Origin of the sequence: Fenollaria timonensis (assembly GCF_001457835.1) — a bacterium.
GTDB lineage: Bacteria > Bacillota > Clostridia > Tissierellales > Peptoniphilaceae > Fenollaria > Fenollaria timonensis.
In genome coordinates, this window is the sequence record NZ_LN898229.1 from 519,043 (window position 1) to 576,713 (window position 57,671).

47 protein-coding genes, 1 pseudogene and 1 riboswitch (2 of these 49 only partly in view) are annotated in these 57,671 nt (G+C 39.0%); of the genes and pseudogenes, 39 read left to right on the forward strand and 9 right to left on the reverse strand.

Annotated features, from left to right (window positions below):
• Positions 1-480 carry the 5' portion of a peptide-methionine (R)-S-oxide reductase MsrB gene (msrB, locus tag BN3004_RS02475; protein ID WP_242854181.1) on the reverse strand. 588 nt of this gene lie to the left of the window's left edge, so only the first 480 of its 1,068 coding nucleotides appear in the window; its start codon is at positions 478-480; the stop codon falls past the left edge of the window.
• 23 nt (positions 481-503) lie between these two features.
• On the reverse strand, positions 504-1,499 hold the full coding sequence (locus BN3004_RS02480) for an LLM class flavin-dependent oxidoreductase (protein WP_058259684.1): 996 nt from the start codon (positions 1,497-1,499) through the stop codon (positions 504-506).
• Positions 1,500-1,668: 169 nt separating this feature from the next.
• Between BN3004_RS02480 and BN3004_RS02485 the strand changes: the two genes are divergently transcribed.
• The 28 genes and pseudogenes from BN3004_RS02485 (at position 1,669) to BN3004_RS02610 (ending at position 40,237) form a co-directional block, all read left to right on the forward strand.
• Positions 1,669-2,304, forward strand: a complete 636-nt coding sequence (locus BN3004_RS02485; protein WP_058259685.1) for a YARHG domain-containing protein — start codon at positions 1,669-1,671, stop codon at positions 2,302-2,304.
• A 188-nt stretch (positions 2,305-2,492) separates the two neighbouring features.
• Positions 2,493-2,681 carry a DUF4177 domain-containing protein gene (locus BN3004_RS02490; RefSeq protein ID WP_058259686.1) on the forward strand — a complete coding sequence of 63 codons (189 nt, stop codon included), beginning with the start codon at positions 2,493-2,495 and terminating at the stop codon, positions 2,679-2,681.
• Positions 2,682-2,801: 120 nt separating this feature from the next.
• Entirely contained in the window at positions 2,802-3,005 is a 204-nt protein-coding gene (locus BN3004_RS02495) for a DUF4177 domain-containing protein (RefSeq protein WP_058259687.1), read from the forward strand.
• Positions 3,006-3,009: 4 nt separating this feature from the next.
• Positions 3,010-3,561, forward strand: coding sequence for a hypothetical protein (locus BN3004_RS02500; RefSeq protein WP_058259688.1), 552 nt, complete (start codon positions 3,010-3,012; stop codon positions 3,559-3,561).
• 114 nt (positions 3,562-3,675) lie between these two features.
• The gene (locus BN3004_RS02505) at positions 3,676-6,156 is read left to right on the forward strand and encodes an S-layer homology domain-containing protein (protein WP_058259689.1); all 2,481 of its coding nucleotides are present in this window, start codon (positions 3,676-3,678) and stop codon (positions 6,154-6,156) included.
• Positions 6,157-6,400: 244 nt separating this feature from the next.
• A complete protein-coding gene (locus BN3004_RS08330) occupies positions 6,401-6,715 on the forward strand; it encodes a helix-turn-helix domain-containing protein (protein ID WP_196792462.1) in 315 nt (104 codons plus the stop codon).
• Between the two features lie 37 nt (positions 6,716-6,752).
• Positions 6,753-7,790 (forward strand): IS3 family transposase, encoded by a 1,038-nt coding sequence (locus BN3004_RS02515; RefSeq protein WP_148344899.1) that lies wholly within the window; start codon positions 6,753-6,755, stop codon positions 7,788-7,790.
• A gap of 139 nt (positions 7,791-7,929) precedes the next feature.
• On the forward strand, positions 7,930-8,193 hold the full coding sequence (locus BN3004_RS02520) for a TFIIB-type zinc ribbon-containing protein (protein ID WP_058259691.1): 264 nt from the start codon (positions 7,930-7,932) through the stop codon (positions 8,191-8,193).
• Positions 8,194-8,275: 82 nt separating this feature from the next.
• The gene (locus tag BN3004_RS08335; protein WP_155995274.1) at positions 8,276-8,452 is read left to right on the forward strand and encodes a hypothetical protein; all 177 of its coding nucleotides are present in this window, start codon (positions 8,276-8,278) and stop codon (positions 8,450-8,452) included.
• 16 nt (positions 8,453-8,468) lie between these two features.
• Positions 8,469-9,152: a Type 1 glutamine amidotransferase-like domain-containing protein gene (locus tag BN3004_RS02525; RefSeq protein WP_058259692.1), complete on the forward strand. Its 684-nt coding sequence runs from the start codon at positions 8,469-8,471 to the stop codon at positions 9,150-9,152.
• Positions 9,153-9,203: 51 nt separating this feature from the next.
• Positions 9,204-9,749 (forward strand): GNAT family N-acetyltransferase, encoded by a 546-nt coding sequence (locus BN3004_RS02530; protein ID WP_058259693.1) that lies wholly within the window; start codon positions 9,204-9,206, stop codon positions 9,747-9,749.
• Between the two features lie 342 nt (positions 9,750-10,091).
• On the forward strand, positions 10,092-10,793 hold the full coding sequence (locus tag BN3004_RS02535) for a lantibiotic protection ABC transporter ATP-binding protein (protein ID WP_058259694.1): 702 nt from the start codon (positions 10,092-10,094) through the stop codon (positions 10,791-10,793).
• A 3-nt stretch (positions 10,794-10,796) separates the two neighbouring features.
• On the forward strand, positions 10,797-11,537 hold the full coding sequence (locus BN3004_RS02540) for a lantibiotic immunity ABC transporter MutE/EpiE family permease subunit (protein WP_058259695.1): 741 nt from the start codon (positions 10,797-10,799) through the stop codon (positions 11,535-11,537).
• On the forward strand, positions 11,537-12,277 hold the full coding sequence (locus BN3004_RS02545) for a lantibiotic immunity ABC transporter MutG family permease subunit (RefSeq protein WP_058259696.1): 741 nt from the start codon (positions 11,537-11,539) through the stop codon (positions 12,275-12,277). The genes BN3004_RS02540 and BN3004_RS02545 overlap by 1 nt, the downstream gene beginning before the upstream one ends.
• A gap of 31 nt (positions 12,278-12,308) precedes the next feature.
• A complete protein-coding gene (locus BN3004_RS02550; protein WP_058259697.1) occupies positions 12,309-12,968 on the forward strand; it encodes a response regulator transcription factor in 660 nt (219 codons plus the stop codon).
• Positions 12,959-14,329, forward strand: a complete 1,371-nt coding sequence (locus tag BN3004_RS02555) for a sensor histidine kinase (protein WP_058259698.1) — start codon at positions 12,959-12,961, stop codon at positions 14,327-14,329. Before BN3004_RS02550 ends, BN3004_RS02555 begins: the two co-directional genes overlap by 10 nt.
• Before the next feature lie 284 nt (positions 14,330-14,613).
• Positions 14,614-15,558 (forward strand): D-2-hydroxyacid dehydrogenase, encoded by a 945-nt coding sequence (locus BN3004_RS02560; protein WP_058259699.1) that lies wholly within the window; start codon positions 14,614-14,616, stop codon positions 15,556-15,558.
• A pseudogene (locus BN3004_RS08500) lies at positions 15,551-16,585 on the forward strand (glycerate kinase); the annotation flags it as partial. The gene BN3004_RS02560 and the pseudogene BN3004_RS08500, both read left to right, overlap by 8 nt.
• Positions 16,586-16,612: 27 nt before the next feature.
• Positions 16,613-17,767: an NAD(P)-dependent malic enzyme gene (locus tag BN3004_RS08505; RefSeq protein WP_058259813.1), complete on the forward strand. Its 1,155-nt coding sequence runs from the start codon at positions 16,613-16,615 to the stop codon at positions 17,765-17,767.
• A complete protein-coding gene (locus BN3004_RS02570; protein ID WP_058259700.1) occupies positions 17,767-18,285 on the forward strand; it encodes a hypothetical protein in 519 nt (172 codons plus the stop codon). Before BN3004_RS08505 ends, BN3004_RS02570 begins: the two co-directional genes overlap by 1 nt.
• Before the next feature lie 41 nt (positions 18,286-18,326).
• A riboswitch (FMN riboswitch) is annotated at positions 18,327-18,441 on the forward strand.
• 42 nt (positions 18,442-18,483) lie between these two features.
• Positions 18,484-19,131: an ECF transporter S component gene (locus BN3004_RS02575; protein WP_058259701.1), complete on the forward strand. Its 648-nt coding sequence runs from the start codon at positions 18,484-18,486 to the stop codon at positions 19,129-19,131.
• A gap of 285 nt (positions 19,132-19,416) precedes the next feature.
• Entirely contained in the window at positions 19,417-24,123 is a 4,707-nt protein-coding gene (locus BN3004_RS02580) for an SHIRT domain-containing protein (RefSeq protein ID WP_058259702.1), read from the forward strand.
• Positions 24,124-24,145: 22 nt separating this feature from the next.
• Positions 24,146-26,566, forward strand: a complete 2,421-nt coding sequence (locus BN3004_RS08210; protein WP_082244052.1) for an S-layer homology domain-containing protein — start codon at positions 24,146-24,148, stop codon at positions 26,564-26,566.
• Positions 26,567-27,169: 603 nt separating this feature from the next.
• Positions 27,170-35,737 carry a S8 family serine peptidase gene (locus tag BN3004_RS02590; RefSeq protein ID WP_058259703.1) on the forward strand — a complete coding sequence of 2,856 codons (8,568 nt, stop codon included), beginning with the start codon at positions 27,170-27,172 and terminating at the stop codon, positions 35,735-35,737.
• Positions 35,738-36,085: 348 nt separating this feature from the next.
• The gene (locus BN3004_RS02595; RefSeq protein WP_058259704.1) at positions 36,086-37,312 is read left to right on the forward strand and encodes a putative DNA modification/repair radical SAM protein; all 1,227 of its coding nucleotides are present in this window, start codon (positions 36,086-36,088) and stop codon (positions 37,310-37,312) included.
• A gap of 25 nt (positions 37,313-37,337) precedes the next feature.
• Complete coding sequence (locus BN3004_RS02600) at positions 37,338-38,018, forward strand: TIGR03915 family putative DNA repair protein (protein ID WP_242854185.1); 681 nt, start codon at positions 37,338-37,340, stop codon at positions 38,016-38,018.
• A gap of 91 nt (positions 38,019-38,109) precedes the next feature.
• Entirely contained in the window at positions 38,110-39,585 is a 1,476-nt protein-coding gene (locus BN3004_RS02605; protein ID WP_082244054.1) for a DUF1538 domain-containing protein, read from the forward strand.
• Positions 39,578-40,237 carry a P-II family nitrogen regulator gene (locus BN3004_RS02610; protein WP_058259706.1) on the forward strand — a complete coding sequence of 220 codons (660 nt, stop codon included), beginning with the start codon at positions 39,578-39,580 and terminating at the stop codon, positions 40,235-40,237. Before BN3004_RS02605 ends, BN3004_RS02610 begins: the two co-directional genes overlap by 8 nt.
• 618 nt (positions 40,238-40,855) lie before the next feature.
• Here BN3004_RS02610 and BN3004_RS02615 read toward each other — a convergent pair.
• From BN3004_RS02615 to BN3004_RS02645, 7 genes are all read right to left on the reverse strand, one after another.
• Positions 40,856-42,535: an ATP-binding protein gene (locus BN3004_RS02615; RefSeq protein ID WP_058259707.1), complete on the reverse strand. Its 1,680-nt coding sequence runs from the start codon at positions 42,533-42,535 to the stop codon at positions 40,856-40,858.
• Positions 42,532-43,203 (reverse strand): response regulator, encoded by a 672-nt coding sequence (locus tag BN3004_RS02620; RefSeq protein ID WP_058259708.1) that lies wholly within the window; start codon positions 43,201-43,203, stop codon positions 42,532-42,534. The genes BN3004_RS02615 and BN3004_RS02620 overlap by 4 nt, the downstream gene beginning before the upstream one ends.
• 8 nt (positions 43,204-43,211) lie before the next feature.
• Complete coding sequence (phoU, locus tag BN3004_RS02625; RefSeq protein ID WP_058259709.1) at positions 43,212-43,868, reverse strand: phosphate signaling complex protein PhoU; 657 nt, start codon at positions 43,866-43,868, stop codon at positions 43,212-43,214.
• A 15-nt stretch (positions 43,869-43,883) separates the two neighbouring features.
• Entirely contained in the window at positions 43,884-44,636 is a 753-nt protein-coding gene (gene pstB / locus BN3004_RS02630; protein WP_058259710.1) for a phosphate ABC transporter ATP-binding protein PstB, read from the reverse strand.
• The gene (gene pstA, locus BN3004_RS02635) at positions 44,636-45,439 is read right to left on the reverse strand and encodes a phosphate ABC transporter permease PstA (protein ID WP_058259711.1); all 804 of its coding nucleotides are present in this window, start codon (positions 45,437-45,439) and stop codon (positions 44,636-44,638) included. Before pstA ends, pstB begins: the two co-directional genes overlap by 1 nt.
• Positions 45,432-46,298, reverse strand: coding sequence for a phosphate ABC transporter permease subunit PstC (pstC, locus tag BN3004_RS02640; RefSeq protein ID WP_058259712.1), 867 nt, complete (start codon positions 46,296-46,298; stop codon positions 45,432-45,434). Before pstC ends, pstA begins: the two co-directional genes overlap by 8 nt.
• A 69-nt stretch (positions 46,299-46,367) precedes the next feature.
• Entirely contained in the window at positions 46,368-47,303 is a 936-nt protein-coding gene (locus tag BN3004_RS02645) for a substrate-binding domain-containing protein (RefSeq protein WP_058259713.1), read from the reverse strand.
• A 570-nt stretch (positions 47,304-47,873) separates the two neighbouring features.
• Between BN3004_RS02645 and secA the strand changes: the two genes are divergently transcribed.
• The 11 genes from secA to BN3004_RS02700 all read left to right on the forward strand — a co-directional run.
• Positions 47,874-50,636, forward strand: a complete 2,763-nt coding sequence (gene secA / locus BN3004_RS02650) for a preprotein translocase subunit SecA (RefSeq protein ID WP_058259714.1) — start codon at positions 47,874-47,876, stop codon at positions 50,634-50,636.
• Positions 50,636-51,740 (forward strand): peptide chain release factor 2 gene (gene prfB / locus BN3004_RS02655; RefSeq protein ID WP_148344900.1). Its coding sequence is split into 2 segments (ribosomal slippage): positions 50,636-50,710 and positions 50,712-51,740, totalling 1,104 coding nucleotides; the frame shifts between segments, so codons are not numbered across the junction. The genes secA and prfB overlap by 1 nt, the downstream gene beginning before the upstream one ends.
• A 1-nt stretch (position 51,741) precedes the next feature.
• Positions 51,742-52,158: a tRNA (adenosine(37)-N6)-threonylcarbamoyltransferase complex ATPase subunit type 1 TsaE gene (tsaE, locus tag BN3004_RS02660; protein WP_058259716.1), complete on the forward strand. Its 417-nt coding sequence runs from the start codon at positions 51,742-51,744 to the stop codon at positions 52,156-52,158.
• A gap of 7 nt (positions 52,159-52,165) precedes the next feature.
• Entirely contained in the window at positions 52,166-52,837 is a 672-nt protein-coding gene (tsaB, locus tag BN3004_RS02665) for a tRNA (adenosine(37)-N6)-threonylcarbamoyltransferase complex dimerization subunit type 1 TsaB (RefSeq protein WP_058259717.1), read from the forward strand.
• Complete coding sequence (gene rimI, locus BN3004_RS02670) at positions 52,834-53,250, forward strand: ribosomal protein S18-alanine N-acetyltransferase (protein WP_058259718.1); 417 nt, start codon at positions 52,834-52,836, stop codon at positions 53,248-53,250. The genes tsaB and rimI overlap by 4 nt, the downstream gene beginning before the upstream one ends.
• The gene (tsaD, locus tag BN3004_RS02675; RefSeq protein ID WP_196792463.1) at positions 53,235-54,248 is read left to right on the forward strand and encodes a tRNA (adenosine(37)-N6)-threonylcarbamoyltransferase complex transferase subunit TsaD; all 1,014 of its coding nucleotides are present in this window, start codon (positions 53,235-53,237) and stop codon (positions 54,246-54,248) included. The genes rimI and tsaD overlap by 16 nt, the downstream gene beginning before the upstream one ends.
• Before the next feature lie 313 nt (positions 54,249-54,561).
• Positions 54,562-54,855 carry a hypothetical protein gene (locus tag BN3004_RS02680; RefSeq protein WP_058259720.1) on the forward strand — a complete coding sequence of 98 codons (294 nt, stop codon included), beginning with the start codon at positions 54,562-54,564 and terminating at the stop codon, positions 54,853-54,855.
• A gap of 71 nt (positions 54,856-54,926) precedes the next feature.
• Positions 54,927-56,051, forward strand: a complete 1,125-nt coding sequence (locus tag BN3004_RS02685; RefSeq protein WP_058259721.1) for a metal ABC transporter substrate-binding protein — start codon at positions 54,927-54,929, stop codon at positions 56,049-56,051.
• The gene (locus tag BN3004_RS02690; RefSeq protein ID WP_058259722.1) at positions 56,051-56,710 is read left to right on the forward strand and encodes a metal ABC transporter ATP-binding protein; all 660 of its coding nucleotides are present in this window, start codon (positions 56,051-56,053) and stop codon (positions 56,708-56,710) included. The genes BN3004_RS02685 and BN3004_RS02690 overlap by 1 nt, the downstream gene beginning before the upstream one ends.
• Entirely contained in the window at positions 56,697-57,539 is an 843-nt protein-coding gene (locus BN3004_RS02695) for a metal ABC transporter permease (RefSeq protein ID WP_058259723.1), read from the forward strand. Before BN3004_RS02690 ends, BN3004_RS02695 begins: the two co-directional genes overlap by 14 nt.
• A 91-nt stretch (positions 57,540-57,630) precedes the next feature.
• Positions 57,631-57,671 carry the beginning of a hypothetical protein gene (locus BN3004_RS02700; protein WP_196792464.1) on the forward strand. 508 nt of this gene lie beyond the right edge of the window, so the window shows 41 of its 549 coding nt (coding positions 1-41); its start codon is at positions 57,631-57,633; the stop codon falls past the right edge of the window.

The window sequence follows — 57,671 nt, forward strand, 5'->3', positions numbered from 1 at the left end:
ATCAGCTTCAGCCAGATTGATGTGGCAGTAGCCGCCCGGATTTTTCTCCAAGTAATCTTGGTGGTAGCCCTCTGCCGTTACGAAGTTTTTCAGCTCTTCTACTTCAACAGCGAGCTCGCCCTGAATTTTTTCTTCGTATTTATATACCTTGTCAATAATTTTTTTATCAGCAGGGTCACTATAATATATTCCTGTTCTGTATTGTCTACCCCTGTCGCCGCCTTGCTTATTGACGCTCGTTGGATCAATCACCTTAAAGTAGCGAAGAAGTATTTCTTCTAGGCTCACAAGGCTTGTATCGTAAGTTATTTCAACGGTTTCAGCGTGATCAGTCTCCTTAACTCTGTCGTAGCTAGTGCTCTCGCCATTGCCATTAGCATAGCCTACTTTGGTGCCCATAACGCCGCGTATCCTCTTGAAATAGCCCTCCATGCCCCAGAAGCAGCCGCCAGCTAGGTGTATGGTTTTGTTATTATTCATAAAATCACCTCTTTATATTATTTTTATTTATTATCATTATTTACAATGTCTTCAAGTATCTCGAAGGACTTCGTAAGCTTGTCATATTCAGGAATGTAGCTTACAGCGATCAACTCGTCGAAGCCGTAGTCCCTCTTGAAGCCCTCGTAAGTCTTCTTCGCGTCCTCATAAGTGCCGCCGATGTGCAGTCCGCGCATGGCCTTAAGCGCAAATTTCTGCATGCTCGTAAGCTCTGGCGCGTCGTTCGGGTCAATCTTCTCGAACTCATCGCGATTGTCCACGTCAAGTATCCTTAGAAATACTTGCATAGCGTGAAACTCAAGCTCATCCGCGTCCTTTTTGTTCTCGCCAATGTTAGCCGAAACGCCAAGCATTGTGTATGGCGCGTCAAGGTACTTGCTCTTCTTGAAATTGTCTCTGTAAATGTCAAAGGCCGCTTTAACAGTGTGAGGCGCGAAATGACCTGCGAATGAGTATGGCAGACCCAGCTCAGCCGCTACATAAGCGGAGTTCATCGAGCTACCCAAGATAGTTATCGGTACGCCCGCACCCATGCCAGGATAAGGCGCACTCTTTAGACCACTTGCATCGCCATCGAAATATTTTAGCATTAGGCGAATTGCGTCTAAAAACTTTTCTTGCTTATATGTGTCGCGATAAAGTATTCTCGATGTCTCCATATCAGTGCCGGGCGCTCTACCTATGCCGAGGTCAACCCTATCAGGGAAGAGTGCCTCCATAGTTCCGTAGCGTTCAGCAACTTGAAATGGCGTGTGATTTGGCAGCATCACGCCGCCTGCGCCGACCTTGATGCGCTCTGTTTGGCCTAGTATGTGCGTTAGAACAACTTCAGTTGCGCTCGATAGTACGCCGGGGCTGTTATGATGCTCGGCAACCCAATATCTCTCGAAGCTTCTTGAGTCCGCGAACTGAGCGAGTTTCACGGCTCTTTCGAAGGCTTCTTTCTTTGTTTCGTCCTTGTATTTCGGTACAAGATTTAGTATCGATAGCTTTGTCATTTAATCACCTCTATATATCTATTTAACTATATCTAACTATGTTTATGGACGTGCCGCGACTAATATAAACGAAGTGGCAAGACCATAAACGTAAATCTTTTAGTATATAGATACCCAATCGCTATTGAAAACATTGACGATGCGTGATATAATTAGCTTAGGTGATGAAATGAGAAGGAAAAATAACGGTGTTTACATAAATTTCGAGGGACGCGGCGAGGGCCAAAGGGACAAAAGAAAGATATGCGCTGCGGTGCTAAGTATCGTTGCCATAGTGCTTTTATTGGCTTTTTACTTTTTGTATAAGTACACGACTAGCCACGTATATATAAAGGAAGCGAGTGAGGACGCGCGCGTTTACGAGGAGATCTACAAGAGTACAGATCTCGATCTTGAGAAGTTTAATAAGGCCGACGAAAAATTCAAGATGAAGATAGATGACGCAAGCTTTATTAAGGCGCAAGCTGAGTATTTTATGCCAGTTGAGCCAAAGGAGAAGCTTGACAAGAACTTTTCTAAGTCATATAAGAAGAACTTTGAGGAAGAATACCTTTTTAATGGCGATGCAAAATTGATTCCTCTGAAGCTTTTGAAATCACTATCGCGTAACGAGATAAGACTGATTAAGGCAGAAATTTTGGCGCGCCACGGCTATGCGTTTAAGACGAAGGAATTTGCTGATTACTTTAGCGGGAAATCTTGGTATATAGTGGATGAGCATTATAATAGCACGTTTTTATCGAGTACGGAACAACAAAACATAAAATTTATTATGGAGTACGAAAAGATTTTAGATCGCAAATAAAATTTCTTGTTCGTGCGAAGCACCAAGGTTCCCGGGACCCATCCAAAGCTTTAGCTTTGATGATGGGTGGGGTTCTTCTTTTCCTGCGAAATTTACTCGGTGTATATATACTGATAAAATAATTTGAAGAAGAATATTGTTAATAAATTTACTATTGATTAATTAATTAATAGATAAGGGGCGATTCAATGAAAAAGTATGAATACAAATTCGTTACAGTTAAAACAACAGGTCTTTGGTATGACGATTACCACGAAATTATTAAGAAGCATGCGGAAGATGGGTGGCGCTTTGTAGCTGTTATAGATAAGCACAGAGAGTTCGTAGACGCCAATCCGAGATTAGATTTAGTGTTTGAGAGGGAGAAAGAGGAGTAAAAATTCTTTGTAAAACTGATTTAAAAACAAAAATAATGGGTATTATATTATTACAATAAACCAATAACATAACATTTATGTTTACTCTTAAGTTATATAAAGAGGAGGGGAGGTTATGTAATGTTAAAAAAATATGAATATGACTTTGTTACTGTTAAGACAACAGGTCTTTGGTATGACGACTACCAAGAAATAATTAATAAGCGTGGTTTGGATGGCTGGCGCTTTGTAGCTGTTATAGATAAGCACAGAGAGTTTGTAGATGCCAACCCAAGAGTTGAATTAGTATTTGAAAGAGAATTAAAAGTAGAAGAAGAGGAGTGAGATTATGAAGTTTAAATTTAGAAAAGCTGGAACTGTTATATTAGCTGTAGTATTATTTTTTAGCATCTTCAACTTAGAAGCTGTTAGTGCAACTTCTATTAATGATACAAAAAATAATATGAAAATTGAAGATGATGTCAATATGTTAAGAATTGGCTTAGTTGAAAGAAAAAAATATGTTAGGAACGAGACAGTGACAACTACTGTTACTCCAGCAGGTCAAGATGATTTAATTAGCTTTAATACACCTGGGGCTGTATTTATATACGAAGGAGGACCTACAGTTTCAATGTCATTTAACTTAGGTGGAAATTTATTTTCGCTTGGTGTTGACATAGGTTATGTAAGTAAAAATGGTTATGGAGGATATATTGTTAATTATCCACCAGATGGAAAAACATATAGAGTTATAGACACACAAACAATAGAATGTAAAATTTACAAAGTAGAATTATATGATCAAGAACAAGGAAAGGTATTAAAAACATATTATAAAGCAGAAAGAGACCCAAATTACCAAGTAAAACATTTATTCGATTTAGAAAGAGTATATTAATTAAAATTAATTTTAAATATTTTTGAGGGCAAGCAATGCCCTCTTTTTTGTTTGAAAAATCCATTTCCATGGTATAAATAAATATAAGCACAAATCAATTTGGGAGGTAATATTATGAAGATGAAGAGAATTTTATCATTCGTTCTAGCCTTTGTATTAGTGGCGAGTACCATTAACGTAGGCTTTGCGCAAGGAGAAGTAAAAACTAATAAAGACAAGATTGACTACCTTGTTGAAAAAGGCTACGTTCTAGGCGACGCCAAAGGACTTAGACTTAACGACTCGATCACGAGAGAAGAGTTTGCGGTTATGCTAACAAAGGTACTTAAGCAAGAAAATGCCGCAAAGGCAGCTATGAGCGTGCCTAGCGCATTTAAGGACATGGCAGCCGATCGCTGGTCAAACGGCTATGTCAATATCGCGAGCGAATTAAAAATTATCGCTGGTTATAGCGATGGCACTTTCAGACCAAGAAAAAACGTTTCTTATCAAGAAGCCATCAAGATGCTAGCCGTTGCGGCTGGCGGAACTGACATCAAGCCAGCGACTGAAGGCGAATGGGCTGCACCATTTATCAGCTATGCAGCAAGCAAGGGCCTTTTGAATGGCCTAGGCGAGCTAAAATACAAGGATCAAGCGACTAGGGAAAATGTTTTTGTAATGATATATAACTACCTAGATGGCGTGAGAGAAGCTGATTTATCAAAGCTTACAGCCATAGTTACAAAGACAAATGCTAACTCAAATCTAAGTGAAAAGCAAGCCGAAATCGTCGTTCTAAAATCAAGCTTAGAAGGCTTTAAGGAAGGCGCTTCCTACATCGTAGACCTTAAGGACGGCATGGATGCCATGGACATTTTAGGCAGAGTTTATGACCTAGACATCGACAAAAATAACGTGATCAAAACTTACAGAGCAAGCGCTTTAGCTAAGACTGAGATCGCGCCTATCGCTATCAAGGGCGCTAGACTTTACGTCGGTGGCGACTCAAAGGATTCGACTGTGCTTGAGGACAAGGCGGCGCTTACTGAACAAAAGTTCCGCGGCGCAGCAGTTAACGGCAAGTACTTTGATATATTCATGGATTTTGCTAAGGAAACGAACTACAAGGCAGACTTTGCCTACGTTACAAGCATCAACGCGAAAGTTGTTTACATCAAGGCTTTCACTTTTGATGATATAATGCCAGTTTTTGCTTATGATAATGGCGCAGTTAAGGCTATTGACGACGAAACAGGTGCTATAGTTAAGAGAAATCTTAAAAAAGCTTATTTATATGATAATGGCAAGCTTATGCCAATGGACCTATCTAAGCTAGAAAAGTACGATGTATTGCACTTCTACGCTAGCGATGAGGCAATAGCTCTTAAGAATAAAGTAGAGGGCGAAGGCGCTAGATACAAATTAAGCAAGGGTGGCGCATACATTAACCTAGCTAATAAAGACTATAAGCTATCAGACGAAAAGGCTAGAAGAGCCGTTGCGACTGTTGATGAAAAGATATTTACACAAGTTAACGCAGCGAAGTACAATGACGAAGTAAAACTATTAACAAATGAAAAAGTTAATTTAGCACTAGATATATTCGGAAACGTTCAAGTGATTTACGGAAAACTTTCCTTTGACGAAGACGTATTCATGATTGACAGAGTGACTACAAACGCAGTAGCACTAATCGATAGAAATGGCAAAGAAATCAGGGTTCAAGACTCACTTGACCTAAGAATTTATAGAGATGGCAAGGAAATCAGACTTTCTGAGCTAAATAACTACGACATCGTCTACGCCATTTACAATAAGGACGCTATTCAAAAGATATTCGTTCTAAATGGACTAAAGGACTACGACAAGGCATTCAAGCCGCTTGACAAGGACGGCAAGACTTATAAGGTCTTCGCGCCAACTAAGAGCGTTAGAAGAAGCTCCATTTACGTAGCGGGTAAAGAAGTGAACCTTCTTGACAATACTTTATTATATAATTTAGTACAAGCTGGCAAGGACTATAGAGTTGAGACTATAACTCTAGATGAAGTGAAAAACGCAGGCTTCGACAAGACTGTAACAGCTTATGTATTCACAGTTAAGGACCTTAAGGACAAGGACGTTACTAAGTACGACAGTTTCCACGGCAGTGACGACGCGCCAGTTGCAATCGTTTTCAAGAACGTTGAAAAGAAGAAAGTTGTCGACAAGGAAGATATCATCGAGCTTAGAAGTGAGTATGATGCCAAGATTGACAAGTCTTTCGAAGGCTACGACAAGACTACTACACTTAGAGTTTACGAGACAGATGGCGAAAAATTCGAAAATTGCAAGGCCGGTGACATCGTTAAACTAGGCCTTGATAAGGACGGCAAGGTCTTAAGACTGGATAAGCTAATCACTGATCTAAGCGAAGAATACACAGTTCTAAACGTTTTATACGACGCAGGTGGCAATGAAAAGCTAGCTCTTAAAGATAGTAAGGGTAAAGAACTTAGCGTTTATACTAATGATAAGAGAGTAGTTTTCGGAAAGAATTATGCTAAGGATAGTGTGATTAAGATTGCGCTTAATGAGAATGGGGAGGCGTACGTAATAAACGTTATTAAGTAATTTCGCATTCGATTTGCGCCTGAAACTCGTTCGCTTCTCGGCAATGCTCGAGTATGCCATATACGCTCCGCTTGCCTCGAAGCTCCACATCGTCTCATGCATCAAATCGCTCTGCGAAATTTATGCGGGGTATGTATAGAGCGATAAATCATACGCTTTGTTAAAAATTAGATAAGTATAATAGAGATCGATATAAATGATATGTACCCTCTTTACTGGACAAACCAGTAAGGAGGGTATTTTTATGCGATATAGTTATGAATTAAAAAAAGAATGCGTAGAACTATACAAACAAGGAAAGTGGATGGAACCACCAGAAGGAGTTACACAAGAAGCTTTCAGGAAAAAAATTAGGTATTGGGTCAGACTTGTAGACTTTCATGGAGAAGAGATACTAAAACACAAAGAGCAGGATAAAAAGTGGACTGCAGAAGAAAAATTTAAATGGATATCAAAAGTATTAGTAGGAAATTCATATAAGTCTGTAGCTATAGAGGCTGGCATTTCAAGTGGTCAACTTTACAATTGGGTTAATAAATATAAAAAATTTTGGGTATAATTCTCTTGAAATTAAGAAGAGAGGAAGACCATCTAAAATGAATGATAAGGATGAAAACACTAATATAGAGCCAAAGCCACTTAACGAATCCGAACGAGAAGAGCTTATTCGTTTAAGAGAAGAAGTCAGATATTTAAAAACAGAGCGAGCAGTCGAAAAAAAAATTAGACGCCTTGAGAAGGGAAAAATATGCTGCATATCTCAAGGCGAAAAAGCAGCAGTCATCAGAGAATTAAGAAATGAAGGCCACATACTAAAAGACCTTTTAAGTGCTATGAACCTACCTAAATCAACATACTACTACGAATTAAGTAAAGTTGACCAAGTTGATCTAAGAAACAAAGAAATCAAAGAAAAGATACAAGAAATATTTACCTCAAACAAAGGTAGATACGGAGTAAGAAGAGTGCATCAAGCACTTTTAAGTAAAGGATATATAGTTAACCACAAAAGAGTTCAAAGACTTATGCACAATATGCAGCTTCTAGGTAAGAGACCAAAAGAAAAGTATCATTCATATATGGGTAAAGTTGGTAAAGTAGCTGATAACATCATAAACAGAGACTTCACATCAACAAAGCCATGTGCTAAGTGGACTACAGATGTATCTCAATTTAACTTCTCGTGGGGTAAATGCTACCTATCGCCAATATTAGATATGTACACAAACGAAATCATCTCATACGACTTATCTTTACACCCAAACCTAGAGCAAGTATCAAGAATGCTTAATAGAGCATTTGAAAAGTTTCCATGCGTAGAAGGCTTAATCATGCACTCAGACCAAGGCTGGCAATATCAAAACAGCTACTACATCAAAGAATTAGAAAAACATAAAATAACTCAGTCAATGTCAAGAAAAGGAAACTGCTACGATAACTGCATAATGGAAACATTCTTTGGAAGACTAAAAACAGAGATGTATTATGGATGTGAAAGAGAGTTTAAAACATTTGAAGAGTTTTCAAAAGCAATTGATGAATATATATACTACTATAATAACGAAAGGATTCAGAAGAAAACAAAATGGATGCCACCTACTTTGTATAGGTTAGCATCCATGAATGTAAACTAAATATTAATGTGTCCAGTTTTCTGGGTACACATCAAAATTATCGGTCTCTTTTTTTGACTTGCCACTCAACACTATTTTAATAAACTTAACAGTAAATTTACATAATTATCATATAATATATTAAAAAGAAGGTGTTCATATGAAAAATCTATTTTTAGTAAAAGTATTGATAATATTAATAAAATTAACTGGACTTACATTGGCTTGGATATCAGTTATAAAACAGGGCGTAGAACCAATTAAGCCTCTATTTATAGTTGGAGCAGTATTTATGTTTGGTTCAATAATATTCCAAATGATCTTTCTTAGATGCCCGCACTGCAATAAAGAGCTTAGCTCAATAGGGCGCTTAGGTGACTACTGCCCATATTGTGGAGGAAGATTAGATAGAGAAGATGAATAAAAATATTTGTATTAAACTTTTAATATTAGCAAAGACTTTTCTATGATATAATAAAGCCAATATAGTATCAGAGGTGTGTTGAGTGAGTAAAAAAGATAAAGTAAGTAAAATCAAAAGAGATATGCAAAATAAAAGAAGAGAAGAAAATAAAAGAGAAACAGAATACATTTCATCAATTTCGGGACTAAAGGAGAGTATAATCGAAGGCTTAAGGGCGGACCCAAGTGAGTTTGTCAGCGAAGATGAAGTAAAATATTAAACATAGGAGGGATTTTATGATAGTAGCTATTGGAGGCGGGGAAGTAGGCTTAAATGAAACTTACGAGATAGATAAATTTATTGTAGAGGCAGCAAAAAAAGAAAATCCAAATTTTCTGTTTATTCCGACAGCAAGTAAAGATGCTCCGGCTTATGTAAAAATTATTGATAAATTATATGGTGAGCTAGGATGCAAAACTGACACCTTGTATTTATCTAATGTAGAAGTAGACAAGGAAGAGGTCAATAAAAAGATAGAAAATGCAGATATCATCTATGTTGGCGGCGGCAATACCCAATACATGATGAAAGTTTGGGAAGAATACGGTGTAGACAAGGCGCTAATTAAGGCTTATAAAAGTGGCAAAGTACTCTCCGGCTTAAGTGCAGGCTCTATATGCTGGTTTATTTCAGGCCATAGCGATAGTGAGTTTATAGAAGATATTGAAAATCCAAAACCTATATGGGTTAAAGGTTTAGGCATCATACCTTATTTGCATTGTCCTCATTATGACGAGCCTGATAGAGTAGGCTTTGATGAGTTTTATGCTGGACAGCTAACGGATGCTATTGCAATAGAAAATCAAGTAGCAATTGTTTGGGATAATTATGAAATGAAAGTAATCAAATCTAACCCTATGAAAAATGCATATAAACTTTCTTGGAGCGATAAAGGTGTCAAGAAAGAAGTTTTAAATTAAGAGTTTTCATATTATGAAAAGGGCAAATTAAAATTTATTGGAGGTATAAATATGAAGTTTACACCAGAAAATTTTGAATTAAAAGACGGCAGAATGTGTACAATTCGAGAAATTCAAGTAAAGGACGCTGAAGAAACAGTCGAATATTTAAAATCTGTTAGTGGGGAATCTGATTTTTTGAATTCTTATCCAGAAGAAATACGTTTCTCAGCCGAAGAGGAAGCAAAATTAATAAAAGGTTTTAACGAATCTGATGATACCCTTATGCTTGTCGTTGAACTGGATGGAAGATTGATTGCAAACGGCACTATTACAAGGTTTAGAAGAAAGGAGATGCGCCACAGAGGAAATGTAGCTCTTGCTGTGTTAAAAGAATTCTGGAACAAAGGAATAGGGACAAAGGTGCTTCAATGCCTTGAAGACTATGCGAAAAAATTAGGGCTTTCACAACTTGAGCTTGATTATTACTCAGGTAATGAAAGAGGAAGGCTTCTTTATGAAAAACTTGGATTTATTCAAGTGGGAGAGACTCCTAATGCCATCATCTTAAAGGATGGAACCCTATATAGCAGTATAAAAATGGTGAAGAGCATATAAAAGTGATGATTAAATAATTATTAAATTATGGATGCAAGGTGCAAAAATATTTTTCAAAGTGCATAGAATAAATATTCTTGACATTTACATAACATTTGATATAATAAAAGCACCGAAAGCCTTATTAGTTAAGGATAAGGTACTCTAATTGACATGAGTTAAAGCACAGGATTTCCTGTGCTTAATTTTTTATAACTAAATTAATCTAATTATAGAACATTTTCAAATTTTTGGTCTCAGTACTAGATGAGATATTAAATTTTAAAAGAATTTTATCTTCCTTATGAAATCCTTAAGTTTATATTTTATACTAAGTTTATAAAATGAAGAGGAGGTTCATTTATGGACAAATTTATATTAGAAACAAAAAATCTCACTAAAACTTTTGGAAAGCAAAAAGCAGTAGATAATATTTCTTTAAAAATAAAAGAGAATTCTATTTATGGTTTGCTAGGACCTAATGGCGCTGGCAAATCGACTACATTAAAGATGATTACAGGAATGATTCATAAAACATCTGGTCAAATCTTTTTTGAAGGTCATGAGTGGAGTCGTGACGATTTGTCGGATATTGGTGCCTTGATAGAAATGCCTGCCTTGTATGATAACCTATCAGCTAGGGAAAATTTAAAAGTAAGGACACTCCTATTAGGATTACCAGATTCTAGGATTGATGAAGTTTTGGAAATAGTAAGTTTAAAAGATACTGGCAAAAAGAAAAGTGGTCAGTTTTCTTTAGGTATGAAACAAAGGCTAGGTATCGCCATTGCCTTATTAAATAATCCTAAGCTTTTGATTTTAGATGAGCCAACAAATGGACTTGATCCACTAGGAATTCAAGAATTGCGTGGTTTAATACGTAGTTTTCCAGAAAAAGGAATAACCGTTATTTTATCTAGTCATATTTTAGCAGAAGTTGAACAAACTGCTGATCATATTGGGATTATTAATAATGGAGAATTGAAATATCAAAACATTATTAATCATGATGACAATTTAGAAGAACTTTTTATGGATGTTATAAAAAGTGGAATGGGAGTGTAAAAAATGATATCTTATATTCTTGCAGAAAATTTAAAACATAAGGGCACTTTCTTAAAGAAGTTATTAGTTATTATGCCAATAACTTTAATCTTATTGTCACTCTTTCTTATGCCAAGTTATTTCACTACGAACGCATATAACTGGTGGTATGTCATAATAATGCCAGCAACTTTTGCCTTAATCCCAGCAATGATGCACAGAAAAGAGGATAGAAAATTAAAGTACAGAGCAGTTTTTCCTCTAAATATTAAGCTTGAAAAGTTGTGGGCTTCAAAAATAATCACAGCTTTAATTTACATGAGTATTACAGCTATGGTTCATATGCTAGGGGTATATATTTTTCAATTTTTAATCGGTGGGCAATTAACACCAAACTATGGATTTTCAACATTACTATTTGCTAGTGCCTTACTAATAATAAGTAATATTTGGCAAATCCCTCTATGCTTTTTCTTAGCAAAAAAATTTGGCTTTATCGCAAGTATTGCAGTAAATGCAGTATTAGGTTTAGGAGCAGGAATATTGTTGTCTGACGGTGCTTTTTGGATTTATTGCCCATATTCTTGGGGAATTAGATTAATGATTCCTGTTATGCATATTCTACCAAGTGGTATTTTAATAGAAGCATCAAATCCAATGGTATCAAACACATCGTTACTTATTCCTTGTATTTTATCTATATGTCTATTTACCTTACTAACAATGATAAGTGCAAAATGGTTTTCAAATCAAGAGGTAAAATAATGATAAAGATAATAAAATCCGAAATATATAAAATCAAAGGCACATGGCTTCCTTGGATTCACATAGTTTTACCTATAGCCTATTCTTTTTTATTTTATCTGGCATTAAAAACCACTGGACTAAAAAACTTTGAAGAAAGCGATATAAGCCAAACATATTTTGTACTTTTAGGAGCGGTAATGCCAATAATATTAAGTTTTATAAGTTCAAAAGTTGTTGATATGGAAATGGGTGCTGGAAATTTTCAAACGCTTTTATCTACTACAAAATCTAGAAGCAAAGCTTATATAGGAAAACTCCTTGTATTAGAATTGGGATTTGTTATTTCTCTCGCTTTAGCTATTATAATTTTTTCAATACTAACTGGATATCAAAATATCTTAGATTGGCTTATTGAATTTTGCTTAATTATCATTAGCAGCTTTTCTTTATACTTGATTCATTTTTGGGTATCAATCATATTAAGTAATGGTGCATCTATTGGATTAGGTTTTCTAGAAACATTGATCAATTTACTTTCAATGACTGTAATTGGTGATAGTATCTGGTATTTTATACCTTGTACTTGGGGCTCTAGACTTCCAGCTATGTATATTACTATGGGCAAAGTTTCGGATCCTTCCTATTTTTATAAAGAGTTGAGAATTTGGAGTTTTGTAGCTTTGCTTATTATCTTAATCCTATTTATTTCCTCAATAATTTGGTTTAATAAGTGGGATGGGAAATCTCTTAGCGAATAAAAATGTTTATGAAAAATGAGGAGGTGATAAAATGTCTTTAATTCTTGCAGTTGATGACGAGTTAGATATGCTTGATCTAATAAGAAACATTTTGAAAAAGAACAAGCATCAAGTCGATGTATATCAAAATCCTTTAGACGTTGATAATAGTAAGCTTAGTAAATATGATTTGATTCTACTTGATGTTATGATGCCAGGTATTGACGGAATTAGTTTCTGTAAGGATATTCGAGCTAAAGTAGACTGCCCTATTCTTTTTTTAACAGCAAAAACTATGGAAGAAGATATAGTTGAAGCCTTATTAATTGGAGGAGATGATTACATCACAAAACCATTCGGTGCTAAAGAACTCCTAGCTCGTATCGAAGCCCACTTAAGACGAGAAAAAAGAGAGCGACACAGTAGTTTAAATCTTGGTGAAATTCGATTTGATTTATCTTCCAATGAAGTTTTTGTAGGAGATGAAAAAGTTCATTTGACAAAATCTGAATATCAAATTTCAGAATTACTGGCAAAAAGAAAAGGACAAGTATTTTCAAGAGAGCAAATATATGAGCTTATCTTTGGATTTGATGGCATCGGAGATGCATCTGCAATATCAGAACATATAAAAAATATTAGAGCAAAGTTTCAAAAGTATGGAGAAAATCCAATTGAAACAGTATGGGGGATCGGATATAAATGGAATTAAAATCAAAAGGTCAATCTCTTAAATATATACTTTTTAAATATTTATTAAGTATTGCATTAGGATTGGTGATCTCTGGTGGATTAATCATAGCTTTTATATCTGCTTCATACCAGTTTAAGTGGATATTTCCAGCAAACCATACTGAGAGTTTAATTTTAGAAAGAAAGATAGAAATTGCCACTTCAAAAAATTTCGAAAAATCATTACTTCCAGATAATACATCTTATCTATTTTTATCAAAAGATAAAAAAGTTTTAGAAACAAATATGAATAAGAACATTCAAGATAAAGCGTTAAACTATCATAATGGCTTAGCTTATTCTAATTCAAATTTATCTTTTATAGAAATACAAAGGTCAGATGGTTGTGTAATTGTAGCTTATGAGCTAAAACCTTATTATAGAAGTCTTTGGATGCAAAAACATCTACCACAAATAAATATTTTATTACTAATTTTACTGATAATATTTTGTCTTATTAGTATTGTTACCACAACATTAATTTGGGCAAAGAAAATATCAAGAGAATTAAATCCTTTGCTAGAAGCTTCGGAAGAAATCGGGAAACAAAACTTAGACTTCCAAGTTAAAAAGTCAAATGTTCAGGAATTTAATGTCATATTAGAAAGTTTAGAAAAAATAAAGCTAGGGTTAAGTGAATCTTTAAGAATAAATTGGAGAGAGGAAGAGAAAAAAAGAAATCAGATTTCAGCATTAAGCCATGACATAAAAACTCCTCTTTCAATTATAAAGGGGAACTCAGAATTATTAGGAGAAACAAATCTAACTAAAGAGCAAGAAACGTATCTAAATTATATTATAAAAAACACAAACCGTATCGGTAAATATATTGAAACCTTAATGCTTGTTAATAAATCTAACCAAGCAAATGAATTAAATTTTAATGAAATTAGATCAGAAGAATTTGTAGGACACATTGAAAAACTAGCTAAAGAATTCACATCAACTTATAAGTTAAATCTTTTAGAAGATATTAACTATGATGATGATTTTTTAATAGTAGATTTGAAAAATTTTGAACGAGCCTTTCTTAATATTCTTAGTAATGCAGAGGAACACAGTCCTAAAAACTCAACTATTAAGTTAATTATATGTTCCAAAGCTGATAAGCTTCAAATATCAATATTAGATCAAGGACATGGATTTACAGGTGAAGACCTATTATATGCAAAAGATCAATTCTATCAAGGAGACAAAAGTAGGCATTCAAAAGAAAACTATGGTATCGGATTATTTGTTGCCGAACAAATTATTGATATGCACGGAGGAAATCTTGTTTTAGAAAATAGAACTGATGAAATCGGTGCCAAAGTAAGCATATTGCTACCTGTAAAGAAATAAATAGAGAATATTACTATAATATCAAATTTCTTTATTTTATTATATTTGATTTATATAAAAAGGCCATAATAAGTAAGTTATGGTCTTATTTTTTTGCCAAACAAAAAGCACTTAGAATTATTATTTAATTTATTTTTTTACAAATGTTTCCATTCTAACCCGAGTTACACTATCAGTAATATTTAAGCTTTGAGCTTACAAGGTTTTGATCTTGTCTTTCACAAAAGCACCCCACCGTTTAAAATCACTTCCCTTTGGGTAGCTATACATTAGAGGTGATATTTATGAAGATAGTTTTCTTAGACATGTATAATTCAAATCCGGGCGACATTGACACTGCTATGTTCAAGGAGCTTGGCGAATTTATTACATATGACAGAACTAATCCATCTGATATAGAAGAAAGAATAAAGGATGCGGACATCGTGATCACAAACAAGGTAAGGCTTGGCAAAGCTGAGCTTGAGGGCACTAAGGTGAAGTTCATCGCCGAGGCAGCGACTGGCTTCGACAACCTAGACCTAAATGCGCTTAAGGAGCTTGGCATCGGCCTTGCGAACGTTCCTAGCTACTCAACTTATTCGGTTGTACAGCTAACGCTTGCTCACTTACTGAATGCGACTAACGATGTCTATAGTTATGCAAAAAATGTTCGTAATGGAGAATGGGTGGACAGCCGTGACTTTAATTTCTTCCTAGGTACTATTCACGAGCTTGCTGGCAAAACAGCGGGCATAGTGGGCTACGGCGACATCGGTCAAAAAGTTGCCGATGCTTATAGGGCTCTTGGCATGAAGGTCATCGCCTTAAAGGTAGCGGGTCACCATGCTAATGGGGACTTCTTCCGTGACTATGAAGACTTTTTCAAAGAAGCGGACATAATTAGTTTACACGCGCCAATGAATGCGGATTCAAAAGAAATTATAAATAAAAATAGTCTTGCGCTTATGAAAAACACAGCCATCATCATAAATACAGCACGTGGCGGCCTTATCAACGAGGCTGATTTAGCTGACGCGCTTAAGAATGGCAAGGTCGCTTTCTACGCTTCAGACGTTTCTGCGCCTGAACCTATGACTAAGGACAATAAGCTATATGCCCTTGATAATGCGGCTTTCACGCCACACATCGCTTGGGCTTCACTTGAAGCAAGACAAAGGCTTTACAAGGTTATTTATGACAATATCAAAGCCTATATCGATGGCAGGAGCTTAAATAGAATTGTCTAAGAAGGTCGCACTTATCGCCGGCTCCTTTATTTCAGGGATTTCGTCCTTGGAGCTACTTAAGGCGATAGAAGAGAAAATAGATGCCGACGTAGATATATACGCGCTTCCAGACGGCTACGGCAACATTTATGAGGCGACGGAGGACCTTGATTCATTCACAGTCGAGACGCTTACGGTAATGGACGAAGCTGGCGAAGAGCACGATCTTAAGTACTTAAGATTTGATGAGCATGTGCTTGTGTCCTTCTCAAATGTTGTTGAATACAAGGTTAAAGGCGATTTAAGCTCTACTAGCTACTTGGCAGGTGCTCTCGTTAAGAAACTGATTGAAAATGGCGAGAAGAAGATTACCATAAGCATAGGGGGAAGCGGTGTAAATGACGCGGCCATAGGCTTTTTGCGTGCCATGGGCGTGAAATTTTACAACGTCTTAGACGAAGAAGTGACTGAGACGAGGGAGATCTACAAGATTAAGCGCTTTGACACGAGTGAGATGGATGCGCTCATAAAAGGCGTGGACTTTAACGTTTTGAAGTACTCTAAGACGCGCTTCATCGGCTATAGAGGCACTACTTATCAAAACAGGCTCATCAAGGACAATCTGATTCTTGAGATTTTCGAGCGCAATATGGAGAATTTTCAGTACCTTTTGCAAAATCATTTTGGCTTCAAGGTCAAAAGCGTTGAAGCAGCTGGTGCTGGCGGCGGATCCATGCTTAGCCTAGTTAAGTTTTTGAACGCAAAAGTAGTGGATTTAGGAGATTTTTTAGAAAAATATTTTAATTTTGACAATATTGCTCAAAAAAGTGATATAATAATACTAGTTGACGACTATCTGTCCTTAAAGCTTAGGAAGGAAAGTTTTAGGGCCCTTGTCTTGAACAAGGCGAAAGAGTATGACAAAGAGATTATCGGTCTGGCGCTTGACGCAGAAGAGGAGAAGGCCTCTTTCATCGAGCAAGGCTTTACTAGGATGATAGACCTTACATATGACTCTGAGTCACTGGATAGAGCGGCAAATATCATCAATAATTATTTAAAAGGAGAGGATGACATGGCTTACAAAGAAGAAGCACTGAAGTTTCACGAAGAAAAAAGAGGTAAATTAGAAGTAGTTCCAAAGGTTGAGGTAAACAACGCTCATGACCTTGCACTTGCCTATACACCAGGCGTTGCAGAGCCTTGCAAGCTTATACACGAGGACAGTGAGCTTCAATACAAATACACTGCAAAGGGTAACCTTATCGCTGTAGTTACAGACGGTTCAGCAGTTCTTGGCCTTGGCAATATCGGGGCAAGGGCAGGCATGCCAGTTATGGAAGGAAAGTCCATACTATTCAAAAAGTTTGGCGGCGTTGACGCTTTCCCTATCATGCTTGATACACAAGACGTTGACGAGATCGTTAATACAGTTAAAAACATTGCTCCAGGCTTTGGCGGCATTAACCTTGAAGATATCAGTGCGCCTAGATGCTTTGAGATAGAGAGAAAACTAGATGAGATGCTTGATATACCAGTATTTCATGACGATCAATATGGCACAGCCATCGTCGTAACAGCTGCACTTATCAACGCATGCAAACTTGTTAAAAAAGATTATGCGGACCTTAAAGTCGTTATCAATGGTAGTGGCGCAGCAGGCATTGCCATCGCCTATATGATGCTTAACCTAGGCGTTAAGAACATCCTTGTTTGCGACTCAAAGGGCATTATCTATAGAGGAAATGAAAAGAACAACTGGATCAAGGCAGAAATCGCTGAAAAGACAAATCCAGATAACCAAGAAGGAACACTTAAGGACGCAATGGTAGGTGCCGACGTATTCATAGGCGTTTCAGCTCCTGGCGTACTTACAAAAGACATGGTTAAGACTATGAACAAAGACGCGATAGTATTTGCTATGGCAAATCCAGTTCCAGAAATCTATCCAGACGAAGCAAAAGAAGCCGGCGCAAAGATAGTTGGAACAGGTAGAAGTGACTTTGCTAACCAAATCAACAACTCCCTAGCTTTCCCTGGAATATTCAGAGGAGCGCTTGATAGACGCGCAAAGACAATCACATTCGATATGAAAGTCGCTGCAGCACATGCAATCGCAGACCTTGTAGACGATAAAGACCTTACAGCCAGTCATATCATGCCAGATATGTTCGACGAAAGAGTTCCAAAAGCCGTTGCAAAAGCAGTTTACCACGCTTATCAAGAGTAATGAGCTACGGATTTATTAAAAAATTAGATAAAGTAGATAAAGTAGATAAAGAAGTGATGCTGGGAGTGGACCTAGCATCACTTTCTATTACGAGTGACTTTGAGGGAACGGGCCTAAATAATCACTGCGCCTTCACTACAGCTACCAATATCATGAAGATGATGGGCTTCGATCAGGTCACATTTGACGAAGTTTATAGGCATATCAAATCGGGTCCAGTCTTGTTTATGGAGCCACGCCTCAAAAAAATTATTAAAAATAGAAAGACAAGCGTAAATATTAAAAGAAAATATTTCCCCAAAACCATGGACATGGTACGCTCCATTGACCAAGGTCACATCACAGCCATGCTTCTAGTAGAGTCAGTAAAAAGCGCACATTGGGTCATAGTCACAGGCTACGCCATAAGCGTGGGAGAAATTTATTTAAAAGTCTTTACAAACTGGTATCATGAACTTCGCTACTATAAAGTGAATAGTGGGAGCAAAGCCGTGATGAGCCTCGAATTTTTTATTTAGCCTTGACAAATTATTAAGAGAGGACTATAATAAAGGTACATCTAATACTTTGGGGTAAGGTGAAATTCCTTTTAACCGGCGGTAAAGCCCGCGAGCGTTTGCAGAACCTGTGAGATTCAGGTGCCGACTGTATAGTCAGGATGGAAAAAGATCTTAAAGGTTATTAGTTGAATAATCATTAAGGAGGGTGTTTTTTTTATGTCAAAAGCAAAAAAAATCACATTAATTGCAGCAGTTGCCGCTATGGCAATAGTTTTAACAGCGATAATTCGCTTCCCGATCACATCACTACCATTTCTTAAGTACGATCCAAAAGACGTGGTACTAACAACAGCAGGCTTCATCTTTGGACCACTAGTAACGATAGTTGCAGCAGTGATCGAAGTTTTAGTTGAGATGATAACTTTCTCCGAGTCAGGACCTTGGGGCGCAGTTATGAACATCATCGCAACACTTTCATTCTCAGGTATAGCAGTAGCTATCTACCACAAGAAAAGAACTACAAAGGGAGCAGTTTTGTCACTAGTATGCGCAGTTTTATCACTAACAGTAGTTATGTCACTTTGGAACCTAGTTGTAACACCGATATACACAGGCTTCCCGAGAGCAGAAGTAGTAAAACTTATGCCAGTTATCATACCATTTAACCTAATCAAAGGCGGAGTTAACGCAGCACTTATTATACTTTTGTATAAGCCAATCAAGAGCGCATTAGCAGGCGCTGGACTTACAGAAGAAGTAAGCTCAGAAAAGAACGCTACTTGGACGACAATTAAGATGGTGAGCTTTGTAATATTACTTTGCTTGATCGCATTGATTATATATTTACGTTCAGGACTTAAATAAATTTCACGTTCGTGCGAAGCACCAAGGTTCTCGTACGAAAGTACGAGGTTCTTCAATTTGCATTCAATTGTAAGTGAAATTAATATTGATAAGAATGAATGAATAATAATCCCGTTATGTGAGTACATTGAAATGATGTGCTCACTTTTTTTGTACAATTGTTACAGTTGTGTTACAAAACCTCGCAAAGCTTGATTTTTGTGTGGGGGGGGGTGCTATGATAAGGGTAGATTACTGCGTCTAAAAACGCAGTGACTATATCTATATAATAAGGAGGAAAAAATTATGAAGAGGTTTATAAGCGTCTTGCTTGTGATAGCATTACTAGTACCGATGCTATGCGTTGACGTCTTTGCAGCAGATAAAACGGTAAGCGATTTTACTGGATTAAAGGCGGCAATAGCACAGGCAGAAGACGGCGATGCAATCACTGTTGCTAGTAATATCACACTAGATGAAACACTAGCAATTGAAAACAAAAATATAACAATAAAGGGGAGCGGCAAAATCAGTGCAGCGAGTGCACTAAATAATGTTAATACAAGAAAGAACACATTGTTTTATATTAATGGCTCAACAGTAACATTTAACGGACTAACTTTAGATGGAGCTAAGATAAACAGAGTTATTTACTCTGAAGCTTCTAAAATAACTTTAACAGATGCTAAAGTAATTAACGGTTGCCCTGGAAGCGATTCAAACATAAATCCAGGTGGAGGTATATTTTTAAGACGCGGATCACTAACAGCTACTAATACTGATTTTACAGGAAATACACCTGGAACTAATCAAAATTTACCAGCAGGCGATAAAGATTTTAATGGTGGTGCTATTTATTCAGGAAGCACTAAAGCTGATATTACAATTACTGGCGGAAAATTTGAAGATAATGAGGTAAAAGCTTACGGACACGGTGCGGCCATTTATCAAGAAAATGGTATTTTAAATGTAACAGGAACAAGCTTTAAAAATAATAAAGGTCACGTTGAAGGTGGCAATGCCGGTACTCAAGGAGCATGTATCCACACAAGAGACAAGGTAAAAGCTACAATTTCCAATGTAGAGGCTGAAATTGCAAAAGGTTTTAACACAGGTGGATTTTTAAGATCATGGGGAAGTGATGTAACAGTTACTAACTCTACATTTACAATAAAAGATTTAGGCGACGGCTATGGCTACAGCGGCGGAGCCTTGTGCTTTGAAAACGGCACAAGCAAAGTTACAGGCTCTACTTTTACCTGTACCGGATCAAAGCTATATCACGCAGGCGGTTTTATAGATATCGTTGGTGGTGGTACACATATAATTGATACCAACACCATGACAGGAGCTGGAAAAGAAAACGGACAACAAATAGCTTCCTTTGGTGGCGCAATTAGTGTAGAAGAAGGTGCAAGTGCAACAGTTACCATTACGAACAATACAATAAAAGATACTTCAGCTTCTGATAATGGCGGAGCCATTGCGATCGGAACACATAAAGGTAAAAGCACACCATCAACAGTAACTATGAGCGGCAATACCATTTCAAATGCTGGAACTTTATTTTGGGGAGCACAATATGGTGGAGGAGTATTTGTAGCTCCTGATGCCACAGTTACTATGACAAAAGACACTATTAAAGACACAAGATCTTCCTATGGTGGAGGAGTATATAACGAAGGTAAATTAACTATAAGTGGCGGATCATCACTAACTGGTGGTGTTGGCTCAAAACTAGGTGGAGAAATTTACAATAACGGTGAATTGACAGTAGATGATGCAACGATCACAGGTAACTTTGTAGGTGGAGCAGCTTGGCAACAATATGCAAGCCACGGCAAAAACTTTGAACTTGGCGGAACAAATATCTACGCTGAAAAAGATGTAACTATAACACCAAAGGCAAATATAACAACTGGCAAAGATGTAAGAGTTTTAGACGGACAATCAAAAATACTTTTAACAGGTCCTTTGACAAAAGAAATAGATGTTTCTGTGAGTGAAACCCCTGGAGGCAATGAAACTCAAAAAAGAAGAGTAGGCTATGTAGTTGCAGAAGGAACTGGATACACAGTAACAAAATCCGATGCAAATTTCTTACATTATATAGGTAGAACTAATAAAACTGATGCAAATCACTACTCAAATCAACCACGAGCGTCATATGCAGATGACAAAAGTACTGGCGAATGGGACTTTGTTCTTGATAAAGACAATAAAAAGGTAGTTCTTGGTCAAAGAGTTAAACTTATTTATCATGGCAATCTTGGTAAATTAGGCACAAATGATAAAGAAGAAAAAACTGTAGATGTTTATAAAAATCCTAACTTCTGGGAAAATCAATTAGAAGAATACAAAGTAGCTGACCCTGAAAGAGATAAATATAGCTTTATGGCTTGGTACTATTGGAAAGACGGTACAGTTGGAGATGAAGAAAGCTATGTTCAAGATATAAAGAAGCCAGATAATTTTAAAAATGATTTATTTGATTTTTCTAAAGTAACTTTCCAAAACAACGTAAAAGATACCGACCAAATAATCACTCCAAATATAATAAATACTTATGCTGGTTGGTCTCAAAATATAAGTATTCCTGTTTTAAAAGAATGGGTAGATGCTAAAGAAGCTGACAAAGTTGATGTAACTGTAACATTAAGTGGCGGAGAAAAAGATATAACCCTTACTTTAAAGAAAACAGAAAATTACTTTAACCAATTTCAAGATCTTAAAGTATTTACTAAATCATATCAACCAAATGAAGAAAAGAATATGAACTTAAAGTTCACTCCTAAGACATATAGTGTTGAAGAAAAATCGATAGATGGCTTTACTGCAAGTTATTCACCTCAAAGCATGATAGCAAATCAAGTAGCGGAAGTAAGTAGATTTGTAGTTACTAACAAAAAGATGTTCAAAGTAACATATGAATTTGTAAGTGGAACAGAAGGAAAAACTCTACCAGCAGCAATTGACGGATACAAGCCAACTGATGATACTGAATATGCAGATGGAGCAACAGTAAATGCAAAACAACCAACACAAACATCATATGAAGATACTGAAAATAATGGCACATGGACATTTACTTCATGGGATGCAAATTCAAAAACGATAGATAAAGCCGATGTAAAATTTGTAGGTACTTGGACTTTTGCAGAAACACCACAAACAAAATATAAAGCAACATATGAGTTTAGGAGCGGAACAGAAGGAAAAGAATTACCAACAGCAATTGAAGGATACAAACCAACAGATGATACAGAATATGCTGACAAAGCAACAGTAACTTCTAAAGCGCCAACACAAACATCATATGAAGATGCTGAAAATAATGGCACATGGACATTTACTTCATGGGATGCAAATTCAAAAACGATAGATAAAGCCGATGTAAAATTTGTAGGTACTTGGACTTTTGCAGAAACACCACAAACAAAATATAAAGCAACATATGAATTTGTAAGTGGAACAGAAGGAAAAACTCTACCAACAGCAATTGAAGGATACAAACCAACAGATGATACAGAATATGCTGACAAAGCAACAGTAACTGCCAAAGCGCCAACACAAACATCATATGAAGATACTGAAAATAATGGCACATGGACATTTACTAACTGGGATGCAAATTCAAAAACAATAAATAAAGCTGATGTAAAATTTATAGGTACTTGGACATTTGCGGCTAAACCAGAACCAACATCAGACTTCACTATCACAAAAACTGTTGACAAAGCATATTACAAAAAAGCTGGCGAAGTTTTAACTTACACTATTAAAGTAAAAAACACTGGAAATACAGATTTAACAGGTTTAAAACTAACAGATCAATTAGTAAATGTTACAGATGAACCATTTGATCTTGCTTCAGGTAAATCACAAACATTCACTTACAATTACACTATTAGCGAAGCCGATGTCACAGCAAAATCAGTAACTAATACAGCATCTGTAAAAATTGGCGATAACGGCGAACCAAAAGAAGCCAAAGCCACATCCATTCTCAAAGAAAAAGAAAAACGCGGCGATGTTTACGTTAGATACGAGACTGAAGACGGCAAGATCCTTGACGAATTCGCTGTACTAATCGATGTACCTGTAGGCACTTACTACTACACTGAAGAAAAAGCCTTCCCTAGATACAGATTCGTAGGTCTTGCGCCATACTCTGATCCTGCTGAAGGATACGTAGTTGAAGGCACTCAATATGTAGTTTATCTATATAGAAGAGACAGAGGCGGACGTACTCCTGACAGAAGGGACAGATATGAACGCGAAGAAAAAGAAGTAGAAGAGCCTATAGTTGAAGCAAAGAGAAAGCCAGAACTAAACAAAAAAGACCATAAGCAATACATGTATGGCTACCCTGACTGGACTTTCGTTCCAGCGGCTAATATCACTAGAGGCGAGGCAGCAGCGATGTTTGCAAGACTATTCAAAGAGTATCCAGGACTAGACTATAATTATAAAAAATACTACACTGACGTAGATGAATCGTACTGGGGCTTCAAAGAAGTTGCCTACTTATCAGAGTTTGGCATACTTAGCGGCTACAGCGACGGCACATTTAGACCAAATAACAAGATCACAAGAGCCGAGTTCGTTAAGATCGCTGAGTCATTCGAAGCATTGACATGGGGCTTGAGCCCTTATAACGATGTTGATGGTGGCCACTGGGCATTTAGATACATCGTTTCATCCGCAGCAAAGGGCTGGATATCGGGTTACCCAGACGGCTCATTTAGACCAAACAGCTTCATCAGTAGAGCAGAAGCCGTTACCATAGTCAACAAACTACTAGAAAGACGTCCAGATAAGGACTACATCGACACACATAAGCCAGAACTAAAACCATTCACAGACTTAAAACCAAGTTACTGGGCTTATTACGAGATATATGAAGCAGTAGACGGACACGACTACAACAGAAGCTTCACAGACATTGAAGAACACTGGTATAGATTGAACAATGAAAGATTTGTTTTCTCTCAACCAAGATATTATAGGTAGAAAATCTATTTAGGAGGAATTTATGAAGAAAATTTTAAGCATGCTTATGGCAGTCGTGATGCTGCTATGCTTAGTTCCAGTGCAATTGATGGCAGAGGATGCTAATGAAGCCGTTGTGCTTGATAATGGCCGTGCCGATGGACTTGAACTAGGCGATGAGATAGTACCTGAAAGAGTTGGAGAACCGCTAACAGGTGATGAAAATGTGACTCTTGTGGGTCAATGGATAAATGATTCAACTAAAAAAGAAAACACTCCAAAACATTATGAACTTACAGATAAGATTGGATATCCTTTGTATAACAGTGGTTTATTAAGGGGATTAGCTAAGCAATTCTTAGGCTGGTCTGATAAGGCTCCTGTTGACAATGGAGTTTTAGCTGATGGCGCAAAATTATATTCGCCAGAAGATACAATTGCAGATGTTTTTGGAAGTTCAATACCAGCAGATGCTAAAATTTATGCAGTTTATTATGAAATAAATAAACCTTTTGGAGATCCATTACCTAAAAATCCATTTGCTTTATTAGTTCCAGGTCAATTAGCTACTGAAATTAAAAATAGAATTAATGCTAATAAGATAATGATTGATGAGAGTTTAAAAGCTGAAGATATTTTGAAGGGTACTGACAACTACAGTTCTGATGGTGTCATTATTGATAAGTACAAAAAAACAGATGATGATAAGACAATTAACGAAGTAGTTTTAAACTCTGAGCTTGAGATGGATTGGGTAGCTGCAATGCTTGCATATAAAAATATAGCGGGAAGTAATCAGATATTACCAATTTTAAGCCGTAATTATGGAGAAAGATTTAAAAATAATGACTTTCCAACTGATGATGGCAAAGCTGCTGGCTACACTCACGTTGACTTAAACATGGATTTTGGCACTGATGAAGGACTTGTAATTCCTGATGAATTATTTTTAGAGTTTAAGAGCTACTCATGGAGACCGCTTTATGCCTTTGGTATTAAAGATGACGGAACAAAAGATGTTTTGAACAGCTTAGACGATTATAAAACTTTAGTAAAAAGCGATAATCCTAGAACGAAATTCAGTGTTAAAACTAAGTATAAAGCTGCAGATGGCAAGGATAAAAATTATAGAAAGATTACTGTTAGAGTTGTGCTAAGACAATGGGATCCAAATGATAAGAATACAAATCGTGGTTTTACAGGAGAAAGAATTCATGAAAGTAAGATAAAAAAAGGACCTCAAGGAACTGTAGCAAGTGAAATTTTATCTAATATGACCTTAAGAGTATTAGGCTCTGCAGATGGTATTGATAAAAAAAATATTGTAAGAATAACAGATGCAAGAGCAAAGGAACTTGCTGATAGTGAAGGAAAAGAAAGTATCACTATCACAGGATCTATTAAGGGATATATGCTTTCATCTCTTGGAACAGCTCAAGTAGGAAAATTCAATGTTCCACTAGAGTCTGATGCTGAAATTGATGAAAGAAAGGCGAATGAACTTAAATTATCATATGTTCACGAAAAAGATGAACCAACACCAAAACCAACAGAACCAAACACACTTATCCTAACACTAGATGAAAACCACAGAGGCGGCGAAATAACTAACATCGAAGTAGAAGAGGGCGACTTAATCGAGCCGCATCTATATATCCCTCGTAGAAGAGGATACATCTTTAAAGGCTGGAGCTACGATAGAGATCATCTTGACGAAGTAAAACCAGGCGATAGAATATATACAAACACTACTCTATATGCAATTTGGAAAAAAGCAGAAATAGAAAGAGAAGAAGAACCAGTTGAAATAAAAGGCGAAGATCACAAAACATACATCTTCGGTTACCCAGATGGCAGCGTTAGACCAAACGGATCCATAACAAGAGCAGAAGCAGCAGCAATGCTAGCAAGACTACTAAACATCGAAGCCATCGGTTCAGTTGCTAAACCAAACTTCACTGACACAGACAGCTCATGGTACAATAAAGCCATCAACGCAGTAGTATTTAGAGGCATAATGAAGGGTTACCCAGACGGACGCTTTAGACCAAACGCTCCTATAACTAGAGCAGAGTTCACTCAAATGATATCTACAATCGATAACAAGCCATATGGTGTTGCACCATTTGCAGACGTTCCTGGTCATTGGGCAGAAAGAGCTATCGGATCAGAATATCAAGCAAAGAGAATCACAGGCTACCCAGACGGACTATTTAGACCAGACGCCAATATCACAAGAGCAGAAGCAGCTGTAATCCTTAATAAGATTTTCGAAAGAAAATATGACAATTTATCATTATTAAAATGCAAAAACCCACAAATGATAAAGAGATTCACAGATCTAGACGAAAGCTTCTGGGGATGGAATGATATGGTGGAAGCAACTAACACTCACGAATATGTAAGAAGATACAAAGAAGATGTATTGAAGAGAGTAGAAGAAGATTGGCTACTAATTAAATAGATTTCGCATTCGATTTGCGATCTTGGCTAGTTTCGAATTATTTTGTCGCTGCGGAGTGCATTTGCACACGTTAAGTCCATGCACCAAGAGAACGAGTGAAGCGAAGTTCGATTGGCTATGTATGCTTTATGCCAGAGTTTACAAAGAGACGGAACTAAGTGAACGTCGATTTGCTTAAACTTACGGTAGGACGTATAGTCCTAAGTTCTTCAATTGAACGCGAAATTAATAAAATGAATGAATAATAATCTCATGAGTGAGTACATCGAAATAATATGTACTCACTTTTTTTCTTTTGCGTTCGATTTGCGATCTTGGCTAGTTTAGATGTGCAATGCTCGAGGACTATTAACACGGTTAAACTACTATTTGTAGTATTGCTATGTGACTATGCTACCACAAAGTGTGATAGTATCATTTTTATTTATATGTATAATTTTTCTTTATATATCTTGATTTATATGTTACAAATGTGTTACAATAAATTCGGTGGGTAAATTTACCTATTTTTTTACACTGAATGCTTTAGCATAGCAGATAGAAGAAGCGGCAGGTGTAAAACATCGCTTGCGTTAGCGAAATTTTAATATGGGGGAGGCAATTATGAAACGCAAAACTATTTCACTAATTTTATGCTTATGCATGATTTTTAGCCTATTTGCAGGTTATACAACTGTATTTGCAAGTGAAGAAAAGGGAGAGTACATAGTCTACTTAGACGTAGAAAAACAATCTCCTGGCTATGAAGAGGCTTATTTAAACAAGGATTACGGCAAGGCTATAAGCCTAGCGGACGAGGCTTTGGACTACTATGAAGGTGAGTTAAAGTCAATGTTTGCAGGCATTGAGGTGATATCTAGGGCCCAGCTTCTAGTTCCATCTCTTTGCGTAAGGCTTAATAAGAGTGATCTTGATGCTATCAAGGCGCTTGACTATGTTAAGGATGTCTTCAATAATGACATCATTCGTGAGCCTGACGTTGTTCGCTCTGACATGAGGGCCTTCAAGGACCAATCTGTCATGACTGACTCGATCAAGATGGTTAACTCGAACGAGCTTATCGGCAATGACGAAGTGCTTCAAAAGAAGTACAACGGTGCTGGCTCTGTCCTTGCTATCATCGATAGTAACATGGACCCAAGCCATGATGCTTTCTATTTGAGCAATGCTGGTTTAGCTAGACTTGGCAAGCTTGATATTAATAACTTTTTAAATGGCGGTAAATTAAGTCTTAAGGACAATACTCAAGATCAAAAGCTTTATGAAGACGTTTATAGAAGTGAAAAGATTCCATTTGGCTGGAATTATAATACTAACAAGAAGGACTTAAATCCTGAAAAAGAAAAAGCAGCTCACGGTCAACACGTTAGTGGTACTGTAGCTGGTAACGCCGTTCAAATCGATGGCAAAACTTGGAGAGGTGTTGCTCCTGAAGCTCAACTACTTATGATGAATGTTATGAAGCAAGGCTCAACATCTTCAAACATATACATCAGAGCTATGCAAGACGCGATAGTTATGGGGGCTGACGCGGTTAACATGAGTTTAGGCTCTACTAAGGGTCTTCCTGGCCAAGCCGATGGACTTGTTGGCAAGGCTATAAACAACGGTTACGCTGCTGATACTAACTTTGTTATAGCTGCTGGTAATGAAGGCGAATACCAAGGCAATCTTAACATTGATAACCCAGACTTTGGTACTATGGCGGCTCCTGGTATTGCGACTAACGCAATAACTGTAGCATCGCTTGAAAATAAAACTATGTATGTACCTGTCATTACTCATGACGGAACTAAATATATTTTCCAAACTGCTGGAGATGTTCAATATAAAAAAGGCGACTACTACTTAGTTGACTGTGGCAATGGTGTTATTAAGGCTGAAGATGATATTGACGATTTTAAAGGCAAGGACCTTAAAGGCAAAGTAGCTCTTATTAAGAGGGGCGGCAATACTTTTAGCGAAAAGGTTCTAAACGCTGAAAAAGCTGGAGCATTAGGCGCAATTATCTATAATAATGTTGAGGGCGAGCTATACATGGGCGTTAAGGGCAACAAGATACCAGCTATTGCCATAACTTTGGATACTGCAGAAAAGATAAAGAAAGATTTATCAAAGCCTGTGTCTATAGATATGAGACCACAAGAGGCTGATAACCCACAATTTGGCGAGCTAAGCTCATTTACTAACTGGGGTCTTTCAGCTGGTGGCTACATGAAGCCAGATATCACTGCTCCTGGCGGACACATCTACTCAACTCAAACTATGGGCAACACATTTGGCGATATGAGCGGTACTTCTATGGCTACGCCTCACGTTACAGGCGCTATAGGCGTTATTCGTGCTCGTCTAAATGAGATGCTTTTTGCAGGCGAAACTCATAAGGCGGCTTTAACTAAGACTATACTTATGAACTCTGCTGTTCCTCATGTAGATCCAAAAACTGGTCAAACTACTTCACCTCGTCGTCAAGGCGCTGGTGTTATGAATCTTACAAAGGCATCGATGCTTGATTTTACAGTAGTTGATAGAGATACTAAGATTGCTAGCAAATTTATAGGCAATGTTGACGATAAAATTACATTAAATTTAACTATACACAATTACTCAGGCACTCAAAAGGTGCTTACACCATCGGTTCAAGCGACTATCGAAGCACGCGATGGCAAGAAACTATTACTAAGACCTGATGAACTATTCTCAAAGACTTATGAAGACAAGAAAGTTACTGTACCAGCGCAAACTAGCGTTGAATACGACATAACTTTCCCAATCGAACACCTAGAAAAGGTAGAAGCGTTCACAAACGGCGCTTTCGTTGAAGGTTTCCTTCACTTAAGAGATGAAAATGGCATGGAAATTTCCTTCCCATTCGTTTCATTTAAGGGTAGCTATGACAATATTCCATCTATTGAAAAACCATTATACGAATTCGATTTCGAAAGTGAAAAACCAATGTACTGGAACCTAAAGACTAGGAACCATGACTGGTTTAAGTACTCAACTCACATAGAAACTAACTACGGAACATATAAAGATGATAAGGACAGAACATTTAATAACGTTATAATTGCTGGTCTTAAGAACTTTGACGATATCAATGAAAAGAAAAATACTGCTGAAGAACCAAAACCTATATTCACACCTATAGTTATATCACCAAACGCAGATAACTACCAAGACGTACTAAGCATTCAAATGGTTATGACTAGAACTGCTAATGTTAAGGCAAGTATCATTGATAAAGAAGGCAAGTCAGAAGACTTTAACATTGGTCTTAAATACACTAACATATCGACTGACCCTGATAATGACAAGAACAGAGACACATACCTTGGCTACACAGCTCCTGGCGCTGTTCCACTAAAGGATTATGAAGATGGTGACTACACTCTAAGGCTTACTGCAGCTGCTATCAAGGCACCTAAGGAAAGTTATCCAGAAACATATAGAGATATAAAATTCACTATAGACACAGTGGCTCCACAATTTGAAAACAGTTTTTATGATGAAAATACTAGAACATTAACATTTGATATAAAAGAAGAAGGATCTGGCCTTGATGAATTCAAAATTGAAGACGAAAGTGGCAAGGCTATGGACTTCACTAGAGAAGGAAATAAAGCTAAGCTAATTATTCCAGAAGGCAAAGAACTTTCCAATGTAAATATCACAGCTATGGACTTTGGCCACAACATAAACGAAGTAACAGCTGAGATGCTTGTATTTAAGGACATGTTCGGTTCTCTTGAAGTTGAGGTTAAACAAGCAGGAACTGAAGCTCTTAACCTTGAATACAAAGTTTATACTGAAGACGGAAAAGAGCTTAAAAACTACGAACATCTTAAGTTTGGCAAGTATAAACTTGTAGTTACAAACTATTCTAACAAATTCGAATTAAAGGGCGAAAGTGAAATTCCATTCGAAATATCACAAGATAATAAAAATTACAAGATAACTCTTGAATTTACTGAAATACCTACTGGCAGAATTACTATCAAAGTGGCATCAAAAGACGATCTTGAATGGACTGACTTTGATATATTTGCAAAGAACGTTAAAAATAATAAGGTATTTAAATTTATTCAAGACGAAGGCATATATGACAAGTACTTCGATGCTGACCTTCCATACGGCGACTACAATTTCTACGCAGAATTTAAAAATGGCAAAGAAGGCTACTCAATAACATTTGACGAAGACATGCCATTTACAGTTAACGGTTCAACTAACTACTCAACTGTAACTGCAAATATCAAGAGAAGCGGTTTCTACAAGGTTCATATCACTACTGAGGGCGCTGAAGGCGTTAAATACCTTGCTAAAGATAGTAAAAACGGAAGCATAGTTGGTCTTGACGAGTTAGCTGAAGGCACTTGGATGATATTCCCTGAAAAGATGCCAGAAGGCATGTATATAGAAAAGCCATATGAATATGTTACACTAACACAAGAAAAACCAGAAGCAAATGTGACTTTCACTTATGAAGAAATTGGCGATAAGAAATTTAAATTTAATATAAAAGATAATTATGAGGACGCTGAGTACTACTTATGCGACTTCTATGGATGGGTAACAAACGGCAAAGAAGGCAAAGCTTTTGACTATGAAAAAGGCGGCATCGAATTAACACCAGGCACTTACTATGTAGAGGCCGAGGCTGATAGAGAAAGATTTGGCGAAACAACTCTTACTATAGATAAAGAAAGCTATGAGCAAACATCTAGAACATTTAAGTCAACTACAGAAGCAGTTGAAGTAGAATTCAATTGGAAGGCTTATTCTGAAACAGATAAGATAAGTGAAGGCACCATCTTTGTTAATGATGACAATCTTCCTGCAGACTTGAAGAAAAATTCATATGAATATGTATTAACAGGAACAAAGGGCGAGCCTATAAAGAAGACTTTCATTAAGACAGGCTTCAGCACTTGGTTTGTTAATCTACCATATGACTACTACCAAGCAGAAGTAAAGGGCCTTCCTGAAGGTTACACTATTGATACTAAAGAATTTGTTATTAATAGCAAAGAGTTCCAAGTAGAATTTGTTGTAATACCTGAAAAGGAAGAAGAAGATAAAGAGAAAGTTAAGGTAAATTTTGAATTCTATTATGGCGAAGAAAAAATTAGCCCAGTTAGCTTTATACTTGATGGCGATGAAGAAACTGAATATACTGATGGCGAAGTAGAATTAACATTTGGTGAACATGAATTAGAAGTATTTGAACCAAAAGAATATATTCAAAAAGAAAAGTTTAGTACTATAACAGTTACTAAAGATACAAAGAATTTACGTATTGAGCTTGAAGAATATAAAGAACCACCAGCTCCATCAGGAGAAGGAACTATCACTGTAAAGATTTATGAAGTAAACGGAAAGAACGAAAGAGAAACAACTTCGTTTGCATATGTCGATTCAAAATTTGCGATGGGTGGAGAAACAGTTAAAGTTCCGTATGGTGAACATACTGTTAAACTTGCATCAACTTGGAATAGATTAGGCAAGTATGATGAAGAAAAGTCCGTTTCATCTAAAACTGTTAAAATTGATGAAAACAATCAAAACGTTGAAGTAAAACTTACTATGGTAGTTAAAGGATCAACACCAACACCTGAGCCAGATCCAGAACCAGAACCAGAACCAAACCCAGATGGTAAAGGAATTTTGAAGGTGGAAGTTTATGAATTTAGCGATGCAGGTGCTAAGCTGGATGCATTTGCAAATGTTATGCTTGATGGTGCTTTCAAAAAAGTTAAAGATATCAAGGAAGTTTCTTATGGTACACACACTGTGGAATTGTCTAGCTACACATGGAATATGTATGGCAAATATGATCCAGACAAATCCATAATCAAGAAAACTGTTACAGTTGATGCAAATAATCCAAACGTTACAGTTAAGCTATACAAAGTATTAAAAGGAACAAAAGCTAATCCACCAAAAGATGATGAGACAACACCGACACCAGAACCAACACCAGAGCCTGAGCCACAAGAGCCTATAAAGGGCAAAGCAAGTTGGGACATCAACTACACTGGCAGCAGAACTGGACTTAACTTCTTTGAACAAGTTAAGCTATATAAAGTTGTAGATGGTAAAGATGAAGAAGTTAAACTAAGCTTTGACCAAGAATATAAGAAAGCCGAAAAAGAGCTTGAATTTGGTAAATACGCTTATGTATTAAAAGATTTATCAGATTACCTAAAAGTTAATGTTAAAAACAAGAGAATAGAGTTTACTCTCGATGCAAAAAATCCAAGCTTCAAAGCAGTTTTTGAAATAGAAGATAAAAAAGAAGTTCAAATAGTTGAAGTAAGAATACCAAAGGACGCTAATGAAAGTCTTGATGATTATACAATCAGAGTCTTTGACATGAAAGGCAATGAAGTAGAAGGTGTTACAAAGACAGCTAAGGGCTTTGAATTCCCAGCTATTTCAGGCGTTAATTACGAACTAAGACTTGACGGAACAAAATACGCATATTACCCTAACATCATAAATGCATATCCAAGCCAAACATTCTCTAAATACATCAACATAGTTGCACCACTAATGTTAAAAGTAAATTCACTTGCAGGAGATGCTCCAGTTGAGGCTGATTATGCAGTTTATGCAAAGAATGTCAATGGAGTAACTTATGTAACTGACCTTAAGAAAGTACCATACATTGGCAATGGTAATCAATTGTACCAAGTTAAATTCTTAGGCTGCGAACAAGGCTATAAACTTGATGATGACGAAATAAAAGAGTTTACAGTAACAGAATTTTCTAGACAAGAGTTAACATTTAATTTTAAACTCGACAAAGATGTTGCAATAGTCAATAAAGAAGAGCTAAAAGCCTTAGTTTCAGAGTATGACAAGATCAAGGCTACAGAGGCTTACAAGAACGCTGGGCCAGCTAAGAGAAAAGCATACGATGATGCGATAGGCGAAGCAAAGATGGAGCTTGTAAAAGCAGTAACTACTCAAGAAGCTATCAACGCTTTAGTAGATAAAGTTAAAGATGCACGTGACGCCATCATCGGATCTATGGAAAATCTTAAGAAGAAAGAGCTTAAGAAGTTAATTGATGACGAAGCAAATGTTAAAGCAAAAGACACTTATAAATATGATACAGCTGAAGACAAAAAGGCTTACGACGACGCAATTACAAAAGGCAAGGAAGTTTATGAAGATGCAAATGCTACAGAAGAAGCCATTGACAAGTCTATAGCTGATATAAAGGCAGCTCTTAAGAAGCTTGATGGCTACAATGAAGCTGACAAGACTGAGCTTAAAAAGCTTATCGATCAATATTCAGAAGTAAGATATTCTGACAAGTATGTCAATGCAATTGAAAAAGAAAGAGAAGCTTATGAAGACGCCATCATCAATGCTACAAACTTATTCAATAATAAGAAAGCAAGTCAAGATGCTATAAATGCAGCTGTTGAGTCAATTAAAAAGGCTCTAGCAGGACTAAGTGGCGATAAAGTGCCGACTAAAAAGACTGAGCCAGTTAAGCTTGACGATGCTTATGTAAATGATAAGTACATTAGAGGTACAGGAACAGTTGGAGCGACTGTTTACTACGAACTTCGCTCTAAGGAAGCTAGCTTTGCTAATACTGAGTCTAAGCCAAGAGCTGCTATGCGTATTGCTAATAGCGGAACATTCTCGATAAACGTAGGTCAAATTCATGAAGATGACGAAATCATCGTTTATCAAAAAGAAGAAAAGAAATTAATGAGTGAAGGCGTTAAATTAAATGTACTTCCACTTAATACGGCTTATCTAGAACAATTGCTAGCTAAAGCAGATGATGTAGTAAAAACTGAAGCATATGCTAAGGCAAGTGAAGCAAATAAAACAGCTTTAACAGACGCCATAGCTAAGGCAAATAAAGTTTTGGCTGATTCTAAGGCAAATAAGGAAGATGTAGATGAAGCTGCAGGCGAGTTAGAAAGAGCTATTAAGGCTATAGACGAAGAGTCAATCGCAAGCGTGACAGTTACTTTCTATTATAATAATGGTGATAAAGCAGTAGAAGAAAAACTGCTTAAAGGCAAAACTGTAAGTAAACCAGCAGATCCACATAGAGATGGCTATATCTTTAAAGGCTGGTATGTAGACGAAGAATTTACTCGTGAATTTAATTTCGATGAGCCTATAGAGGAAAATGCAAACGTTTACGCAAAATGGGAAGAAATTCTTGAATACGAAATCACTTTCGATCCAGCTAATGGCGAAGCTACTTGGATTGAAAAGGTACGTGAAGGCGAAAAAGTTAAGGAGCCAGCAAAACCTACTAAGACAAATCACACATTTATCGCATGGCAATTTGATGGCGAAAACTATGATTTCAACACAAGTGTTATGGCAAATATGATGCTTATAGCTAAATGGGAAGAAAATAAAGTGGATCCACAACCACAACCAGAACCAAAACCAGATCCACAACCAGAACCATATGAACCGTACGAACCATATGAGCCATATAGACCAGAACCTAAACCATCTGAACCATTGAAACCGGTTGAACCAAGCAAACCTATTAACAATAATGAAGATGAAAAGCCAGTTGAAACAAAGAAGGACTACGGCATCATCACAGAATATCCTACAAACCCAGTTGAACTAAAAGACGTTCCAGCGGGTCCTGAAGGCGAAGCAGTTAGAAACTTAGTTTCATACGGCATCATCAAGGGCATGGGCAATGGCAAGTTCCAAGGCAATAAAACTATAACAAGAGCTATGGTTACAAGAGTCTTTATGCTTATCAGCAAGGACAAAGCCATTGACAAAGACGTTTACTTTGACGACGTTAAGAATGATAAATGGTATGCTGAATCAGTTAAGTGGGCAGCATCTAAGGGCATCATCGCTGGCTACACTGATGGCACTTTCAAGGCTGATAAGAAAGTTACTAGACAAGAGTTCTGTGTAATGCTAAATAACTTACTAAAGGCGAATGGCATTGAGCTTGAAACAGTAGTTCCAGTTGATGAAAAAGACTTTGCTAAGGCTGATAGCTGGGCAAAGGACGCGATGATCGCTATGAAGAGAGCTGGACTTGTGAATGTTGAAGCGAATGGCAAGTTTGGTCCGCAAAGTAAGTTTACGAGAGAGGAATTAGCGAAGACTATCGACTTATTAATCAAACTAGTACAACTAAAAGAGAAATAATAAATTTCGCATTCAATTTCTTTAGAAGTGATTGACACAAAAAATCAATAAAAATTATTAAGTGCATAGCTGTTTATCAGCTATGCACTTTTTATGTAGGAGCCAATCTCATCATAGCGCAAAGGTTCTTGACCAAATTTATGGGAAAGGTCCTTCTTTTTCCTGCAAAATTTGTGAATAAATAAATCTTATGATTGAATCACTTTGCTCAAAAGCAATTGTCACAACAAATCAATAAAAATACAAGATGCATAGCTAGCAATAGTTATGCATCTTTCTCTTTCCTCAATCCCCGCCCATATCTTGCCAAAATCGCCATTTAGTGATACAATATACTCAGGTGATACTATGGATTTAAAGGTGAAACTCAAAATTTTATCTGACTCGGCGAAGTACGATGCCTCATGCTCTTCGTCTAATTCTTCGCGCAAAAACGCAGGAGGCATTGGTAACGCCGCCTCATCAGGCATCTGTCACAGCTGGTCTGAGGACGGCCGCTGCATATCGCTACTTAAAATTCTATTCACAAACGTTTGCATCTACGACTGCGAGTACTGCATCAACCGCGCTTCGAACGATGTCGCGCGTGCCTCGTTCACGCCCGAAGAGGTCGCCGAGCTCACTATGAACTTCTACATCCGTAACTACATCGAGGGCCTTTTCCTCTCAAGCGCAGTCATCAAAAGCCCCGACTACACCATGGAGCAGCTTATTAGAACGGCTGAGCTCCTTCGTAACACCTATCACTTTAATGGCTATATACATATGAAGGTCATACCGGGCGCTTCAAAAGAGCTGGTCACAAAGCTATCGTCCCTGATCGATAGGGTGTCGGTGAATATTGAGCTGCCGACCGAACAGTCCCTTAAAATGCTTGCTCCGCAGAAAACTACTGAGGGCATCATGAAGCCCATGAACAATATAAAGCTGGCAATAGATGAGAACAAAGAGGACAGGTTGAAGTACAAGAGTGCGCCACTCATTGCCCCGGCTGGGCAAACCACGCAAATGATTATAGGCGCCGCGAATGAAAGTGACGAGACGATAATCACGAAGGCGTCGCTGCTTTATAAGGGCTTTAGCATGAAGCGCGTGTATTATTCGGCTTTCGTTCCTGTCGTTAAATCGAAGTACACGAGTGGCATCAAAGCCGCTCCACTATTACGTGAGCACCGCATCTATCAAGCGGATTGGCTGATGCGCTTCTACAAGTTCAAGCCCTACGAAATCGTTTCGCGCAAAAGTCCCATGCTCGACCTGGACCTTGATCCCAAGGCGTTTTGGGCGATTAATCATATCGAGCTCTTCCCGATCGAGGTCAACAAAGCGAGCTACGAAGAGCTTCTTCGCGTGCCCGGTTTTGGCCCGACGACCTGCCACAAGATTATCAATGCAAGGCGCTTTGCCAAGCTATCGTACACGTCGCTTGAGAACATGCACATCTCCTTAAAGCGTGCTAAATACTTCATCACAGTAGGCGGCGTCTACAGAGGCGGCAAGATCGATACACGCGAAAATTTGCGCATAAAACTCATGGATAAGGTGAATCTCAATGAACAGCTATCGCTATTTTGATTACGACAGGAGCTTCGAAGGCCTCATGACGGTCATCTTCGAGCTTTACGAGGACATCGAGCGCGCCAAATTCATGTCCGATGATCAAGGTTCCTTATTTGACACCAAGGTCTTTATCGCCACGGATATGGCAGGGGCCACTCGCGTACTCAAAGCGCTTGAGGACAAGTTTCCGAAGCGTTTCATGAGGGAGATAGTGGCAGTATTTTTATCCTGTGATACTAATAAAGAAGATATATTAATCAGGGCCATCAAAGGCGTCTTCGAGCACGGCTACGGCTACATCTTTTCCTCAGAGAAGGCTGCGAGCGAGTTTCGACGCATACGTAGAAATGTTTTAAGTGAAAACCATTCCTACAAAGGTCTACTCCGCTTCAAAGAGGTCGAGGGAGGCGTGATGCTAGCTGAGTTTGAGCCGAAGAATGACATCTTGACCCTTATCGTTCCTCATTTTGTGAAGAGGCTCCCTACTATAAACTTCGTAATCGCTGACGTGAAGCGCGGGATGGCCGCCATGCACATGAAGGGGAAGGTCGAGTTTTTGGAGCTAAAATCTCTTGACTACGCCATTAGCGAAAGAGAAAAGTTCTTCGAAGAGGCTTGGAAAGACTTTTACAAGACAATTGCCATAGATGAGAGACGCAATGAAAAGCTGATGATTTCAAATATGCCAAAGCGTTACTGGCGCTACTTAATTGAGAAATAGCTTGAAATTTGGGCACTTTTCCATTATAATAGTGTTAATGATTTTACTTGTCTAAAGAAATAAACAAATTTGACTAGAAGGAAGTGACATTTTGATTAAAGAGAAATTTAAAGAAGTCCTAGCGACCGTTTTGCCGATATCGCTACTCGTTGTGATACTGAATTTTACAGTGGTTCCGCTAGAGAGCGATGTCTTCATACGCTTTTTATTGGGCGCGGTCTTCATACTTTTGGGACTGACAATATTTTTGATCGGCGTCGACCTTGGCATCACGCCTATGGGCGACAGCTTCGGTAACGCAGCCGTTAAGAGCGGTAAACTTTGGGTCATAGCGCTCATGGGACTTGTCCTAGGCTTTGTCATTTCAATAGCTGAGCCGGATTTACATATCTTGGCAGATCAAGTTGGCCAGGTGACTCTGGGCGTCGTATCGAAGTCAACACTAGTTATGCTTGTGTCAATGGGTGTCGCTTTACTTATTTCACTTGGCATGGTGCGTATAGTAAAAGTGTATTCGCTAAAGAAGTTTTTAATGCTTACATATGGCGTAATACTCGTACTTGCAGTGCTTTTAGACCAGTTCTTCCTAGCAGTATCCTTTGATGCTTCAGGAGCGACAACTGGGGCACTGACTGTACCATTTTTACTTGCTTTATCCGCAGGTGCCTCCGCCATTAACAAAGACAGCCAAAAGTCCGAAGACGACTCCTTTGGCCTAGTTGGCATCGCTTCAGCAGGCGCCATCATCGGTGCACTGTTACTTGGAATGCTATCAAAACCAGAGTTTGGTGAGGTTCCAGACATTGCCGTGGCGGCAGAGCCGGGCATTTTCTCGCACTTCATCCACGAGGCGCCGATAGTCGCAAAAGAGATAATCATCGCACTTCTACCCATAATCGTGATTTACACGATCTGCAACATGATCTTCTTCCATAATTCGAAGAGGGCAAACGCAAGAGTCGCAACCGGCTGCGTTTTAACATTTGTGGGACTTGTAATCTTTTTAGTCGGCGTAAACAGCGGATTTATGGACGTCGGCCGCTACATAGGTCACGTGCTAGCCACAGAGCACAGCAAGGCCTTCATCGTTGCCATCGCCTTTCTGATGGGCGTACTGACTATACTTGCGGAGCCTGCAGTTCACGTACTTACGAACCAAATCGAAGCCGTTACGGCGGGCTCAATCAAAAAATCAGTCGTACTTATGACTTTGTCAATAGGTGTCGGCATCGCGGTTGCCTTGTCTATACTGAAAATACTAGTTCCTGGCATGCAGCTATGGCACGTACTGCTACCGGGCTATATCATAACATTTTTGATAATGAAAAAAGTGCCAAACCTATTCGTCGGCATCGCCTTTGACTCAGGCGGCGTTGCCTCAGGACCAATGACTGCGACAATTATCCTTGCTTATGCACAAGGCGTTGCAGCCTCAACACCAACAGCGGACCTACTTATAGACGGCTTTGGTACCATTGCCATGGTAGCGATGACGCCTCTAATTGCGCTGCAAATACTTGGTCTATTCTATCTGAAACATGAAAAAGGGGGAGTGAAGAATGCGTAGTTTAAAGTCTCGTCACTTAGAAATGCTAGTCGTTATAGTTGAACAGAATAAAGCGAGCAAAGTCTTGCATTTAGCTGATGAGAAAGGCGTTACAGCCTCAGTAGCCATGCTAGGCAGAGGCACTGCATCTAGGACAATATTTGACTACTTAGGTCTAAACGACAAGAAAAAAGCAGTTCTTATGCTCTTCGGAAAGACTGAGGAGATCACGGATCTTGCTGATTATTTAGTAGAAAAACTTGAAATGGACAAGCCAAACCACGGAATTGCCTACATCGAGAGCGCATTCAACGTCTTTGGCACTGAAGATAATGCTAATGGAAGTAAAAATATTAAAAGAGGTGAAAATATGTACAACGCCATATATACTATAGTTGAAAAAGGAAATGCAGACGACGTGATCGAAGCAGCTGAAAAAGCTGGCTCAAGAGGCGGAACTGTTATGCACGCGAGAGGCTCGGGCAGCGAAGAAGCGCGCAAAGTCTTTAATATGCTCATCGAACCCGAGAAAGAGATCGTCTTGATTATATCAGAAGAAGCAAAAACTAAGGACATAGTTGAGTCGATAAGAAAAGAAACTGGGATTGAAGAGCAAGGAAAGGGAATAATCTTCATAACAAACGTGGAGCAAACTTACGGATTGGCGAAATAGAATAAACATAAACAAAGCTGTGAGAATTTTTTCTCACAGCTTTCATTTTTGTAAAGTGTATCATTTTTTGATTAGTTGCAAATCGAATGACAAACATTCATTTCTTTTTAATAAATATTTCTTTATTCACTAGCTTAATCATTTTTACCATGAATCTTACTATGACCATGAGACTTCGCAGAGCAAGCTCAAGGGCCAGTTTGAATCTGAAATATTTTTTTAATAAAAATTTCTTTATTCACAAAAATTATTTATTTTACTGTGGACCATAACTCGACCATGGGACTTCGCAGAGCAAACGCGATGATTGGACGATGTGGACTGACGAAGCAAGCGGAGTGTACAAAAGTACTCGAGCATTGCACATCGAAAATTGTTTTCCTTCGCTTGCTGGTCTACATAAATTGTTAATTTCTAAACTCGATGTCTTGAAAATTCATATTCGTTCGCTACGCTCAACTAGATGAATTTTCGGGCAGACATCTTCATTAAGAAATTAATGCAATTTATTCCGAATGCTGCGCTCGTGAAAATCACTTTTCTCACTATTAGTTCAAGGGCGCGAGTGCGCAGCACCAAGGTTCTCGTCCATATGGACGAGGTTCTTCTTAATGCGAACTAAGCTTTGAAGATCACTTTCATAGTAGTTCCTTTGCCTACTTCGCTCATCACATCAATCGTTCCACCCATATCCTCAACTATATGTTTCACTATGGATAGACCAAGGCCTGTTGAGTTTGTATTTCTATTTCTTCCCTTGTCGACCATGTAGAAGCGCTCGAATATACGAGGGATTTCGTCTTTCTCAAGGCCGATTCCTGTGTCTGAAATTTTGCTTATGATATTGTCCCCGCGTTTTTCGACGGATATTGTAAGCTTGCCGCCATCTTTATTGTACTTGATAGCATTTGAGATTAAATTTCTGTAAAGCTCCGAAAGCATGCCAAGTGGCACGTTTTTCTTAAGTCCATCTTCGATATGGCACTCTACTGATAAATTTTTCGCGTCAATTTTGCCCTTATATAGCTCTAAGATATTGTCTATAGTCTCTTTAATCGAAACCTCTTCTTCGCTCTTTAGCTGTGGTCTTTCATCTAGCTTCGATATCATGATGATGTTATCGATCAAGCGTAGCATTTGACCTGCTTCGTCAAAGATGATGCCGGAGAATTTTTTGATATCTTCTTCCTTAACCATGCCGTTCTTAATTAGCTCGGCGTAACCAGATATCGATGTGAGTGGGCTCTTTAGCTCGTGCGAAACGTTCGCGGAGAATTCTCGTCTAAGCTTTTCAGCCTTTTTCTCGTCGTTTACGTCAAGAACTAGCATGATGATGCCTGTAAGGGCATTGCCATTCTCAATTGGGGAAAGATATATCTTTAGGTTGTCTTCGTCGACCATGATCTCGAAGCTCGATGCCTTGTGTGTTTGAATTAAATCATTTAGTCTAGTCGATACCTCTTGGCTCCTTGTTAGTCTCACGACGTCCATGCCCGTATAATCAGTTTGCATATTTGACTTAAATAGCTTCTTCGATGCGTCGTTGAGCTGAACGACTTTTAAGTCAGTGTCAATGAGTACCAAGCCTTCGTTCATGTTTCTAAGTATCTCATTTACTGTTGATTCCTTAGTTTCAAGGCTTTCTATATAGCCTTTGATGTCTTTATTTTTTCTCTCTATAGTCCTTATGAATGGACTTAGTTCGTCGTAAACGTCGATCTTAGCTGTATTGAAATCGTCTCTGTGTAAGTGCTCTGCAGCGTAATCGATAGGCAATAGCAGTTTGTCTACGAGTTTTTTGTTTATTAGTAAAAGCACTAGAATAAGTAGAATTGACATAAGTAGTATAAGTGGAACTACTTTCATAAATGAGCCAAGTATTGATTCTGTTTGCTTTGATAGCCTTATTACGTTGCCGTCCGCCATGAGAGAAGCGTAGTAGTATGTGTCTTTATTAAGTGTATTGGATAGTCTCACGTCTTTGCCGATGTCGCCACTTAAGGCTTCTTTAATCTCTTTTCTATCAGCATGGTTCTCCATAGTAGATGGGTCAGAGAAGTTATCATAGATGACTGCGCCACTTGGATCTACTACAGTTGCACGGATATTGTTATTAAAGGTGCCGATCTTTTCTAATGTCTCTACGTTCATTTGCGAAGCGAGTTTCAATTCGTCTTGTAGGTCTCTAAGCTCGTTTGCGCTAGTATTTTTGTATGTTATAAGCACTGTTAGCGAGACGGATATTAGTATAGTTAGAAAAAAGCAAATGGAGTAGGTGATGTTTAGTTTTTTCTTCATTTTTCGTCACCAACCTTATAGCCAAGGCTTCTGATAGTTTTGATAACGCCTTGATATGGCTCAATCTTCGATCTAATCGAAGCGATGTGAACGTCAACAGTTCTTGTCTCTCCTTCAAAATCGTAGCCCCAGATCTTCTCTATAATCCTGTCTCTTGTTAGGACGATGTTTGGGTTCGATAGTAAAAAGTATAAGAGCTCAAACTCTTTATAAGTAAGGGAGATGGGCTCGCCATCAACTGTTGCGGTTCTTTTATCGTAGTCGAGTCTTATGCCGGCGTAGTCAAGTACGTCGCCAGCGTTAACTTTGCTGCGTCTAAGAAGGGCTCTGACCCTTGCCAAGAGCTCCAAGACGCTAAATGGCTTTGTGATGTAGTCATCAGCGCCTCTATCGAGCCCCGTAATCTTGTCAAACTCAGTAGTCTTAGCTGTTAGCATAATTACGGGGATGTTCTTTAGTGCGGCATCTCTCTTCATTTGATCAAGTATTTCAAGTCCGCTTGTGCCAGGCAGCATGATGTCGAGCATAACTAGCGTTGGCAGTTCTTTTTTAACTCTTGCGAAGAACTCATCAGCATTCTCAAAGCCTTCAGCCTTGTAATTTTCATTGTGCAGTGCATATAGAACTAAGTCCCTAATGCTCCTGTCGTCTTCAACTATATATATCATAGCTCCTCCTACTCATAGTGCTTAGAAGTGATTGAAAATACGCTCCAGTCCGCGATAGATTCTGCGTTGTCGCCGATTCTTTCGAAGTACTTCGCAATTTGTATGATGTCTATAAGCCTTAGAGCGTCATCTTTTTTATCGCCAATCTTCTCTACGACCTCACTCATTATGTGGCTGAATAAAGCGTCAATCTTGTCGTCAGAGGCGATGACCTTGTAGCTCTCTTCCAAATCGCCAGTTATAAAGGCGTCAATCGCGCTCTTTAACATCTTCTTAGTTGATAGGCACATATCCAATATCTCTTCAGTGAAGTCCTCGCCGATACTTACAAAATTAAGTAGGCCAGCGACTTCAATCACGTGTCCACCAATCTTTTCAACGTTTCTGATGATGTTTAAAGTAGACGAAACAAACCTTAAATCCTTCGCAACCGGTTGTTGAGTCGACATGATCTTAAGACATAGAGTCTCGATGTTTCTGTTATACTCGCGAATTTCGTCCTCTTTACTCTCGATCTCTTGAAGCTGATCTTTGATATCCACATCCTCCGCAGCCGTCTCTATAGTCACCTTCATGTCCATCAGCATCTTTTCAACGATAGCACTATATAAAATGATTTCATTCTTTAAATTTTCTAATTCATTAATGTATCTTGTTCTTACCATGATTATACCCCTTTTTTAACCGAATCTACCAGTGATATAGTCTTCAGTCTTTTTATTTTTTGGATTTTGGAAAATGGCGCTCGTTTGATCCGATTCAATGATTTCGCCTTCAAAGAAGAAGGAGCAGTAGTCCGATATACGAGCCGCTTGTTGCATGTTGTGAGTCACGATGACGATGGTGTAGCGGTCCTTAAGTGATTCGCATAATTCTTCAATCTTCGATGTCGATATTGGGTCAAGAGCCGATGTCGGTTCGTCCATTAGTAGAACTTCCGGTTCAACAGCTAGCGCCCTTGCTATGCAAAGCCTTTGTTGCTGTCCACCAGATATTTGAAGCGCGTTTCTCTTTAGTTTATCCTTTACTTCATCCCAAAGAGCCGCACCTTGTAGTGATCTTTCTACTATGATGTCAAGGTCCTTTTTCTTCTTAATTCCGTGAACACGAGGGCCATAAGCAATGTTATCGTATATAGACATGCTAAATGGATTTGGCTGCTGAAAAACCATGCCGACCCTCTTACGAAGCTCGTTCACATCAACTTTTGGAGCGTAGATGTCCTCGCCATCCAAAGTGATTTCGCCAGTGATTTTTACACCATCGACAAGATCATTCATTCTATTTAAGCTCTTTAATAGCGTTGACTTACCACAGCCAGATGGGCCGATGAAAGCCGTAATTTTATTCTCAGGCATATCCATAGACACATTCTTTAGCGCCTGAAAATCACCATAAAAGAGGTCAACGTTTTTAACTTCAATTTTATTCATTATTTCATAACCTTTCTTGATAATTTTGTTGAAAGCATATTGATAATTACAACCACAACTAGTAAAACAAAGGCAGTTGCAAAGCTTGCTTCAACGTGGAAGCCCTCGTCACTTAGTACATACATGTGTAGGGCAAGCGTCCTTCCTGATTCATTAAGCGCCTTTGGCATGGCAGTCGCAGTACCTAGAGTGTAGATAAATGCAGCAGTTTCGCCGACGATTCTACCTATAGAAAGTATAATACCTGCCAAAATCCCGTTCATAGCTGGAGGTAAAACTACTTTGAATATCGTCGATAGCTTTCCTGCGCCTAGACCAAAGGAGGCCTTTCTAAACGAGTCAGGCACAGCTAGTATCGCTTCTTCCGAAGTTCTTATTATAATTGGCAAAACCATGATGATGGCTGTTAATACACAGGCCATAATCGAGTATTGCATCTGAAGCTCGTATACAAAGAAGATCATACCAAATAGACCGTAGATGATAGACGGGATACCAGCTAGTGACTCAGTACCAAGCCTAATGATCTTTACGATTTTCGAGCCCTTCTTAGAGTATTCACTTAAGTAGATGGCGCTCGCAACGCCTATAGGCACGGCAACGAGTAAAGTGAGTACAACGACTACAAGCGTTACAATTAAGCTTGGTAGCATCGATACGTTCTCTGTTGTGTACTTAAGCGCAAATAATGATGGCTTTAAATTTGGTAGGCCATTGACAGAAATGTAAAGGATTATGAAGACAAGTGTAGCCAAAGTGAAGTAGGCAGCGACTTTGATCAATATTTTTAAAAATTTACTCATAATTCTTTTCACTTCCTTTTATAAAGTAGAATATAGTGTTAATTATCAAAATGAAGATGAATAGGACCATGGCGGTCGCGATAAGTCCTTGTCTATGCTTTGGTGTAGCGTATGCCATCTCTATAACTATATTTGTTGTAAGTGTTCTAACCCCTTGTGTAATGGAAGTCGGGATCCTAGGCTGATTACCCGCAATTAAGTAAACAGCCATAGTTTCACCTATCGCTCTACCGATGCCTAAGATGAAAGAGGAGATAATCCCGCTCTTTGCGGCAGGTACAACGACTTTAAATATGCTTATTTCCTTACTTGCGCCGAGTGCTACTGAACCTTGGTAGAATGATTTTGGGACGGCCCTTAATGATGACTCACAAATGGAGATTATAGTTGGAAGTATCATTATTCCTAGAAGTAGGGAAGCCGTTATTATATTCATGCCGTCACCGCCAAACGCCTTTCTTACAAGTGGCACAATAACTACAAGGGCAAAGAAACCATATACAATTGAAGGGATGCCCGCCATTAGCTGAACGGCTGGCTCCAGTATTTTGTATGCTTTTTTATTGGCGTAGAATGCCATATATATGGCAGTCAAGAGTCCTATAGGCAGACCTATGATGATGGCGCCGAGCGTTGTATACACCGAGCCAACTACCATTGACACGATACCATAAGACGCTGGAACGTTTCTAGGAGCCCATACTTTGCCAAATAAAAATGCTTTTAGTCCGTACTCTTTTACAAAGGGAATGCCCTCGGAAAAAATGAAGTAGCATATAAGTAATAGAGCAAAGACAGATATTAGAGAGATGACAAAGAAGAAATACTTCATGAAATTCTCTTTAAAATTTTTATTCATAATTACTCCTTATAAAATTATGGAGGGCTCAAATCTGGCCCTCCTCAAGAAATTTTCTTTTAGTCTAAATTATTTAATATCTCCCCAAGTTTTTGTTTCACCTACGAAGATGGCTTTGATTTGATCAAGAGTTAAATCTTCGATTGCGTTTTCGTTGTTAACTATAACAGCGATACCGTCTTTAGCGATAACTACGTTAGTTAGTTCAGCCTTTTCTTCGTCAGATAAGTCTCTTGATGCCATACCTAAATCAGCTGCACCTTCGATAGCTGCTTGGATACCAGCAGATGATCCAGTTGATTGGATTTCAATCTTAACGTCTGGATACATTTCCATGTATTTTTCAGCGAACTTTTCCATAAGTGGAGTAACAGAAGTTGATCCACCAACTACAAGCTTACCAGATTGAGAATTTTGTTTGTATTCAGCTGCTGCTGTGTCAACTTGAACATATTTGTTTTCAAGAACCATTTCTTGACCTTCCTTAGACATCATAAAGTCGATGAAGTCCTTCTTAAGTCCGTCTGCTTCGCCCTTATAAACAATGTTGAATGGTCTTGCGATCTTGTATGAACCGTCAAGAACGTTATCGCTACTAGCTTCAACGCCTTCAACCTTAGCAGCTTTAACGCTATCGTTTAAAGAACCTAAAGAGATGTAACCGATGGCGTTCTTGTCACCATTAACAGTCATCAGAACAGCGTTAGTAGATTTTTGAACAACAGCGTCAACAGTAGTTCTGTCAACCTTAGTGTCTCCGTCCTTTTCTTCGATACCAGTGATTTCGATGAAAGCTCCTCTAGTACCAGAACCGTCTTCTCTTGAGATTACAGTGATAGGTTCGTTAGAAGTTTCAGGTGCTTGTTCTTCAGTTTTTTCTTCAGTCTTTTCTTCTGTTTTTGTTTCAGTAGCTGTTTCAGCTGGTTTTTCTTCGTCCTTAGAGCAAGCTACTAGAGAGAATGCTAATACAAGTACTAGCAATAATGAAATTAATTTTTTTGTCATTTTTAAATAACACTCCTTTAAATTATTTTTACAAGTTGATTATAGAGTTATATTATTAAGATTTTGTGTGACAATTGTAAAGTTTGTGTAAAATATGTAAAATCACCATAATTTTTTTGATTTTTAGGGAAATGGGCTTGTGAATGTAAAATATACTTTACAAAACAGATTTAGCAAAAAGCGTTTCTCGTGAAAAACGTTTTTTAATAATATTATCTCGCCTTTATAAAAGAAAAGTTTTTGCGAAACTTTTCTTGCGATAAAAAATACTTACGTATTTTATATCTAAAAAGAAGACTTTTTTGCAAAAGCATTATTGTGATTCAAAAACTTAGGCATTATATATATAAAGGAAGAAAAGTGTAAGTAGAAGAAAAAATCAATCGCCCAGCATATACCATCTGCCCAGCATATACCATCCACCCATCATTACTCAAGCAAAATCAGTCGAAGGGGGCAAGGCCATGCGCATAGTCAGGGCTATTACTCATAAAATATTTTTCAAGTTCTTGAATTTTAATCGATTATCGGGTATAATAAAGGGTGAAGTAATTTAAAGAAGGTGAAAAGATGGGATTATTCTCAAAAATATTTGGCTCTACTTCGGACAGGGCTATTAAAAAGAACAGATCACAAGTTGAAGAGGTTATGGCTTTGGAGGATGAATACTCGAAGCTATCGGACGAGGAATTAAAGGATAATACTAATAAATTAAAGGAAAGACTTAAGGGCGGTGAAACGCTTGATGACATTTTGCCAGAGGCGTTTGCGACTGTTAGGGAAGCTTCGAAGAGGGTTCTAGGCATGACGCCATACAGGGTGCAAGTCGAGGGCGGCATCATTTTGCATCAAGGCCGCATCGCTGAGATGAAAACTGGTGAAGGTAAAACTTTGGTTGAGACTATGCCGGCTTACTTAAATGCGCTTGAGGGCAAGGGTGTACACATCGTTACTGTGAACGACTACCTTGCAAAGCGTGACAGGGACTGGATGGGCAAGGTTTTTGAATATCTTGGTCTATCTGTTGGCTGCATCGTGCATGATATGCCTAAGGAAGATAGGAAAATGGCTTACGCAGCGGACATTACTTATGGTACTAACAATGAATTTGGTTTCGACTACTTAAGGGATAACATGGTTATCTACAAGGAAAATATGGTGCAAAGGGACTTAAACTACGCGATTGTCGACGAAGTGGACTCTATTTTAATAGATGAGGCGAGAACACCATTAATAATATCTGGTCAAGGTGACAAATCTACTGATCTTTATGAGCTTGCAAAGACTTTTGTATCGCGTCTATCGGTTAGGGTGCAAGACCCTGACGAAAAGATTGACCCGCTTGATAGGTTTGTTAAGCAAGAGGAAGAGGAGGAAGAGACTAAGGACTACGTTGTCAACGAAAAGGACCGTTCTGTGCTATTAACAGAGCTTGGTACTAAGAAGGCTGAGGAATTTTTCAAGGTTGAAAACCTTTCTGACATTGAGAATATGGAGATCATTCACCATATTAATCAAGCGATGAAGGCTAGGAGCCTTATGAAGAAGGACAAGGACTATGTTGTGAAAGATGGCGAGATCATCATTGTTGACGAGTTTACTGGCCGTTTGATGTTTGGTAGACGTTACTCGGATGGTCTGCACCAAGCGATTGAGGCGAAGGAAGGTCTTGAGGTTAGGAGCGAGTCGAAGACTTTGGCGACTATTACTTTCCAAAACTACTTTAGAATGTACAAGAAACTTTCGGGTATGACTGGTACTGCAAAGACTGAAGAAGAGGAATTCCAAGACATCTACCACATGGACGTTATTGAGATACCGACTAACAAGCCTGTTATCAGAGTGGACAATCCTGACGAGATTTATAGGACTGAGGCTGAGAAATTCGGCGCAGTTATTGATGATATCAAGGCTAGACACGAAACGGGTCAACCGGTTCTAGTCGGAACTATATCCATAGAAAAGTCGGAAGAACTATCGAAACTACTTAAAAAGACTGGCATTAAGCATGAGGTCTTAAACGCGAAGTTCCACGACAAAGAAGCGGAGATCGTTGCTCAAGCGGGCCGTTTGGGTCAAGTTACGATAGCGACTAACATGGCGGGCCGTGGTACCGACATCATCTTAGGCGGTAACCCTGAATTTATGGCGAAGCAAGCGATGAGAAGAAAGGGTCTATCTGAAGAAGAGATGGCTCAAGTTGACTCGCACGAAGACACAAAGGACAGTGAAATACTAAAGAATAGAAAAGAATACGACGAATACGTTGAACAATATAAGAAGGAACTTCAAGAGGAAAAGGCTAAGGTTATTGATGCGGGTGGCTTACACATCATCGGTACTGAAAGACACGAGTCAAGACGTATCGACAATCAACTCCGTGGTCGTGCCGGCAGACAAGGCGACCCCGGTTCATCGACATTCTATATATCGGCTGAAGACGACTTAATGCGTCTATTTGGCGGCGACAGATTTAAAAACGCCATCGACATGATGAAGATGCCTGAAGGCGACTCGATAAAATCGCCAGTATTGACAAGGCTGATTGAGTCGGCTCAAAGAAAGGTCGAAGGAAACAACTACGGTATCAGAAAGCACGTTCTTAAGTACGATGACGTAATGAACAAGCAAAGAGAAGTTATCTACGCTGAGAGAAAGAAACTGCTTGAAGGCGCTGATTTTAGGGACAATATCACAGCCATGATCAAGGATGTCATAGCGGGTTTTGTAAATACCATGACTTTTGAAAAAGAAGACTGTGGTGATTGGGACTTCAAGAGCTTATTCATGCACCTTAAGGCCATTTTCGATATAGATATGGAAGATATTAGCGGCCTAAACACTAAGGACATTCTCAAGGATGAGCTAATTGACATGCTTACAGAGCACACGCTTAAAAAATACGAAGCGAAGGAAAATGAATTTACTCCTGAAAAGTTCAGAGAGATAGAGAGAATCGTGCTTCTACAAGTTGTTGACGACAAGTGGATGGATCACATCGACGCGATGGATCAGTTGAAGCAAGGTATTGGACTTAGGTCCATGGCGCAAGAGGACCCTGCTAGGGCCTATGCAATTGAAGGCTTTGACATGTTTGAGGCGATGAACGAAGCGATTAAGGAAGACACTTTAAGGATTTTATTCCATGTTGAAGATCCAAACAAGGTTAAGAGAAGAGAGCAAAATAAGAATATAAAAGAAGGCTTTGAAGGCGATAATGCTGGAGAAAAGAAGAAGCCATATGTTAGAAAAACTAAAAAAGTTGGCAGGAACGATCCTTGCCCATGCGGAAGCGGCAAGAAGTACAAAAACTGCTGTGGAAGGAATGAGTAATGAAGACATTACAAGAGTATAAGGAAGATTACGCGAATTTTAATGAGAGATACATCAAGTTAGGGGACTATCTTTGACGCTGATGGTCTAAGAGAGACTAAGACGAAGCTTGAGAGAAAGATGGCTGAGCCGTCATTCTGGGACGACAAAGACGCGGCAGATCTAGTGATTGACCAGCTTAAGGACGTTACTACGCCTCTAAATAGCTACGAGGAGATAGGATCAAATCTTGAGGACATGGGCGTCTACATCGAGCTCTACGAAGAGGAAAGACCTGATAACTATAAGGCTCTACATGATTTGGCGGAGTCAATAGACAAGGCGCTCGAAGAACTTAAGGTGAGGACGCTACTTGACGGCGACTACGACAAGAATGGCGCGGTCGTATCGATACACGCAGGTACTGGCGGCACCGACGCTCAAGACTGGGCGGAGATGCTCTACCGCATGTATACGAGATGGGCGGCGGACCATGACTATAAGCTTGAGGTCATCGATTATCTAGCTGACACTGAAGGCGGCATAAGAAGCGTTTATTTCAAGGTCCTTGGTGCCTACGCTTATGGCTTTTTAAAGGCAGAGCGCGGGGTTCACAGACTTGTTAGGATATCGCCCTTCGACGCGCAAAAGAAGAGGCACACAAGCTTTGCCTCGGTCGACGTCTTCCCTGATATAGATGAAAATATTGCTATAGATATAAAGGAAGAGGATTTAAAGATAGACTACTACCGCTCACAAGGCGCTGGCGGCCAATCCGTCAACACCACTGATTCAGCGGTTCGTATCACGCATATACCAACTGGCGTGGTCGCAACTTGCCAAAACGAAAGGAGCCAAAAGCAAAATAAAGAGGTCGCCCTTCGTATTTTGTACGGTAAACTTGTTCAGCTGAAGGAAGAGGAGCGCAAAAAGACCATAGATGAGCTTACAGGCGACTACTCGCAGATTGCGTGGGGCTCGCAAATCCGCTCTTACATCTTCAATCCCTACATGCTTGTCAAGGACCATAGGACAGATGTGGAGAATCTCGAAGTGCAAAAAGTCATTGACGGCGACATCGACAAGTTTATCTACGCTTACCTTGATCACGTGAGGGAGGCGTAATATGAGAGAAGTACTGAAAACACTGGATGATACAAGGCGCGCCGCCGAGCGTATAGCGAAGAAAATCGATATAGGTGACATTATTCTTTTAAAAGGGGAAATGGGTGCCGGCAAGACGACCATCACCAAGACCATAGTCAAGGCGCTTGGTTCAGATGATTACGTAACAAGCCCAACCTTCGCAATCATGAACGTTTATAAGGCAGAGGGCATGGCGATATACCACTTCGACCTATATAGACTGACAAAGTCCATCGACATAGATACGCTAGGACTGGATGACTACCTATACGATAGTGGCGCAGTGAGCCTAATTGAGTGGCCTGAAGCGATTGAGAATGAGTTCAAAGACGCGAAAAAGATAAGCCTAATTAAGGACGGCGAGAGCCGGATTTTAGAAACGAATTTTGATTATTAGAGGTAATATGAAGATTTTAAGTTTAGACAGTTCAAGTAGATATATAAGCGCAGCGCTTGCAGTTGACGGCGTTGTGAGAGGCGAGTTCAACGTTTCATACGATAGAAGCGCCTCTGAAAAGCTTGCCCTGATGGCAAAGGAGATTTTAGACATCTTTGGTCTAAAAGTGGACGAGATCGACGCCTTTGCCGTATCGAAGGGACCCGGTTCCTTCACAGGACTTAGGATAGCCGCCGCCATGATTAAGGCCTTTAGCTTTAAGGACGATAAACCAATTTACACCGTGTCTTCGCTTAAGGCGATGAGCTATCGCTACAAGGGGCTTAAATACATCGTTCCAGCGATTGACGCGAGACGCGATAGAGCCTTTGCGGCGCTTTATAGCTATGAAAATCAATTTGAGATGATAAAGGACGAAAGGATTTACACACTTGATGAGCTAATTAGTATCGTTAATGGCCTTGACGGTACTGTCATTATGCCGGGCGATTTCTATGGAAAATATAAGGAAAAGTTCGAGGCTAATGTCATCGCAGGAGTTTATAGAGAGAACGAACCCATAGCCAAGGAAGTCCTTGACTATGTTATAGACCACATGGATGAGATGACAGCCGAAGATAGATACGGCGCGATACCTATATATATGAAGTCATCGCAAGCCGAGGAAGATAAAAAGTGATTAGACGGGCAGAGCCTAATGACGCGAGGGCCATATACGAGATTTTGTCAAAGACTGACGATTCGTGGACGATGGGCGTTATTGAAAGCGAGCTAAAAACTGAAAGCTCCAGGGCCTTTGTATATATGGACGAAGAGGGAGCCGTGCAAGGTTTTGTAGACATCAAGATTCTCTATGACGAGGCAGACCTGATGCACATAGCGGTCTCGGAAGAAATGAGAGGAAAGGGCATAGGAGCAAGGCTATTAGCCAAGGCGATTGAGGAAGCGGAAGGCAAAGCCATTGCACTAGAAGTTCGGATGGGCAATTTTAAAGCGATAAGCTTATACGAAAAATACGATTTTAAAAAGGAAAGCGTCCGCAAAAACTATTACCATGGTGAAGATGCGGCGATTATGTGGAGGAGAAAGTGAAACATTTAGCGATAGAAAGTTCATGCGATGAGACATCGATCGCCATATTGGACGATTTGGAAGTTTTGTCAAATGTCATAGCAACGCAAATAGCAACGCACAGAGAATTCGGGGGCGTAGTGCCTGAAATTGCGTCAAGAATGCACATCGAAGCGATCTCGGCAGTTTTGGAAGAGGCACTAAATGAGGCAAAAACTAACTTATCCGAAATAGAATTTATCTCTGTAACGAGGGGACCGGGATTGATCGGAGCCCTTTTAGTTGGCGTCTCATTTGCAAAAGCCTTAGCGATGTCAATGGATGTGCCGATAGTGCCAGTAAATCACATGAAGGGGCATATCGCAGCAAATTACATAACGACAGATGGCTTGAAGCCGCCGTTTGTCTCGCTAGTCGTTTCAGGCGGCCACACTTACCTTGTAAATATGAAGGACTATTACGACTATGATTTAGTCGGCAGGACACTCGATGACGCGGCAGGCGAATCCTTTGACAAGGTTGCCAGAGCCTTGGGACTACCGTATCCGGGGGGACCAGAGATAGAGAAGCTTGCTATGGAAGGAAATCCAGATGCCATCGAGCTTCCACGAGTTATGATGAAGTCGGGCGACTACAACTTTAGTTTCTCGGGACTAAAAACAGCCGTGCTAAATTATTTGCACAACGAGGAGCAAAGAGGTCAAGAAGTGAATAAAGCCGACGTCGCAGCCTCCTTTCAAAAAGCCGCAGTCGATGTACTCGCGAAGAAGGCAGTCGATTTGAAAGATGAGCTCGGCTATGACAAGATAGTACTTGCGGGCGGCGTATCGAATAATAAGGCGCTACGTGAGGCGCTTGCTAAAGAAGAGCAGGCACATGACTTTAAACTATATTACCCGAAGGCCGTTTATACCACAGATAATGCCGCGATGATAGGGGCGCAAGGGTATTTGGAATTTTTGAAGAATAAGCAGGGGCTGGATCTGGATTTTGAGGTTGATCCGAATCTGGGTTTATAATTTTGTGTTAAATTTGCGCCTTGCGCTCATTCGCTTTTCGGCAATGCTCAGGTATGACTATACATTCCGCTTGCCTCGAAGCTCCATTTCGCACAATCCATCAAATTTTCCTACAAAATTATTGATGCGGCTCGATTGAGCAAATAAATAAATCTCATTGAAAATATAAAAAATTTCTAAAGATAAGTATTAAAGTACTTGTCTTTTTTATTGCTCTTTTATATAAACAATTTTACATATATATTTTAATCCATATAAATTGACTTTCTATTAACCCTGCTATATAATAAGGCATGTAAAAAAGGAGGGCCACATGCCAAAGCGTATCAAAAAACTATTATCAATACTTTGCATCATCTTAGTCACATTCTCGCTACTAAGCTTTTTCGTCGCGGCTACAAGCGCCTTCCACATCTGCAAGCGCACATCTTGCCCGATCTGCCGCTTTATGGATATGGTCTCGGACCTAGAAAAGCACTTAAACCATTCGCGCGCGGCAGCCCAAGTCATGCTCGCAGTACTAGTATTTATAAGGCTCATTACCATCACCATGACTATGGATATGGCGAAGACACCAGTCGAGCTTATGGTGCGCATGAACAATTAAAGATCTCTTTTTATATAATAACGGCAAAATTGAATAAACGGTAGAATATACAAAATATAAAGGAGATCAATATGAAAAATATAAATAAATTATTAGCCTGCCTACTAGCAGTCGTTTTGCTAGTGGCATGCAATTCAAATAAAGCGCCAGAAGTGGCTGACGAACCAGCTCCTGAGGCTATTCCAGCTGAAGAAGCAGACAGCGTAGAAAAGGACGGAGACGCTGTAAGCGTTGTAACTAACACATTCCCAGCTTATGATTGGGTGAAGAATATCACTGAAGGCACTGACGTAGAAGTCACTAACCTTACTGACAATGGCGTAAGTCTACACAATTACGAGCCTTCTGCTCAAGACGTCGAAAAGATTGCTAAATCAAATCTTTTCTTGTATGTTGGCGGTGAATCGGACGAATGGGCTCCGGATGCAGCAAAACAAGCGCCTAAGGCAAAAGTTCTTAACATGCTTGAAATTTTAGGTGACGCTGTTAAGGAAGAGGAAGTAAAAGAAGGTATGGAACACGATCATGACCATGAAGATGGTGATGAAGATCATGACCATGACCATGGCGATGAAGATCATGACCACGAAGATGGCGATGAAGATCACGACCATGAAGATGGCGATGAAGATCATGACCATGAACATGACCACGAACACGAAGAAATAGAATACGATGAACACGTTTGGCTATCTGTAAAGAACGCAAAAACTATTTCAAAGGCAATTGCGGATGCTCTTTGCGAAATCGATGCGAAAAACGTTGATACATTCAAGAAAAATTACGAAGCGTACGCAGCAAAACTTGATGCACTTCAAAATGACTTTGACGAGATGAGAAAGGCCGCAAAGCAAGATACTATCTTAGTTGCGGATAGATTCCCCTTCCGCTACTTAGTAAGTGACCTTGACCTTGACTACTTTGCTGCCTTCGTTGGATGCTCAGCTGAAAGTGAAGCAAGCTTTGAAACTATCAGCTTCCTAGCACAAAAAGTTGATGAACTTAATATAAAGCACATAATTAAGCTAGCCGGCTCAGACGGTAAAATCGCGGACACAGTGAAAAACGCAAGCAAGGCAAAGGACCAAGACATCATCGAGATGACATCCATGGAAAATGCTAGTTCAAATGACGGCAAGACATATATTGACTACATGCAAATGAACTTAGACGCTTTAAAGAAGGCGTTAAACTAATGAAATTAATACTAAAAGACTTAGGATTTGGCTACAAAGGTCAAGTCCTAAGTGACTTTATAAACCTAGAGGTCTCAGATGGTGATTACATCGTCATCCTAGGCGAAAACGGCTCAGGCAAGTCGAGCCTGATCAGAACCATCTTGGGCCTTAATAAGAAAATATCGGGGGATATAGTTTTAGATGGCATTTCAAAAGACGAAATCGCCTACCTACCGCAGATCCTCTCAATTGCAGCTGATTTTCCGACTTCAGTGATGGAGCTCGTTCTATCCGGCTTTAAGATCAAAAAAAGATTTTTCTACACAAAAGAAGAAAAGGCGAGAGCACTTGAATGCCTTGATAATTTTGGCATAGCAAATCTCAAAGACAGGCGATTTTCCTCATTATCAGGCGGACAAAGGCAGAGAGTCTTGCTCGCAAGAAGCTTCGTAGAAGAAAAGAAGCTACTTATACTAGACGAGCCGCTTGCCGGCCTCGACCCAGAGGCGCAAGGAAGTCTCTATGATATGCTTGAAAAAATAAACGCAAGTGGCACAGCCATCATCATGGTCTCGCACGACAGCGAAAGAGCTACACAATATGCAAACAAAGTACTTAAGCTTGACGGCAGCCGTGCGATTTACGAGGAAGGAGGCAAAAAAGATGGATTTAATTAACAAATTCACCTTCTACCTAGGCTACCCCTTCGTGCGCTACGCACTAGTCTGCGCCTCACTCATAGCGCTCGCGTCAGCATTTTTGGGCGTGATACTCGTTTTGAAACGCTACTCCTACATCGCAAATTCACTCTCAAACGTCGCCTTCGCGTCCCTATCAATCGCGACAGCCATCGGCTTTACGCAAAAATTAGTCCTAGCACTACCCATGACAATATTTTTCGCGCTAATACTTTTACAAGGAAATAATTCCAAGAAAATCATCTCAGACGCAGCCATCGCAATGGTTTCAGTCTCGGCACTCGCAGTCGGCTACCTAGTCATGAACGTCTTCAGAGTCGGCCCAAACGTCTCAGTTGACGTGTGCACAACACTTTTCGGCTCGACATCCATCTTGACACTCACAAAGCTAGACGTCATCACATCCGTGGCACTCTCGATACTCGTGATAATTTTCTTCATCTACTATTATAAAGAAATATACATCACAGTCTTCGATGAGGACCTCGCAAGCGCTTCAGGCATCAAAGTCGAAAGGCTAAACACAGTCTTGTCAATGGTCGTCGCAGTCGTGATCACACTTGCAATAAGGCTCGTAGGCTCACTTTTAGTCGCCGCACTCATAGTCTTTCCAGCAGTATCAGCGATGAAAGTCTTTCATTCATTTAGAAAGATAGCCATTGCCGCGGCAATAATCTCGCTTATATCAGCACTTGGCGGTGCGATATTTGCGATACTTGCTTCGACACCAGTCGGCTCGACAATCGTCGTGATGAATCTCGTCATATTCATAATTATGTCAATCGTAGGAGGTGTGAAACGTGGATAAAACAAGGAAGAGAATTTTGAGGATAGTCGGGGCCTTGATTTTGGTCTTGATACTCGCATTTTTCACAAACAAAAAAGTTATATACCGTTATATGCCTAATAGTACAGTCAACGAGACAGTGAACAAGATGAA

Excerpts from the sequence above, each read along its gene's own strand:
- BN3004_RS02480 (WP_058259684.1), bottom strand. The coding sequence starts at position 1,499 with ATGACAAAGCTATCGATACTAAATCTTGTACCGAAATACAAGGACGAA.
- BN3004_RS02485 (WP_058259685.1), top strand. The coding sequence starts at position 1,669 with ATGAGAAGGAAAAATAACGGTGTTTACATAAATTTCGAGGGACGCGGC.
- BN3004_RS02490 (WP_058259686.1), top strand. The coding sequence starts at position 2,493 with ATGAAAAAGTATGAATACAAATTCGTTACAGTTAAAACAACAGGTCTT.
- BN3004_RS02495 (WP_058259687.1), top strand. The coding sequence starts at position 2,802 with ATGTTAAAAAAATATGAATATGACTTTGTTACTGTTAAGACAACAGGT.
- BN3004_RS02500 (WP_058259688.1), top strand. The coding sequence starts at position 3,010 with ATGAAGTTTAAATTTAGAAAAGCTGGAACTGTTATATTAGCTGTAGTA.
- BN3004_RS02505 (WP_058259689.1), top strand. The coding sequence starts at position 3,676 with ATGAAGATGAAGAGAATTTTATCATTCGTTCTAGCCTTTGTATTAGTG.
- BN3004_RS08330 (WP_196792462.1), top strand. The coding sequence starts at position 6,401 with ATGCGATATAGTTATGAATTAAAAAAAGAATGCGTAGAACTATACAAA.
- BN3004_RS02515 (WP_148344899.1), top strand. The coding sequence starts at position 6,753 with ATGAATGATAAGGATGAAAACACTAATATAGAGCCAAAGCCACTTAAC.
- BN3004_RS02520 (WP_058259691.1), top strand. The coding sequence starts at position 7,930 with ATGAAAAATCTATTTTTAGTAAAAGTATTGATAATATTAATAAAATTA.
- BN3004_RS02525 (WP_058259692.1), top strand. The coding sequence starts at position 8,469 with ATGATAGTAGCTATTGGAGGCGGGGAAGTAGGCTTAAATGAAACTTAC.
- BN3004_RS02530 (WP_058259693.1), top strand. The coding sequence starts at position 9,204 with ATGAAGTTTACACCAGAAAATTTTGAATTAAAAGACGGCAGAATGTGT.
- BN3004_RS02535 (WP_058259694.1), top strand. The coding sequence starts at position 10,092 with ATGGACAAATTTATATTAGAAACAAAAAATCTCACTAAAACTTTTGGA.
- BN3004_RS02540 (WP_058259695.1), top strand. The coding sequence starts at position 10,797 with ATGATATCTTATATTCTTGCAGAAAATTTAAAACATAAGGGCACTTTC.
- BN3004_RS02545 (WP_058259696.1), top strand. The coding sequence starts at position 11,537 with ATGATAAAGATAATAAAATCCGAAATATATAAAATCAAAGGCACATGG.
- BN3004_RS02550 (WP_058259697.1), top strand. The coding sequence starts at position 12,309 with ATGTCTTTAATTCTTGCAGTTGATGACGAGTTAGATATGCTTGATCTA.
- BN3004_RS02555 (WP_058259698.1), top strand. The coding sequence starts at position 12,959 with ATGGAATTAAAATCAAAAGGTCAATCTCTTAAATATATACTTTTTAAA.
- BN3004_RS02560 (WP_058259699.1), top strand. The coding sequence starts at position 14,614 with ATGAAGATAGTTTTCTTAGACATGTATAATTCAAATCCGGGCGACATT.
- BN3004_RS08505 (WP_058259813.1), top strand. The coding sequence starts at position 16,613 with ATGGCTTACAAAGAAGAAGCACTGAAGTTTCACGAAGAAAAAAGAGGT.
- BN3004_RS02570 (WP_058259700.1), top strand. The coding sequence starts at position 17,767 with ATGAGCTACGGATTTATTAAAAAATTAGATAAAGTAGATAAAGTAGAT.
- BN3004_RS02575 (WP_058259701.1), top strand. The coding sequence starts at position 18,484 with ATGTCAAAAGCAAAAAAAATCACATTAATTGCAGCAGTTGCCGCTATG.
- BN3004_RS02580 (WP_058259702.1), top strand. The coding sequence starts at position 19,417 with ATGAAGAGGTTTATAAGCGTCTTGCTTGTGATAGCATTACTAGTACCG.
- BN3004_RS08210 (WP_082244052.1), top strand. The coding sequence starts at position 24,146 with ATGAAGAAAATTTTAAGCATGCTTATGGCAGTCGTGATGCTGCTATGC.
- BN3004_RS02590 (WP_058259703.1), top strand. The coding sequence starts at position 27,170 with ATGAAACGCAAAACTATTTCACTAATTTTATGCTTATGCATGATTTTT.
- BN3004_RS02595 (WP_058259704.1), top strand. The coding sequence starts at position 36,086 with ATGGATTTAAAGGTGAAACTCAAAATTTTATCTGACTCGGCGAAGTAC.
- BN3004_RS02600 (WP_242854185.1), top strand. The coding sequence starts at position 37,338 with ATGACGGTCATCTTCGAGCTTTACGAGGACATCGAGCGCGCCAAATTC.
- BN3004_RS02610 (WP_058259706.1), top strand. The coding sequence starts at position 39,578 with ATGCGTAGTTTAAAGTCTCGTCACTTAGAAATGCTAGTCGTTATAGTT.
- BN3004_RS02615 (WP_058259707.1), bottom strand. The coding sequence starts at position 42,535 with ATGAAGAAAAAACTAAACATCACCTACTCCATTTGCTTTTTTCTAACT.
- BN3004_RS02620 (WP_058259708.1), bottom strand. The coding sequence starts at position 43,203 with ATGATATATATAGTTGAAGACGACAGGAGCATTAGGGACTTAGTTCTA.
- phoU (WP_058259709.1), bottom strand. The coding sequence starts at position 43,868 with ATGGTAAGAACAAGATACATTAATGAATTAGAAAATTTAAAGAATGAA.
- pstB (WP_058259710.1), bottom strand. The coding sequence starts at position 44,636 with ATGAATAAAATTGAAGTTAAAAACGTTGACCTCTTTTATGGTGATTTT.
- pstA (WP_058259711.1), bottom strand. The coding sequence starts at position 45,439 with ATGAGTAAATTTTTAAAAATATTGATCAAAGTCGCTGCCTACTTCACT.
- pstC (WP_058259712.1), bottom strand. The coding sequence starts at position 46,298 with ATGAATAAAAATTTTAAAGAGAATTTCATGAAGTATTTCTTCTTTGTC.
- BN3004_RS02645 (WP_058259713.1), bottom strand. The coding sequence starts at position 47,303 with ATGACAAAAAAATTAATTTCATTATTGCTAGTACTTGTATTAGCATTC.
- secA (WP_058259714.1), top strand. The coding sequence starts at position 47,874 with ATGGGATTATTCTCAAAAATATTTGGCTCTACTTCGGACAGGGCTATT.
- tsaE (WP_058259716.1), top strand. The coding sequence starts at position 51,742 with ATGAGAGAAGTACTGAAAACACTGGATGATACAAGGCGCGCCGCCGAG.
- tsaB (WP_058259717.1), top strand. The coding sequence starts at position 52,166 with ATGAAGATTTTAAGTTTAGACAGTTCAAGTAGATATATAAGCGCAGCG.
- BN3004_RS02680 (WP_058259720.1), top strand. The coding sequence starts at position 54,562 with ATGCCAAAGCGTATCAAAAAACTATTATCAATACTTTGCATCATCTTA.
- BN3004_RS02685 (WP_058259721.1), top strand. The coding sequence starts at position 54,927 with ATGAAAAATATAAATAAATTATTAGCCTGCCTACTAGCAGTCGTTTTG.
- BN3004_RS02690 (WP_058259722.1), top strand. The coding sequence starts at position 56,051 with ATGAAATTAATACTAAAAGACTTAGGATTTGGCTACAAAGGTCAAGTC.
- BN3004_RS02695 (WP_058259723.1), top strand. The coding sequence starts at position 56,697 with ATGGATTTAATTAACAAATTCACCTTCTACCTAGGCTACCCCTTCGTG.